55 protein-coding genes (2 of these 55 running past the window's edge) are annotated in these 55,307 nt (G+C 69.9%); 35 read left to right on the top strand and 20 right to left on the bottom strand.

Annotated features, from left to right (window positions below; genetic code table 11):
• A protein-coding gene (locus ACZ7PG_RS19350; RefSeq protein ID WP_470240388.1) for a serine hydrolase domain-containing protein crosses the window boundary here: on the top strand, window positions 1-680 show its 3' portion. 241 nt of this gene lie to the left of the window's left edge; only the last 680 of its 921 coding nucleotides appear in the window; its start codon lies beyond the left edge, outside the window; its stop codon occupies window positions 678-680.
• 70 nt (window positions 681-750) lie between these two features.
• On the top strand, window positions 751-2,301 hold the full coding sequence (locus ACZ7PG_RS19345) for an amino acid permease (protein ID WP_470240387.1): 1,551 nt from the start codon (window positions 751-753) through the stop codon (window positions 2,299-2,301).
• Window positions 2,302-2,377: 76 nt separating this feature from the next.
• On the opposite strand, the gene ACZ7PG_RS19340 is transcribed toward ACZ7PG_RS19345, so the two are convergent.
• On the bottom strand, window positions 2,378-3,619 hold the full coding sequence (locus ACZ7PG_RS19340) for an MFS transporter (protein WP_470240386.1): 1,242 nt from the start codon (window positions 3,617-3,619) through the stop codon (window positions 2,378-2,380).
• A gap of 150 nt (window positions 3,620-3,769) precedes the next feature.
• Between ACZ7PG_RS19340 and ACZ7PG_RS19335 the strand changes: the two genes are divergently transcribed.
• Complete coding sequence (locus ACZ7PG_RS19335) at window positions 3,770-5,404, top strand: cation:proton antiporter (protein ID WP_470240808.1); 1,635 nt, start codon at window positions 3,770-3,772, stop codon at window positions 5,402-5,404.
• A gap of 16 nt (window positions 5,405-5,420) precedes the next feature.
• On the opposite strand, the gene ACZ7PG_RS19330 is transcribed toward ACZ7PG_RS19335, so the two are convergent.
• Window positions 5,421-5,612 carry a hypothetical protein gene (locus tag ACZ7PG_RS19330; protein WP_470240385.1) on the bottom strand — a complete coding sequence of 64 codons (192 nt, stop codon included), beginning with the start codon at window positions 5,610-5,612 and terminating at the stop codon, window positions 5,421-5,423.
• Window positions 5,613-5,841: 229 nt separating this feature from the next.
• Here ACZ7PG_RS19330 and ACZ7PG_RS19325 point away from each other — a divergent pair, with 229 nt between their 5' ends.
• Window positions 5,842-6,339, top strand: coding sequence for an OsmC family protein (locus ACZ7PG_RS19325; protein ID WP_470240384.1), 498 nt, complete (start codon window positions 5,842-5,844; stop codon window positions 6,337-6,339).
• Here the strand turns inward: ACZ7PG_RS19325 and ACZ7PG_RS19320 are convergent.
• Window positions 6,336-7,622: an adenylosuccinate synthase gene (locus ACZ7PG_RS19320; RefSeq protein WP_470240383.1), complete on the bottom strand. Its 1,287-nt coding sequence runs from the start codon at window positions 7,620-7,622 to the stop codon at window positions 6,336-6,338. The two genes, ACZ7PG_RS19325 and ACZ7PG_RS19320, sit on opposite strands and share 4 nt — an antisense overlap.
• A gap of 78 nt (window positions 7,623-7,700) precedes the next feature.
• Between ACZ7PG_RS19320 and ACZ7PG_RS19315 the strand changes: the two genes are divergently transcribed.
• The 6 genes from ACZ7PG_RS19315 (at window position 7,701) to ACZ7PG_RS19290 (ending at window position 14,208) form a co-directional block, all read left to right on the top strand.
• Window positions 7,701-8,381 carry a hypothetical protein gene (locus ACZ7PG_RS19315; RefSeq protein ID WP_470240382.1) on the top strand — a complete coding sequence of 227 codons (681 nt, stop codon included), beginning with the start codon at window positions 7,701-7,703 and terminating at the stop codon, window positions 8,379-8,381.
• 140 nt (window positions 8,382-8,521) lie between these two features.
• Window positions 8,522-9,160 carry an HNH endonuclease family protein gene (locus ACZ7PG_RS19310; RefSeq protein WP_470240381.1) on the top strand — a complete coding sequence of 213 codons (639 nt, stop codon included), beginning with the start codon at window positions 8,522-8,524 and terminating at the stop codon, window positions 9,158-9,160.
• A 135-nt stretch (window positions 9,161-9,295) separates the two neighbouring features.
• On the top strand, window positions 9,296-10,903 hold the full coding sequence (locus ACZ7PG_RS19305; RefSeq protein WP_470240380.1) for an ABC transporter substrate-binding protein: 1,608 nt from the start codon (window positions 9,296-9,298) through the stop codon (window positions 10,901-10,903).
• The gene (locus tag ACZ7PG_RS19300) at window positions 10,900-11,853 is read left to right on the top strand and encodes an ABC transporter permease (RefSeq protein ID WP_470240807.1); all 954 of its coding nucleotides are present in this window, start codon (window positions 10,900-10,902) and stop codon (window positions 11,851-11,853) included. Before ACZ7PG_RS19305 ends, ACZ7PG_RS19300 begins: the two co-directional genes overlap by 4 nt.
• Entirely contained in the window at window positions 11,846-12,661 is an 816-nt protein-coding gene (locus tag ACZ7PG_RS19295; RefSeq protein ID WP_470240379.1) for an ABC transporter permease, read from the top strand. The genes ACZ7PG_RS19300 and ACZ7PG_RS19295 overlap by 8 nt, the downstream gene beginning before the upstream one ends.
• The gene (locus ACZ7PG_RS19290; RefSeq protein ID WP_470240378.1) at window positions 12,658-14,208 is read left to right on the top strand and encodes a dipeptide ABC transporter ATP-binding protein; all 1,551 of its coding nucleotides are present in this window, start codon (window positions 12,658-12,660) and stop codon (window positions 14,206-14,208) included. Before ACZ7PG_RS19295 ends, ACZ7PG_RS19290 begins: the two co-directional genes overlap by 4 nt.
• 1 nt (window position 14,209) lies before the next feature.
• Here the strand turns inward: ACZ7PG_RS19290 and ACZ7PG_RS19285 are convergent, their stop codons facing one another.
• Entirely contained in the window at window positions 14,210-14,452 is a 243-nt protein-coding gene (locus ACZ7PG_RS19285) for a hypothetical protein (protein WP_470240377.1), read from the bottom strand.
• Window positions 14,453-15,057: 605 nt separating this feature from the next.
• On the opposite strand from ACZ7PG_RS19285, the gene ACZ7PG_RS19280 reads away from it, so the two are divergent.
• Window positions 15,058-15,951, top strand: coding sequence for a glycosyl hydrolase family 18 protein (locus tag ACZ7PG_RS19280; protein WP_470240376.1), 894 nt, complete (start codon window positions 15,058-15,060; stop codon window positions 15,949-15,951).
• A 17-nt stretch (window positions 15,952-15,968) separates the two neighbouring features.
• Window positions 15,969-17,075 (top strand): glycosyltransferase, encoded by a 1,107-nt coding sequence (locus tag ACZ7PG_RS19275; RefSeq protein WP_470240375.1) that lies wholly within the window; start codon window positions 15,969-15,971, stop codon window positions 17,073-17,075.
• Here the strand turns inward: ACZ7PG_RS19275 and ACZ7PG_RS19270 are convergent.
• Window positions 17,059-18,936 (bottom strand): FAD/NAD(P)-binding protein, encoded by a 1,878-nt coding sequence (locus ACZ7PG_RS19270; RefSeq protein ID WP_470240374.1) that lies wholly within the window; start codon window positions 18,934-18,936, stop codon window positions 17,059-17,061. The two genes, ACZ7PG_RS19275 and ACZ7PG_RS19270, sit on opposite strands and share 17 nt — an antisense overlap.
• Before the next feature lie 186 nt (window positions 18,937-19,122).
• Here ACZ7PG_RS19270 and ACZ7PG_RS19265 point away from each other — a divergent pair, with 186 nt between their 5' ends.
• From ACZ7PG_RS19265 to ACZ7PG_RS19255, 3 genes are all read left to right on the top strand, one after another.
• Window positions 19,123-19,413, top strand: coding sequence for a hypothetical protein (locus ACZ7PG_RS19265; protein WP_470240373.1), 291 nt, complete (start codon window positions 19,123-19,125; stop codon window positions 19,411-19,413).
• A gap of 290 nt (window positions 19,414-19,703) precedes the next feature.
• Window positions 19,704-20,963, top strand: a complete 1,260-nt coding sequence (locus tag ACZ7PG_RS19260) for an MFS transporter (RefSeq protein ID WP_470240372.1) — start codon at window positions 19,704-19,706, stop codon at window positions 20,961-20,963.
• Between the two features lie 381 nt (window positions 20,964-21,344).
• Window positions 21,345-22,451, top strand: coding sequence for a GGDEF domain-containing protein (locus ACZ7PG_RS19255; protein WP_470240806.1), 1,107 nt, complete (start codon window positions 21,345-21,347; stop codon window positions 22,449-22,451).
• A 7-nt stretch (window positions 22,452-22,458) separates the two neighbouring features.
• Here ACZ7PG_RS19255 and ACZ7PG_RS19250 read toward each other — a convergent pair whose 3' ends face one another.
• A complete protein-coding gene (locus ACZ7PG_RS19250) occupies window positions 22,459-23,103 on the bottom strand; it encodes a TetR/AcrR family transcriptional regulator (RefSeq protein WP_470240371.1) in 645 nt (214 codons plus the stop codon).
• 89 nt (window positions 23,104-23,192) lie between these two features.
• On the opposite strand from ACZ7PG_RS19250, the gene ACZ7PG_RS19245 reads away from it, so the two are divergent.
• Window positions 23,193-24,416, top strand: coding sequence for a lipase family protein (locus ACZ7PG_RS19245; RefSeq protein ID WP_470240370.1), 1,224 nt, complete (start codon window positions 23,193-23,195; stop codon window positions 24,414-24,416).
• 69 nt (window positions 24,417-24,485) lie between these two features.
• On the opposite strand, the gene ACZ7PG_RS19240 is transcribed toward ACZ7PG_RS19245, so the two are convergent.
• Window positions 24,486-24,896, bottom strand: a complete 411-nt coding sequence (locus ACZ7PG_RS19240; protein WP_470240369.1) for a DUF3151 domain-containing protein — start codon at window positions 24,894-24,896, stop codon at window positions 24,486-24,488.
• Between the two features lie 231 nt (window positions 24,897-25,127).
• Between ACZ7PG_RS19240 and ACZ7PG_RS19235 the strand changes: the two genes are divergently transcribed.
• Window positions 25,128-26,300 (top strand): hypothetical protein, encoded by a 1,173-nt coding sequence (locus ACZ7PG_RS19235; RefSeq protein WP_470240368.1) that lies wholly within the window; start codon window positions 25,128-25,130, stop codon window positions 26,298-26,300.
• Window positions 26,301-26,414: 114 nt separating this feature from the next.
• A complete protein-coding gene (locus ACZ7PG_RS19230) occupies window positions 26,415-27,281 on the top strand; it encodes an HIRAN domain-containing protein (protein WP_470240367.1) in 867 nt (288 codons plus the stop codon).
• Between the two features lie 49 nt (window positions 27,282-27,330).
• On the opposite strand, the gene fbaA is transcribed toward ACZ7PG_RS19230, so the two are convergent.
• Together fbaA and ACZ7PG_RS19220 are read right to left on the bottom strand one after the other, a co-directional pair.
• The gene (gene fbaA / locus ACZ7PG_RS19225; RefSeq protein ID WP_470240366.1) at window positions 27,331-28,362 is read right to left on the bottom strand and encodes a class II fructose-bisphosphate aldolase; all 1,032 of its coding nucleotides are present in this window, start codon (window positions 28,360-28,362) and stop codon (window positions 27,331-27,333) included.
• Window positions 28,363-28,515: 153 nt separating this feature from the next.
• Window positions 28,516-29,337, bottom strand: a complete 822-nt coding sequence (locus ACZ7PG_RS19220; RefSeq protein WP_470240365.1) for an LLM class F420-dependent oxidoreductase — start codon at window positions 29,335-29,337, stop codon at window positions 28,516-28,518.
• A 63-nt stretch (window positions 29,338-29,400) separates the two neighbouring features.
• On the opposite strand from ACZ7PG_RS19220, the gene ACZ7PG_RS19215 reads away from it, so the two are divergent.
• From ACZ7PG_RS19215 to ACZ7PG_RS19190, 6 genes are all read left to right on the top strand, one after another.
• Window positions 29,401-30,309, top strand: coding sequence for an aldo/keto reductase (locus ACZ7PG_RS19215; protein ID WP_470240364.1), 909 nt, complete (start codon window positions 29,401-29,403; stop codon window positions 30,307-30,309).
• An 82-nt stretch (window positions 30,310-30,391) separates the two neighbouring features.
• Window positions 30,392-31,303, top strand: coding sequence for an SDR family oxidoreductase (locus ACZ7PG_RS19210; protein ID WP_470240363.1), 912 nt, complete (start codon window positions 30,392-30,394; stop codon window positions 31,301-31,303).
• A 2-nt stretch (window positions 31,304-31,305) separates the two neighbouring features.
• Window positions 31,306-31,779 (top strand): pyridoxamine 5'-phosphate oxidase family protein, encoded by a 474-nt coding sequence (locus tag ACZ7PG_RS19205; RefSeq protein WP_470240362.1) that lies wholly within the window; start codon window positions 31,306-31,308, stop codon window positions 31,777-31,779.
• A gap of 81 nt (window positions 31,780-31,860) precedes the next feature.
• On the top strand, window positions 31,861-33,333 hold the full coding sequence (locus ACZ7PG_RS19200; RefSeq protein ID WP_470240361.1) for a flavin-containing monooxygenase: 1,473 nt from the start codon (window positions 31,861-31,863) through the stop codon (window positions 33,331-33,333).
• The gene (locus tag ACZ7PG_RS19195) at window positions 33,330-34,187 is read left to right on the top strand and encodes a metal-dependent hydrolase (protein WP_470240360.1); all 858 of its coding nucleotides are present in this window, start codon (window positions 33,330-33,332) and stop codon (window positions 34,185-34,187) included. Before ACZ7PG_RS19200 ends, ACZ7PG_RS19195 begins: the two co-directional genes overlap by 4 nt.
• Window positions 34,188-34,237: 50 nt before the next feature.
• Window positions 34,238-35,176 carry a PDR/VanB family oxidoreductase gene (locus tag ACZ7PG_RS19190; RefSeq protein ID WP_470240805.1) on the top strand — a complete coding sequence of 313 codons (939 nt, stop codon included), beginning with the start codon at window positions 34,238-34,240 and terminating at the stop codon, window positions 35,174-35,176.
• Here ACZ7PG_RS19190 and ACZ7PG_RS19185 read toward each other — a convergent pair.
• Entirely contained in the window at window positions 35,171-35,452 is a 282-nt protein-coding gene (locus ACZ7PG_RS19185) for a YciI family protein (RefSeq protein WP_470240359.1), read from the bottom strand. The genes ACZ7PG_RS19190 and ACZ7PG_RS19185 overlap by 6 nt on opposite strands.
• Window positions 35,453-35,641: 189 nt before the next feature.
• Here ACZ7PG_RS19185 and ACZ7PG_RS19180 point away from each other — a divergent pair, with 189 nt between their 5' ends.
• The 4 genes from ACZ7PG_RS19180 to ACZ7PG_RS19165 all read left to right on the top strand — a co-directional run bounded on the left by ACZ7PG_RS19180 (window position 35,642) and on the right by ACZ7PG_RS19165 (window position 38,592).
• The gene (locus tag ACZ7PG_RS19180; protein WP_470240804.1) at window positions 35,642-36,214 is read left to right on the top strand and encodes an RNA polymerase sigma factor; all 573 of its coding nucleotides are present in this window, start codon (window positions 35,642-35,644) and stop codon (window positions 36,212-36,214) included.
• A gap of 91 nt (window positions 36,215-36,305) precedes the next feature.
• A complete protein-coding gene (nagA, locus tag ACZ7PG_RS19175; protein ID WP_470240803.1) occupies window positions 36,306-37,457 on the top strand; it encodes an N-acetylglucosamine-6-phosphate deacetylase in 1,152 nt (383 codons plus the stop codon).
• 25 nt (window positions 37,458-37,482) lie between these two features.
• A complete protein-coding gene (locus ACZ7PG_RS19170) occupies window positions 37,483-37,845 on the top strand; it encodes a hypothetical protein (protein WP_470240358.1) in 363 nt (120 codons plus the stop codon).
• Between the two features lie 45 nt (window positions 37,846-37,890).
• A complete protein-coding gene (locus ACZ7PG_RS19165) occupies window positions 37,891-38,592 on the top strand; it encodes a DedA family protein (RefSeq protein ID WP_470240357.1) in 702 nt (233 codons plus the stop codon).
• A 407-nt stretch (window positions 38,593-38,999) separates the two neighbouring features.
• Here the strand turns inward: ACZ7PG_RS19165 and ACZ7PG_RS19160 are convergent, their stop codons facing one another.
• Both ACZ7PG_RS19160 and ACZ7PG_RS19155 read right to left on the bottom strand, forming a co-directional pair.
• Window positions 39,000-40,391 carry an FAD-binding oxidoreductase gene (locus ACZ7PG_RS19160; protein ID WP_470240356.1) on the bottom strand — a complete coding sequence of 464 codons (1,392 nt, stop codon included), beginning with the start codon at window positions 40,389-40,391 and terminating at the stop codon, window positions 39,000-39,002.
• A 72-nt stretch (window positions 40,392-40,463) separates the two neighbouring features.
• Window positions 40,464-40,889, bottom strand: a complete 426-nt coding sequence (locus ACZ7PG_RS19155) for a PPOX class F420-dependent oxidoreductase (RefSeq protein ID WP_470240355.1) — start codon at window positions 40,887-40,889, stop codon at window positions 40,464-40,466.
• 186 nt (window positions 40,890-41,075) lie between these two features.
• Between ACZ7PG_RS19155 and ACZ7PG_RS19150 the strand changes: the two genes are divergently transcribed.
• From ACZ7PG_RS19150 to ACZ7PG_RS19135, 4 genes are all read left to right on the top strand, one after another.
• Window positions 41,076-41,606, top strand: coding sequence for a MarR family winged helix-turn-helix transcriptional regulator (locus tag ACZ7PG_RS19150; RefSeq protein WP_470240354.1), 531 nt, complete (start codon window positions 41,076-41,078; stop codon window positions 41,604-41,606).
• On the top strand, window positions 41,603-44,209 hold the full coding sequence (locus ACZ7PG_RS19145; RefSeq protein ID WP_470240353.1) for a DHA2 family efflux MFS transporter permease subunit: 2,607 nt from the start codon (window positions 41,603-41,605) through the stop codon (window positions 44,207-44,209). Before ACZ7PG_RS19150 ends, ACZ7PG_RS19145 begins: the two co-directional genes overlap by 4 nt.
• A complete protein-coding gene (locus ACZ7PG_RS19140; RefSeq protein WP_470240352.1) occupies window positions 44,206-45,027 on the top strand; it encodes a YceI family protein in 822 nt (273 codons plus the stop codon). The genes ACZ7PG_RS19145 and ACZ7PG_RS19140 overlap by 4 nt, the downstream gene beginning before the upstream one ends.
• A gap of 133 nt (window positions 45,028-45,160) precedes the next feature.
• On the top strand, window positions 45,161-45,829 hold the full coding sequence (locus ACZ7PG_RS19135) for a DedA family protein (protein WP_470240351.1): 669 nt from the start codon (window positions 45,161-45,163) through the stop codon (window positions 45,827-45,829).
• A gap of 1 nt (window position 45,830) precedes the next feature.
• Here ACZ7PG_RS19135 and ACZ7PG_RS19130 read toward each other — a convergent pair whose 3' ends face one another.
• From ACZ7PG_RS19130 to ACZ7PG_RS19095, 8 genes are all read right to left on the bottom strand, one after another.
• The gene (locus ACZ7PG_RS19130) at window positions 45,831-46,244 is read right to left on the bottom strand and encodes a VOC family protein (protein ID WP_470240350.1); all 414 of its coding nucleotides are present in this window, start codon (window positions 46,242-46,244) and stop codon (window positions 45,831-45,833) included.
• A gap of 184 nt (window positions 46,245-46,428) precedes the next feature.
• Complete coding sequence (locus ACZ7PG_RS19125) at window positions 46,429-47,469, bottom strand: 2OG-Fe(II) oxygenase family protein (RefSeq protein WP_470240349.1); 1,041 nt, start codon at window positions 47,467-47,469, stop codon at window positions 46,429-46,431.
• 72 nt (window positions 47,470-47,541) lie between these two features.
• Window positions 47,542-48,282, bottom strand: a complete 741-nt coding sequence (locus ACZ7PG_RS19120) for an SDR family oxidoreductase (RefSeq protein WP_470240348.1) — start codon at window positions 48,280-48,282, stop codon at window positions 47,542-47,544.
• A 2-nt stretch (window positions 48,283-48,284) separates the two neighbouring features.
• A complete protein-coding gene (locus ACZ7PG_RS19115) occupies window positions 48,285-48,920 on the bottom strand; it encodes a nucleoside/nucleotide kinase family protein (RefSeq protein WP_470240347.1) in 636 nt (211 codons plus the stop codon).
• Window positions 48,917-49,744 carry a PfkB family carbohydrate kinase gene (locus tag ACZ7PG_RS19110; protein WP_470240802.1) on the bottom strand — a complete coding sequence of 276 codons (828 nt, stop codon included), beginning with the start codon at window positions 49,742-49,744 and terminating at the stop codon, window positions 48,917-48,919. Before ACZ7PG_RS19110 ends, ACZ7PG_RS19115 begins: the two co-directional genes overlap by 4 nt.
• A 2-nt stretch (window positions 49,745-49,746) precedes the next feature.
• Window positions 49,747-50,556, bottom strand: a complete 810-nt coding sequence (locus ACZ7PG_RS19105; protein ID WP_470240346.1) for an ATP-binding cassette domain-containing protein — start codon at window positions 50,554-50,556, stop codon at window positions 49,747-49,749.
• Complete coding sequence (locus ACZ7PG_RS19100) at window positions 50,553-51,557, bottom strand: ABC transporter permease (RefSeq protein WP_470240345.1); 1,005 nt, start codon at window positions 51,555-51,557, stop codon at window positions 50,553-50,555. The genes ACZ7PG_RS19105 and ACZ7PG_RS19100 overlap by 4 nt, the downstream gene beginning before the upstream one ends.
• Window positions 51,554-52,570 carry a substrate-binding domain-containing protein gene (locus ACZ7PG_RS19095; protein ID WP_470240344.1) on the bottom strand — a complete coding sequence of 339 codons (1,017 nt, stop codon included), beginning with the start codon at window positions 52,568-52,570 and terminating at the stop codon, window positions 51,554-51,556. Before ACZ7PG_RS19095 ends, ACZ7PG_RS19100 begins: the two co-directional genes overlap by 4 nt.
• A gap of 119 nt (window positions 52,571-52,689) precedes the next feature.
• Here ACZ7PG_RS19095 and ACZ7PG_RS19090 point away from each other — a divergent pair, with 119 nt between their 5' ends.
• From ACZ7PG_RS19090 to ACZ7PG_RS19080, 3 genes are all read left to right on the top strand, one after another.
• Window positions 52,690-53,727: a LacI family DNA-binding transcriptional regulator gene (locus tag ACZ7PG_RS19090; protein WP_470240343.1), complete on the top strand. Its 1,038-nt coding sequence runs from the start codon at window positions 52,690-52,692 to the stop codon at window positions 53,725-53,727.
• Window positions 53,728-53,796: 69 nt separating this feature from the next.
• Window positions 53,797-54,663 (top strand): LacI family DNA-binding transcriptional regulator, encoded by an 867-nt coding sequence (locus tag ACZ7PG_RS19085; RefSeq protein WP_470240342.1) that lies wholly within the window; start codon window positions 53,797-53,799, stop codon window positions 54,661-54,663.
• 124 nt (window positions 54,664-54,787) lie between these two features.
• Window positions 54,788-55,307, top strand: the beginning of a protein-coding gene (locus tag ACZ7PG_RS19080; RefSeq protein WP_470240341.1) for a hypothetical protein. It continues 998 nt past the right edge of the window; the window shows 520 of its 1,518 coding nt (coding positions 1-520); its start codon is at window positions 54,788-54,790; its stop codon lies off the right edge, out of view.

Below are 55,307 nucleotides of genomic sequence, written 5' to 3'. Positions count from 1 at the left end.
ACGACCGCGTCACGATCGAGCACCTGCTGACCCACACGTCCGGCATCGGCGACTTCTGCGACGACGAGAACCCGCCCGAGACCCCGCCCGGTCTCGTCACGTCGGCCGACTACCTCGTCGCGCTCGACGGGTTCCCGCAGCAGTTCCCGCCCGGCGAGCGGTTCCACTACAACAACGGCGCGTTCGCCGTCCTGGGCCTGATCGCCGAACGGGTCGCGGGCATACCTTTCGCGGACCTCGTCCGGACCCGCGTCACCGAGCCCGCGGGGATGACCGACACCGCGTTCCTCCGGTCGGACGCGCTCCCCGGCCGGACGGCCACCGGCTACCTGGAAGACGGCCGCACCAACGTGTTCAGCCTGCCGGTCGTGGGCTTCGGCGACGGCGGGATCTACAGCAGCGCGCCGGACTTCCGGAAGTTCTGGCCCGCCCTGCTCGACGGCCGGATCGTGCCGCGCGAGTGGGCCGACCGGGCGCTGCGCCCGCACGTGGCCGGCTACGGGCTCGGCTTCTGGCTGCCGCGGCCGGGCGTGCTCCGGCTGGAGGGCGGCGACCACGGCGTCACGTTCGTGAGCCTGCACCAGCCGTCCTCCGGCATCACCGCGACGCTGATCTCGAACGACCACCGTGGTGGCGGGCCCCGGCTACGGCGGCTGGACGAGTTCTTGACGAAGGCTTGACACCCTTCGGGACCGGGGCTACTTTCGGCGAATTCAATGGTCTGGCCGCATACCTTTCAAGAGGTGCCCGATGGACGTTTCCGACCAGCAGACCACTCCCGACCACGACCCCGCCCACGATGACGACAGCGCGCGCCTCCACCAGCTCGGCTACGCGCAGGAGCTCAAGCGGACGATGTCGGGGTTCTCGAACTTCGCCGTCTCGTTCACCATCATCTCCATCCTGTCCGGCTGCCTGACGCTCTACGGGTTCGGCATGAAGACGGGCGGCCCGGCCGCGATGATCTGGGGCTGGCCACTGGTCGGGGTGTTCGTCATCCTGGTCGGTCTCGGCATGGCCGAGGTCTGCTCCAGCTACCCGACCGCGGGCGGGCTGTACTACTGGGCCGCCAGGCTGGCCCGGAAGAACGGCGCGGCGTGGTCGTGGTTCACCGGCTGGTTCAACCTCGTCGGCCAGATCGCCGTCACCGCGGGCATCGACTTCGGCGCGGCACTGTTCCTCAACGCGTTCCTCGACCTGCAGTGGGGCTTCGCGGCGACGCCGGGCCACACGATCCTGCTGCTCGCGATCATCCTCGTGGTGCACGGCCTGCTGAACACCTTCGGCGTCCGGATCGTCGCGATCCTCAACAACGTCAGCGTGTGGTGGCACCTCATCGGCGTGCTGGTGATCGTGGGCGTGCTGGTCTTCGTGCCGGCCAAGCACCAGGACGCGTCGTTCGTCTTCGGCAGCTTCGTCAACCAGACGGGCTGGGGTTCGGCGTTCTACGTCTTCGCGCTCGGGTTGCTGGTCGCGCAGTACACGCTGACCGGCTACGACGCGTCGGCGCACATGACCGAGGAGACGAAGAGCGCGGCGACGGCCGGACCGCGCGGCATCGTGATGTCGATCGTCGTCTCGCTCGTCGCGGGCTGGATCCTGCTGATCGGCCTGACGTTCGCGATCCAGGACTACGCCGGCGAGGTCGGCTCGTCCACCGGCGTCCCGCCCGCGCAGATCTTCATCGACGCCACCGGCGCGGTCACCGGCAAGTTCCTGCTGCTGATCTGCATCGGCGCGCAGCTGTTCTGCGGGATGGCTTCGGTGACGGCCAACTCGCGGATGATCTACGCGTTCGCGCGGGACGGCGCGATCCCGGGGTCGAACTTCTGGCACAAGATCAACAAGCGCACGCAGACCCCGACCAACGCCGTCTGGCTGGGCGCGGGTGGCGCGCTGATCCTGGCGCTGCCGTACCTGTGGAGCTACACGGCTTACAGCGCGGTGACGTCCATCGCCGTCGTCGGCCTGTACGTCGCTTACGTGATCCCGGTGTTCCTGCGCGTCCGCCTGGGCGACAGCTTCGAGCGCGGGCCGTGGCACCTCGGGCGCTGGGGCAAGCCGGTCGGCATCATCGCGACGACGTGGGTCGTCCTGATCTTCGTGCTGTTCATGCTCCCGCAGGCGTCGCCGGTGACGGTGGACTCGTTCAACTACACGCCGATCGCGTTCCTCGTGGTCCTCGGCGGCGCGGCGTTGTGGTGGGTGCTCTCGGCCCACAAGTGGTTCAAGGGCCCCAAGGTCCAGGGTTCGGAGGCCGAGCTCGCGGCCGTCGAAAAGGAACTGAAGGACCTCGGCTGACGCTCGGCGCAAGTGGTCGTGAGTGAGAAACAGTGTTCTAACGCTGTTTCTCACTCACGACCCCGCCGCGGCAGACTCAGGTGGTGGCGGGCCGGGATTCGGTGACCGCCGGGGCGGTGTCCTGGGCCGGGCTTTGGCGGCCAGGGCGGACCACCGAGACCGCTACCGCACCCAGGGCGCCGACGGCGGCGAACGCGTAGAAGCCCCACGGGTACGCGATTCCGGCCGTCAGGAGCGCGCCGCCGAGGAGGGGGCCGGAGATCGCGCCGATGCGGCCGATTCCGGCGGACCAGCCGAGGCCCGTCGCGCGGATCGCGTCCGGGTAGATCCGGCCGATGTACGCGTACACCAGCACCTGCGCGCTGAACACGAAGCAGCCGGTCAGGAACACCGCCGCGTACAGCCCGACCGCGGGCAGCTTCACGCTCAGCAGAGCCAGGAAGACGGCTCCCGCGACGAACCAGACCCGCGCCGACGGGCGGATGCCGACGCGGTCGGCGACCCGGCCCGCGACGAGCAGGCCGGCGATGCCGCCGAGGTTCAGCGTCAGCAGCAGGCTCAGCGCCGCGCCGAGCGGGTACCCGGCCTGGCGCATGATCTCCGGCAGCCACGTGTTCAGCCCGTACACCAGCAGCAGCCCCATGAACGACGTCACCCAGAACGCGATCGTCGCGCGCAGCAGGCCGCCGCGGAACAGGCCGGCCACCGCGTGCCCGGCCGACCGCTCGGTCTCGCGGACCTGCTGGAACGTCTCCGACTCCGGCAGGAACTTCAGCATCAGCGGGATCAGCGCGACCGCGGGGAGCGCCCCGGCGACGAACATCGCGCGCCAGCCCAGCGGCGCGATCAGCACGATGCCGAGCAGCGCCGTCAGCACCGCGCCGACGTGGTAGCCGGTCATCACCGTGGTCGTCGCGCTGCCGGACTTGCCGCGGCGCGCGTACTCCGTGACCAGTGTGATGGCCGTCGGCAGGCAGCCGCCGAGCCCGAGCCCGGCGACGAACCGCAGCAGGCCGAAGATGAACGTCGATGGCGCGAAAGCGCATAGCAGTGTGCACAGCGAGAACAGCGTCACGGAGATGATCAGTGACTTCCGGCGGCCGATGACGTCGGTGATGGTGCCGATCGCCAGCCCGCCCAGCATCATCCCGGCCAGGCCGACGGTCGAGACGACCGACGCCGTCGCGGGCGTCAGGCCCCAGACGTGGTCGCGCAGCAGCACGGGCAGCACGGAGCCGAGGACGACCAGGTCGAACCCGTCGAGCAGGACGGCGGTCCAGGCCAGGGGCACGACCCAGGAACGGGTGCCAGGGGACATGGGAGAACCTCCGGATGTGCGTCGGTGCACGGTTTCCGTACAGGTGTGCGGATTGCGCACAAGTATGCATGGGTGCTATGTCGCAATCCAGCTCACTTCCATTGGACGGAAGCCGAGCGCATGGCCTCTACCTGGGGAAAGATCACGCGCGTGGAGATCCTGACGCTGATGGGCGTGCTCGCCGGTTCGCTCGCGCTGACCGCGTTCGCCCGCCGCTACAACCTGTCCGCGCCGTTGCTGGTGGTGGTCGTCGCGCTCGGGGTCGCGCTGATCCCCGGCGTGCCGCGGCTGGAGCTGGAGCCGGAGCTGATCCTCACGGTCGTGCTGCCGCCGCTGCTCTACTCGACGTCGCTCGAGAGCTCGGTGACGCACTTCAAGACCAACCTGCGGCCGATCGTCGCGCTCGGCGTGGTGCTGGTGGCGGTGACCGCGGTGGTCGTCGCCGTCGTCGTGCACCTGCTGCTGCCGGACGTGCCCTTCGCGTCGGCGCTGGTCCTCGGCGCGGTGGTGGCACCGCCGGACGCGGTGACGGCGGTGGCGATCGGGCGCAAGCTCGGGCTGCCGCGCCGGCTGATGGCCGTGCTGACCGGGGAAAGCCTGGTCAACGACGCCGCCGCGCTGACGCTGTACAAGGTCGCGCTCGCCGCGGTCGCGGGCACCGCCGGCTCGGCCGGGCACGGGTTCGCGGTGTTCGGCGTGGCGACGGTGCTGGGCATCGGGGTCGGCCTGGCGATCGGCGCGGCGGTCGTGCTGATCCGGCGGCTGCTCGACGACCCGCTGCTGGAGTCGGCGTTCGGGATCATCGTGCCGTTCGGCGCGTACGTCCTCGCCGAGCACCTGCACCCGTTCGGCCCGGAGTTCAGCGGCTCCGGTGTCCTCGCGGTCGTCGCCGCCGGGCTCTACCTCGGCGCGCGCTCGCTCTACGCGTCACCCGCGACGCGCATGCAGGACAGATCGGTCTGGGCGTCGATCGACGTCCTGCTGGAGGCGCTGGTGTTCGCGCTGATGGGGCTGCAGCTGCCGTTCGTGCTCGACGGCGCCCAGCACGCGGCCCGCGACAACGGGACGCTGGCACTGGTCGCGGTGGTCGTGCTGCTGGTGACGATGGTGGTCCGGATCCCGGCGGTGTTCGTCTTCGCGTACCTGCCGCGGACGTTGCGGCTGTTCGGCTACGGGCGCGCGGCCCCGTCGTGGCGGACGCTCACCGTGCTCTCGTGGACCGGCATGCGCGGCGTCGTCACGCTGGCCGCGGCCGCCGGTGTCCCCGCCGCGACGCCGGGACGGGAGGAGATCCAGCTGTTCGCGTTCGCGGTGGCGATCGGGACGGTGCTGATCCAGGGGCTCACGCTGCCGCCGCTGATCCGCGTACTGAAAGTCCAGGACCCGGCGGAGGCTTCCCGCGACGAGGCCGAAGAGCTGGCCGCGCGCGAAGTCGCGAAGAAGGCGGCGCACCAACGGCTTCGGGAGATCAGCCGCGACCGGCTCGCGGAGCTGGACCTGCCGCCAGAGAAGGTCGAACAGCTGAAGGAGCGGCTGAAACGGCTCGTCGACACGCGCTACCGGTTCGCCGAAGCCACGATCAAGCTGTCCGGCGAGGACCGCTCCGGCACCCCACAGGCCCAGTTCGCGAAGGCCCGGAAGGAACTCCTGATCGCCCAGCGCAAGGCGATGATCGACGAGAACCGCGCCGGCCGCCTCGACGACGACATCCTGCAGAAAGTGCTGCGCGAACTGGACCTCGAGGAGATGTCGGTGACGGCGGCGCTCACGAACCGGTTGAGCTGAGCACCGGCACCGCGAGTCAGCGCCGCCGACCCAGAAGCCTTCTCAGGGACCGAAGACGGCTTCGCGGCTGGGTGGTGCCCGCTCGCAGGACCAGTTCGAGCACCGCGGCCTGCTGATCGACGTGCGCGAAACCCGGTGACGCGGTGACCGCGCGCCGCAGGTCCTCGGGATCGGCGGTGGCGGTGCGGAACCCGGCGACCAGGGTCACGTCGATCGGGCCTCGGCTGTGCGTTTCCGGCAAAGGGGGTCTCCTGCGGTGTGGCTGCGGTGTCCGTCCTCTCGTTATCGCGCTGTTACCGCGTGCGTTACCGCTCCCGCGTCGCCCGGTCGAGTGCTTCCGCATCCCGGACGCCGGTGCTCTCAGGACTTGAGAACCCGAGCGAGCGCTTTCAGAATCGCCCACTCTGTGGCGAAATGCCGATCACCGAGGAGCACCCATGTCGCTGACCGACGTCATCGAAGGCACCCGCAAGGCCGTCGACGCGGACCCGCACAACGCCGCCGTCTCCTTCAGCGTGGCCAACACCCTCAAGCCGGGGACCAGGACCGAAGTGCACGTCAAGGTCCGGGACCACGAGTTCGCCGTCGACGAGCCGCCCGCGCTCGGCGGGGCCGACCAGGCCGCCAACCCCGTCGAGTTCGCGCTCGCCGCCCTCGGGTCCTGCCAGGTCATCACCTACCAGTTCTGGGCGGCGAAGCGCGGCATCCCGCTCGACTCCGTCAAGGTCACCGTCGACGGCGACCTCGACCTGCACGGCTTCTTCGGCTTCTCCTTCAACACCCGCCCCGGTTTCGGGGACGTGCGCGTGTCCGTCGAACTGGAAGGGCCGGCGCCCCGCGAGCGCTACGAAGACCTCAAGCGCGAGGTCGACGAGCACTGCCCGGTGCTCGACCTGTTCCGCAACGAGACGCCGGTCAGCACGAAACTGACCTAGACAAACTGGTGCCGGACGATCGTCTGTTCGCGGCCCGGGCCGACGCCGATCGCCGAAATCCGGGCGCCCGACAGCTCTTCCAGGCGCTCGACGTACGCGCGCGCGTTCGCCGGGAGCTCCTCGAACGTGCGGCACGCCGAGATGTCCTCGAACCAGCCCGGGTGCTCTTCGTAGATCGGGATCGCGTGGTGCACGTCGGTCTGCGTCATCGGCATGTCCTGGGTGCGGAAGCCGTCGACCTCGTAACCCACGCACACCGGCACCTTCTCCAGGCCGGACAGCACGTCCAGCTTGGTGAGGAAGTAGTCGGTGATGCCGTTGACGCGGACCGCGTAGCGCGCGATCACCGCGTCGAACCAGCCGGTGCGCCGCGACCGGCCGGTGGTGACGCCGAACTCGCCGCCCTGCTTGCGCAGGTACTCGCCGGACTCGTCGTGCAGCTCGGTCGGGAACGGGCCCGAGCCGACGCGGGTCGTGTACGCCTTGAGGATGCCGAGGACCGTGGTGATGCGGCCCGGGCCGATGCCCGACCCCGCGCTCGCGCCGCCGGACGTCGGGTTCGACGACGTCACGAACGGGTAGGTGCCGTGGTCGACGTCGAGCAGCGTGCCCTGGGAGCCTTCGAGCAGCACGGTTTCGCCGCGCTCGAGGGCCTGGTTGAGCTGCAGGCGCGTGTCGGCGATGCGGTGCGCGAACTTCTCGCCGGCGGCCAGCACCTCGTCGGCGACCTGGTCCGCCTCGAGTGCCTTGCGGTTGTAGACCTTCACCAGCACCTGGTTCTTGAACTCCAGCGCGGCTTCGACCTTCTGGCGGAAGATCTTCTCGTCGAGCAGGTCCTGCACGCGGACGCCGACGCGGGCGATCTTGTCCTGGTAGCACGGGCCGATGCCGCGGCCGGTGGTGCCGATCTTGCGGCTGCCGAGGTAGCGCTCGGTGACTTTGTCGATGGCCACGTGGTACGGCATGATCAAGTGCGCGTCGGCCGAGATCAGCAGCTTGGACGTGTCGACGTCCCGCGCTTCGAGGCCGGACAGCTCGTCGAGCAGCACACCCGGGTCGACCACCACGCCGTTGCCGATGACGTTCGTCACGCCGGGGGTGAGGATGCCGGACGGGATGAGGTGCAGGGCGAAGTTCTCGCCGTTCGGCAGGACGACCGTGTGACCGGCGTTGTTGCCACCCTGGTAACGGACGACCCACTGGACCCGGTCACCCATCAGGTCGGTGGCCTTGCCCTTGCCTTCGTCCCCCCATTGGGCACCGATGAGCACGATGGCCGGCATGTGACACTCCAAGGTGTTCGACGACGTGAGGTTTAGTGTCCCGGACGGACACCGGTGGCGCTGAGGAAATGCCGGTGCATGACTGTAACGGAGGTCCTGCGGGTGCGCGGACTAGTGGTGGCCTGTGGCGATGCGGCGGCGGGCTTCGAAGAGGTCGATGATGTCGAATCGATCCGCGTGCCCAGCCGGCCCGGCAAGACGGAAATCGACCCCTTGCTGGGCGAACACGATCACCTCGTCGTGTCGGGCACGGACGCGGACCTGGCGGCTGTGGTCTTGAGGCTGCTGCGCAAGGACGCGCTCTCCGGCGTGTCGGTCGGGTTCGTGCCGTCCTCGCCGGACTCGGCCGTCGCCTCGCTCTGGGGGCTGCCGAAGACGCCGCTGCAGGCCCTCGCGCTCGCCCTGCGCGGGGAGGTCGACCCGGTGCCGCTGATCCGCGACGACGTCGGCGGCGTGCTCGTCGGGCGCGGCGTGCTGCGGCTCGTCCGCGGCGTGGCCTACGCCGACGAGGCGGTGGCGCTGCGCGGGCCGGCGTCGTCGATCGAGGTGACGCCGGATCCGGAGGGACCCGGCCTGGCCGTCCGGGTCACAAAGGGGACGATCTTCAAGCGGCCGACGACGCTTTACTCGCGCGCGTTCCAGATCGGCTGCATCCCGACGCGGCCCGTCAGCGACGACGTCGTCCACGAGCGGGCGGTGAACAAGTGGACGTGGTACCGGCACACCCAAGACCTTCGGCTGGTCCGCGGACCGGCCTGACCTGCTAGTTTCACGATTGAGCGAGCCAGCGGCAACGCAGCGTTCACCAACGGGCAGCAACATGTCACCTATACGTGTTGCACACGCCACTCCGGTGTATCAGGGTTAGCTGTCCCCACACCTGAACCGGAGGCAGCAAAATGCCAACCAGGCGTGCTGTTCGTCATTCGTTCACCATTCTCGCGGCCACCGCCGTGCTCTCCGGCACGCTGGTCAGCGTCGCCGATGCCACCCCGCCGGGCATCCCTTCGGCGGCCACGGCGAAGTCCGAGCTCGCGTCGCTGACCGTCAAGGCCGACGGTTCGCAGACCGGCTACAGCCGGGACAAGTTCCCGCACTGGATCGACCAGGGCAACAGCTGCAACACCCGCGAGGTGGTGCTCAAGCGCGACGGCACGAACGTCGTCACCGGGTCCGACTGCGCGGCGACGTCCGGCAGCTGGTTCAGCCCGTACGACGGCGCGACCTGGACGGCGACGTCCGATGTGGACATCGACCACGTCGTGCCGCTGGCCGACGCGTGGCGCACCGGCGCGTCCGCGTGGACGACCGCGCAGCGCCAGGCGTACGCGAACGACCTCACCGACCCGCAACTGATCGCCGTGACGGACAACGTCAACCAGCAGAAGGGCGACAAGTCGCCCGACCAGTGGAAGCCGCCGCTCACGAGCTACTGGTGCACCTACGCGAAGATGTGGACCGCGGTGAAGTACAAGTTCAAGCTGACGATCAACAGCGCCGAGAAGACCGCGCTGACGGACATGCTCGGCCGCTGCTGATCGCGGGCGGTTAGTCAAGGGGCATTCGTTGCGGTGCCAGGGGTTGGGACCGCGGTTCGCTCTGTGGGACGGCCTTCAGCGCGTGGTTAGCGTCGCTCATCGAAGACGCAACCGCTCCCCGCTGGAGGCCGTCCGGTGTCCCCACTCTTCCGCGCCCGCAACGCCGCGGCCCTGCTCGCCCTGCCCGTCCTGCTGACCGCCTGCTCCGCCGCCGGCACCGAACAAGCCGCGTCCGGCCCGCCGAAACCCGGCGGCACGCTGCGCCTGGGCATCTCGTCGGCGCCCGACTGCATCGACCCGCAGCAGACCGCGACGAACGCGTCCATCAACGTCGCGCGCCAGCTGGTCGACTCGCTCACCGACCAGGACCCGAAGACCGGCGAGATCAAGCCGTGGCTGGCCGAGAAGTGGGAGGTCAGCGCCGATTCGACGGCGTTCACCTTCCACCTCCGCGCCGGCGCGACGTTCTCCGACGGCAGCCCGGTCGACGCCGCCGCCGTCAAGACGAGCTTCGACGGCATCAAGGCCCTCGGTACGAAAGCCCAGCTCGGCTACGGCTACCTGGCCGCGTACAAGGCGTCGACCGTGGTCGATCCGCGGACCGTGCGCCTCGAGTTCTCCGCGCCCAGCGCCCAGTTCCTGCAGGCCAGCTCGACGATGTCGCTCGGCGTGCTCGCGCCCGCGGCGTTCCAGAGGACGCCCGAACAGCGCTGCCAAGGCAACGGCCTGATCGGCTCCGGGCCCTTCGTCTTCGAAAGCCTGAAGCAGAACCAGGAGATCGTCCTGGCCAAGCGCAAGGGCTACAACTGGGGCTCGTCGCTGTTCAAGCACCAGGGCGAGGCCTACCTCGACAAGATCGACTACAAGATCGTGCCGGAGCCCGGCGTCCGCACCGGCAGCCTCGCGTCCGGCCAGCTCGACGCGGCCACCGACATCCAGCCGGTCGACGAGCCGCAGTTCACGGGCAACGGCTTCAGCGAGAACATCCGGCCCAACCCCGGCGTCGTGTTCAACCTGCACGCCAACACCACCCGCGGCGTGCTCGCCGACGAGAAGGTGCGCCAGGCCGTGCTCAAGGGCGTCGACCGCACCGAGGTCGTGAACACCGTGCTGACGGCGTCCTACAAGCCCGCCACCAGCATCCTCGGCTCGGCGACGCCGCTGTACGACGACCTCTCGCAGCAGCTCGCGTACGACCAGAAGGGCGCGGCCGCGCTCCTCGACGCCGACGGCTGGGTGCCCGGCCCGGACGGGATCCGCGTCAAGAACGGGCAGCCGCTGAGCGCGTCCGTGGTGTTCTCGCCGGTGTTCAACCAGAACCGCAGCGTGCTGGAGCTGGTCCAGCAGCAGCTGCGCAAGATCGGCTTCGACCTGCGGATCGAGCAGCACACGACGGCCGAGACCACGCAGATCCAGCTGTCCGGCAACTACGACTTCCTCTGGTACAACGTCACACGCGCCGACCCGGACATCCTGCGCGGCCAGTTCTCGACGAAGGCCGGCAACCGCAGCAAGCTCACGCCGGGCAACCCCCTGGATGTGGCACTGGACGCCCAGTCGTCCACTGTGGACAAGACCAAGCGCAAGCCGTCGGCCGACGAGGTGCAGAAGCTGATCGTCGACCACGCCTACGCGATCCCGGTGTTCGAGCTGACCCAGGTCGTCGCGCTGAGCTCGCAGGCGCACGCCGTCGACTTCGAAGCGTCTTCGCGGCTGCAGCTCTTCGACGCGTGGCTCTCGTGAGGCGTTACCTGCTCCGCCGCGTCGGGCAGGCGGTGTTCGTGCTGTGGGCGGCGTTTACGCTGTCGTTCCTGATCCTCTACCTGCTGCCGGGCGACGCTGTTTCGGCGAAGCTCGCCAGCGGGGAGGCGGGTTCGTCGGCGACGCCGGAGCAGCTCGCCGCCGCCCGCGCGGAGTACGGCCTCGACTCGCCGTTGCCGGTCCAGTACGTGAAACGGCTGGTCTCGGCGCTGCACGGCGACTTCGGCCGCAGCGTCGCGACCGGCGACGACGCGTCGCACATGGTCGTCACGGCGTTGCCGCCGACACTCGCCGTGACCAGCCTGGCGCTGGTCTTCGCGGTGCTCTTCGGTGGCGGGTCGGCGTTCCTCGGGACGTTCACGCGGTTCCGCTGGCTGCGGCAGGCGCTGCTGTCCTTGCCGTCGCTGGCGATCTCGCTGCCGCCGTTCTGGGTCGGGCTGCTGCTGATCCAGTTCTTCTCGTTCCGGCTGCGGCTGCTGCCCGCGCTCGGCACGCAGGGCTTCTCCGCGGTGATCCTGCCCGCGATCACGCTGGCCCTGCCGACCGGCGCGATCATCGGGCAGGTGCTGGCGAAGAGCCTCGCCACGCAGCAGGAGGAGCCGTACGCGGAGATCGCGGCAGCCAAGGGCGCGAGCCGCTGGCGAGTCCACTTCGGACACCTCCTGCGCAACGCCGCCGTGCCGACGCTGACCGTCGCCGGCGTGGTGGCGGGCAACCTCGTCGCGGGGTCGGTGATCACCGAGACGGTGTTCTCGCGCGACGGCGTCGGCCGGATCACCGCGGCCGCCGTCACCGCGCAGGACGTCCCGGTGGTTCAGGCGGTGATCGTGCTGGCCGCGCTGGTGTTCGTGGTGCTCAACCTGATCGTCGACCTGCTGTACCCGCTGCTCGACCCGCGCATCGCGCGGACCCCGGAGGTGGCCCGTGGTTGACCTCGCCACCCCGGTCGTCCGCCGCCCCGGGCTCGTGATCGCCGTCGCCGTGCTGGCGTTCGTGCTGCTCGCGGCCTTCGTGCCGGGCCTGCTGACCGGGTACGACCCGATCACCGGCGTCCCCGTCGAGCGACTGCAGGGACCGTCGCTGCACCACTTCTTCGGCACCGACGAGACCGGCCGTGACGTCTACGCCCGGGTGATCCACGGCGCGTCGCTCTCGCTGCGGGCCACCGCGATCGCCGTCCTCGTGGCGCTGGTCGCGGGCTCGGCGCTCGGCCTGCTGGCCGGGTTCCGCGGCGGCTGGGCGGACACGGCGATCATGCGGGTCGTCGACGTCTTCCTGGCCATCCCGCCGATCCTGCTGTCGCTGGCCCTGGTCACGGCGCTGGGCTTCGGCACGACGAACGTCGCGATCGCCGTCGGCATCGCGAACCTCGCGTCCTTCGCGCGAGTCATGCGCGCGGAGGTGCTTCGCGTGCGAAACGGCGTGTTCGTCGAAGCGGCGCGCGCCAGCGGAGTGCGCTGGTCCGGCGTGCTGCTGCGGCACGTGCTGCCGAACGCGGCGGGCCCGGTGCTCGCGCTGGCGACGCTCACGCTCGGCACGGCCGTGCTCGAAGTGTCCGCACTGAGCTTCCTGGGTTTCGGCGCGACGCCGCCGACGCCGGAGTGGGGCTCGCTCGTCGCGGGCGGGCGGAGCTTCTTGGCCACGGCCTGGTGGATGACGACGTTCCCGGGGCTGACGGTCGCGGCGGTCGTCCTCGCCGCGAACCGGCTGTCCCGCGCACTGGACGGAGGAGACCGATGACCCTGCTGCGGATTTCGGACCTGGCCGTGTCGTACCGGAAGGTCCCGGCGGTACGGGACGTCGGACTGCACGTCGACGCGGGCGAGGTGGTCGCCGTCGTCGGGGAGTCGGGCTCGGGCAAGTCGACCACCGCGCACGCGGCGATCGGCTTGCTGCCCCGCGGTGGCCGGATCGACGGCGGTTCGATCACCTTCGACGGCCGTGACCTGCTCGGGCTGTCGCCCCGGCAGTGGCGCTCGGTGCGTGGGCGCGAGATCGCGCTGGTGCCGCAGGACCCGGCGGTGTCGCTGAACCCCGTGCACCGGATCGGCGACCAGGTCGCGGAGGTGCTGAAGATCCACGGCCTCGCGGACCGGCGCGCCGCTGGTGTCCAGGCCATCGAGCTGCTCGAACGCGCGGGCGTCCCCTCGCCGGAGCTGCGGGCGCGGCAGTACCCGCACCAGCTGTCGGGCGGCCTCCGGCAGCGCGTGCTGATCGCGTCGGCGCTGGCCGGACGGCCGAAGCTGATCATCGCGGACGAGCCGACGTCGGCGCTGGACGTCACCGTGCAGCGCCGGATCCTCGACCACCTGACGTCGCTGGCCGCGGAGTCGGGGACGGCGATTCTGCTGATCACGCACGACTTGGGCGTCGCGGCCGACCGCGCGTCACGGATCGTGGTGCTCTCTGATGGTGTGGTCGTCGAGGAGGGTTCTTCGGTGGTCAGCGCGCCGACGCACCCCTACACGCGGCAGCTGCTCGCGGCGGCGCCGAGCATGACGAGCACCGTGCGTCCGGCGGCCCCGGCCGCCGAGCCGCTGGTTTCAGTGCGCGACCTGGCGAAGACGTTCGACGGCGGGATCCGCGCGGTCGACGGCGTTTCGTTCGACATCCCGCGCGGCCAGACGCTGGCCCTGGTGGGCGAGTCGGGCTCGGGCAAGTCGACAACGGCCCGGATGGTGCTGCGGCTGGAGACACCGTCGGCGGGTTCGATTTCCTTCGACGGCCAGGACATCACGTCGTTGGGTGGCCCCGAGCTGCGCCGGCTGCGGCGGCGGATGCAGATCGTGTACCAGAACCCGTACGCGTCGCTGAACCCGAAGTTCTCGATCGAGGACGTCGTCGCGGAGCCGCTGCGGGCGTTCGGGCTGCCGCGCACCCGGGTCCCGTCGCTGCTGGACCAGGTGGCGTTGCCGTCATCGGTGGCGCGCCGAAAGCCATCCGAGCTGTCGGGCGGCCAGCGACAGCGGGTGGCGATCGCGCGCGCGTTGGCGTTGCGACCGGACCTGGTGATCTGCGACGAGCCGGTGTCGGCGCTGGACGTGTCGGTGCAGGCCCAGATCCTGCGGCTGCTGGCGGAGCTGCAGTCGTCGCTGGGGTTGTCGTACCTGTTCATTTCTCACGACCTGGCGGTGGTCCGGCAGCTGGCGGACCAGGTAGGAGTGATGCGCGAGGGCGCGCTGGTGGAGCTGGGCCCGGCTTCGCAGGTCCTGGAGGAGCCGAAGTCGGAGTACACGAAGGAGCTCCTGGACGCGATCCCCGGGCGTTCCGCGCAGGAAGTGGTCTGAATCAGTGACTACCGCAGCCGCCGAGCGCCTGACAATCCTTCCGGTACCGGTCCGCGTTGTGGTAGCCGAAACGCAGCGAGAGGGCGTGCGCTCGACGCGGATCCGCTTCGGACAGCCATTCCGGCTCGATCTCAAGCCTTCGCACCGGCGCCGGAAAGTCGCAGATCACGGGCCAGACGTCGGCCGGCCGGCAGCATTTGGCCGGCCAGCCGTTCTCGCGGCGAAACCCGTCGAGATAGCGCACGGTCACCCAGCTTCCCAGGCCCAAACCGGGTCACCTGGGTCGTAAGACGTCGCCGACTGGTAAGCACCGACGTGGGTGAGACCTGGTGAGCCCGTCATCTGGAACTGCGCGGCTCCTCCCATGACGCGGTATTCATCCGGTGTCATGAAAGGCCGCACGACGAAGGGGTCCCATCGCGAGTCATGCCTCACGAGGCTGATGTTGCCTCGACTCACCGTGAAGTACTCGGGAGTCCCCGCGGGCAACAACCGCATACCTTCGAGGTGCCCGTACCGCGCGCTCGTGGCAACCTTGATCCGGGTGTAGCGTGCCCTGGCCGGGAATCGAGCTTCTCGACCCTGACGACCCGCCCCGGAGCCCAGTTGTCACGACCGAAGTGCCGAACCAGAACCTTCTCGCCGAACCGATAGTCAACTACCCGCATGTGCGAGGCTTGGGCTTCTCTCATTCTCCTTGCGAATGAGAGGCAGAACCCCGGCCACGGTGTCCACAAACCACGAGAATCACCGGAAACCCGGCCATATGTCGACAAGCGAGACAGGAAACCGGACAAGTTCGACGGTGGGTGTTTCCCCAACCACCCGCCGCGACGTATGGTCTGGACCATGCGGAGGATCGGCGTGGCCTTCGTGGCCTTGGTGCTGATGATTTCGGGTGCGGTGCCGGCTTCGGCCGCCGCCGGACGCAGGGTTGTCGTCTACTACCAGACCATCTACAACGGCTCCACCTACGTCTCGCCGCTGCCGCTGCGCGATGCCGGGGCCACGGACGTCGTCGTCGGGGCCATCCACCTCGATGCCAACAGCGTCGTGCACCTCAACGACGATCCGCCGAACGCGAGCAAGTTCACGCGGATGTGGCAGGACCTCGCGACCCTGCGCGGCCAGGGCGTGCACGTCCTCGCCTTCGTCGGCGGGGCCGCCGCGGGCAGCTTCCAGCGGCTCGAAACCCAGTTCGACACCTACTACCCGCTGCTGCGCAACCTCATCCGGACCTACTCGCTGTCCGGCATCGACCTCGACGTCGAAGAGCACATGTCCAACGCGGCGCTCAACAAGGTCATCGACGCCCTGCGCGCCGACTTCGGCAGCTCGTTCCTTGTCACCCTCGCTCCGGTGGCGACCGAGCTCAGCGGCGGTGGCGGGCTCTCGGGCCTGAACTACGACACGCTCTACCGCGACCGCGGCAGCCAGATCTCGTGGTTCAACACGCAGTTCTACTGCGGCTGGGGCTCGCTCAGCAGCACGTCGGGCTACGACAACATCATCCGCCGCGGGGTGGTCCCCGCGAGCAAGGTCGTCGCCGGGACCGTGACCAACCCCGCCAACTGCAGCGGATACGTCGCCATGTCGACACTCCAGGCCACCGTCCGGAGCCTCATCGGCAAGTACGCGGACTTCGGCGGGATCGACGGCTGGGAGTACTTCAACTCCCTGCCCGGCGGGACGTCGGCGCCGCAGCAGTGGGTGCAGCAAATCGCTCCGGTCGTGAAGGGCTGACGAGTACGCTCGGGCCGGTGCGGATCCTCTTCACGTGCCGCCCGGCGTACGGCCACCTGTTTCCCTTGCTGCCGCTGGCGAACGCGGCCGTCGAAGCCGGTCACGAAGTCGTCTTCGGCACCGGCGAGGCCTTCGTGCCCAAGGTGCGCGACCTCGGGTTCGACGTCCACCGCGCCGGGATCGGCATCGGCGAGGCGGAGGCCGAAGCCAAGAAGCGGCACGGCGAGGACGCCGGTTTCCTGGACGTCGGCATCACCATGTTCGCCGAGCTGCTGCCGCGGTCCCTGCTCGACGACCTGACGCCGTTGCTCCCCGAACTGCGCCCCGACCTGGTCATCTACGAGATGAGCGACGTCGGCGCCGGCATCGCGGCCCGCCGGGCGGGCATCCCCGCCGTCGCGGTCGTGATCGGGCGGTCGATGCCGCCGGAGCTCCTGTCCGTCGCCGCCGAACGGCTGCGGCCGCTGTGGGGCACGCTCCCCTCGGACGCGCTGTTCGGCGACGCCTGCGTCGACGTCTGGCCGGACAGCGTCCGCGACCCGGGCACCGCCGCCGTGCCGAAGGTGTTCCGGATGCGCCCGACACCGTTCGACCCCGACGTCCCGCTGCCCCCGCTCCCGGAAGACGGCTTCGTCTACCTGACGCTGGGCACGGTCGTCTTCGGCGCGACGGACGTCCTGCGCGGCGCGATCCGCGCCCTTTCCCAGCTGGACGTGGACGTGCTGGTGGCGCTCGGCCCCGGCGATCCCGCTCTTCTGGGCCCGCTACCGGACCGCGTGCAGGCGGCCGGGTTCGTGCCGCAGGCCGAGGTCTTGAAACACGCGGGCCTGGTCGTGCACCACGGCGGAACGGGCACGGTGCTCGCCTCGCTCGCCGCCGGGCTGCCTCAGCTGATCCTGCCGCAGGGCGCCGACCAGTTCGCGAACGCCGAGACGCTGTCGACGCTCGGCGTCGCGCGGGCCCTGGTCGGCGACGAGGTCCGGATCCCCGCGCTCGAGACGGCGGCGCGCGAGCTGCTCACGGATCCGAAACCCCGCGACATCGCGCGGGGCATCGCGGCCGAGATCGCGGAAATGCCCCCGCCGGCGCACGTCCTGGCCGAGATCGTCAGCTGGGCGGGCTGACCAGCGCCAGGATCTCGCGCGCGACGGCGTCGTTCTGGCGGAAGCTCGACGCGTTCGTCCGAGGCCGGGTGAACGCCGCCGCCGAGCGGGCGCTCGTGTGCGGGCCCACCGCGAACCGGTGGGGGTGCGGGTGGCCCGTTCCGTCGAGCAGGCGGGAGTCCGACACCCGCGTGTGGATCCGGCCCGACGGCAGCAACGCGCCCGTCACCGGGTCCGCCACCGTCTCCTCGGCAAGCTCGCCTACGTCGCGCAGCTGCTGGAGCAGGCCGTCCGCCGCGCGCGTGACGCTCGGGCCCGGCAGCCTCGCTTCGACCAAAGTCCGCGCCGAAACCGTTCCCGGGTAGCTCGCGCTGGACGCGACGAACGCCTCGCCGTCCGTCGTCACCCGCATTTCCGCGCCGGCGAACGAAACCACGCCCGCCTGGTGCAGGGCCAGCAGCTCCTCCAGCCGGCGCGGCGGCGGCCCGCTGGCGTAGTACGAGAAGAACCCGTGGAACCAGCCGTCCATATCGGACACTTGCGAAGATGCGTCCAACCGTCCTTTTTGGACGAGCACCGGCAGCTGGCCGTACACCGACAGCAACGCCATGAACGCGCCCAGGTCGGCGCTGAACTCCTGGTCGGCCCGGCGCGCGAGGTCGGCTTCGATGTACTCCCGCAGCTGCTTGCCGAACTCCTCGCCCGAGCCGAACTCGCTGCCGGCCATCGGCCGGTCGAGCCGGTCGAGGTCGAGCCGGTCGGCCTCGGCGGGCACCGCCCGGTCGACGAGGTCGCGCATCCCCGGCGAGTCCCACGGCAGGTCGGCGAAGGCGTCGGCGAACACGACGAAGTCCATGCGCACGCGGTCCGGGTGCCCGGTGAACAGCTCGCTGTAGTACCCCCAGGCCAGCTCCTTCGCGATCAGCGGCCAGACGTCCGCGCGGAAGTCGAGGGCGTCGCCGGGCAGCCCGTCCATCGCGTAGGCGTCGAAGAACCTGGGCAGCCGCAACGGTTTCCCGCGCAGCCGGTAGCCGATCTTCGCGTGGTAAGGCACCCCGCGGCGCGAGCCGACGTGCAGCACCGGCTCGGCGCCGCTCGGGTGGTAGCGCAGACCGCCGCACGGGAGGTCCTCGAACCGGCCGCCGCGGCCCTCGGTCAGCAGCAGCATCAGGTCGACGAACGCCAGCCCGAACCCGCGCACCAGCACGGTTTCGCCGGGAGCGATGCCGGAGTAGTCGACGTCGGCGGTGTAGCCGGCCGGGTAGTAGGCGAGCCCGTGCCGCGCGGCGAACGTGACGAGCTCGAGCTCCCGTTCGTCCGGTTCCGCGTCAAGGTGCCCGACGGTGAACACGACGGCGTCCGCGCGCACGGTCGTACCGTCAGACAGTCTGACGGTATGACCGTCGACCCCGACGGCCCGCGCGGCGTGCTCGACGACGTCGATGCCCTCGGGCAGGTCGCCGAGGATCTCGCGGTAGACCCAGGTCAGGTAGGCGCTCTGCAGCCGCCGGGTCGGGAAGTCGAAGCTGTCGAGCGCGGTCAGCTCGGCGACGACGTCGGGCGGGACTTCGGCGTCGAGCGCGCCGTCACGCACCTTCCGCGCCCATTCCAGCAGCGTCGGCCCCGGCCGCACCGGGCCCGCCATCTTCACCGAGTCGTCGGTGAACATCGTGACGTCCTCGGGCATGGAGTTCATCCGCAGCAGCGGCGACTGGTCGTAGCGCCACACCCGGCCGGGCCCCGGCGGGAACGGATCGATCAGGTGCACCTCGAGCCGGCGGTCCCGCAGGAGCTCGGAGTTCGCGCCGAGCCGCTCGAGGACGCCGACCCCCCGGGGTCCGGCGCCCACGACGGCGAGGGTGAACGGCGCGCGCTCGGCCATGAGCCCGAAGCTACGCGCGGGCTCCCGACCAGGACGTCCTTCCCATACTCCGGAATTCCGGGAATAAAACCAAACACTCCGGCTCGCGGCGCCGAATCCCCGGGGCCACCACGGCGAGAGGAGCGGATTTGTCCGTTGTCCACGCAGGCGCCCGGGCCTTTTCCCCCTTACCGCGACCGCGAAGACGTGCTGGATGAGATAGGCCCGCCGCACCGCGTTCACACCGCGCAGGACGTGGTCGGCACCCTGCTCAGGGGCAACTGGGCGATCTTCGCGCACGAATGGGCCGACCCCGACGGGATCGACCCGAAGCACTGGCGAGACGTCGTCGAGGCCGCGTCGGAAGCGGCCGGGGTCGACGTCGAGTTCGTCGTCGTCCCGCGCCGGTCCCTGACCGTCGTGTTCAACCGGGCCGCGCCACCCACCTTCGAGCAGGTCCGAGCGTCGATCGAGGTGATCGAGCGGTACCGGACCTGAAGGTGGTCGAGGTGGCTACTTTTGCCTCTGGTCCTCCGGCCATCGGGTACGGAATGATCCATTGGTGACTCCTGGGCGACCGGCCAGACACTGCGGGCTATCGTCTGACCCGTTCAGGAAAGCTCCGTGACACCTTCGATACCGGCGAAAGAACCTAGAGATTCACCAACAGTCACGGGACACTGGCTGGGGTAACTCACGTACCGTGACTACCCCATGACCGATAGGCCTTTTCGTCACCAACGGTCAGGCGAAGGGCACGGTCTGCACAAGAGGTCGGGAGAAAGCGTATGGCGGCTCCGCGGGATCGCGTCACGTTCCGCGAGGTGTTCGGGATCGCCGAGTTCCGCGCGCTGTGGTTCGGGGAACTCCTGTCGATCGCCGGGGACCAGCTGGCCAGAGTCGCGCTTTCGATCCTCGTCTTCACCGTCACCGGCTCCGCCACGCTGACCGGCCTCACCTACGCGCTGACCTTCGCGCCTTCGCTGCTCGGCGGCATCTTCCTGACCGGCCTCGCCGACCGGTTCTCGAGACGGACCGTGATGGTCGCCGTCGACCTGGTGCGGGCCGGGCTGATCCTGCTCGTCGCCATCCCCTCGCTGCCGTTCTGGGTGGTCTGCGTCCTGGTCGCCGGCGTCTCGCTGCTGAACCCGCCGTTCAAGGCCGCCCAGCTCGCGCTGCTGCCGCAGATCCTCGAAGGCGACCGGTTCGTCGTCGGCATGGGCGTGCGGAGCATGACCGTGCAGTCGGCGCAGCTCCTCGGCTTCGCCGGCGGCGGCGCGCTGCTGCTGGCCCTCGACCCGCACGTGGCCCTGGTGGTCGACGCGGCCACGTTCCTGCTCTCCGCCGGCTTCGTCCGGTTCGGCGTGCGGGCCCGGCCGCCGGCCGCGAACGCCGAGAAGCGGAAGTCGTTCTTCGCCATGATCGGCACCGGCGGGCGGGTGGCGTTCGCCAACCCCGCGCTGCGGGCGCTGGTGCTGTTCACCTGGCTGATGGGCCTGCTGCCGGTCTACGAGGGGATCGCCGCACCCTACGTCTCGTCGGCGGGCGGCGGCCCCGAGCTCGTCGGGCTCCTGCTCGCGGCCGACCCGGTGGGCAGCGTCATCGGCACGTTCGTCTTCACGCGGTGGGTGCCCGCCGAAGCGCGGCCGAAGCTGATCGGGCCGCTGTCGGCGCTGTGCGCGGTGCCCATGCTGGCAGGCTTCGCGCAGCCGAACCCGTGGGTCTCGATCGTCCTGTTCATCCTGTCCGGCGCGTTCGGCTCGGTCGCGCTGCTGCAGGCGACGGCGTCACTGACGCTCTCGGTGCCGGACGAGAACCGCGCGCAGACGATGGGCCTGTCCAACACCGGCCTGACGACGATGCTCGGCGTCAGCCCGCTCATCGGCGGTGTGCTGACGGACTTGGTCGGGGCGCAGACGACCGTCGGCATCTTCGGTGTTGCCGGATTGATACTCACGCTTCCGCTCGCGTTGGCGTGGTACCGCGCGCTGAACTCGGACCGGGACGCCCGTGTGGACGACGAAGTCCCGCGCGCCGAACACGCCTGAACCACGTGCTCCACGCGCGGGTGTCATAGACCTCGCGACCTTGCGGTGCGCCCTGCTACTGGTCTCTGGTTCGCATCGCTGGTCACCCTTCATCCGGCGTCAGGAAAAAGGTACACACCGAAAGCCCTTGTGGACAGGAGGCAAACGGGCTGAAACTGTCCGTGAGTGGGTTGTCACCGCGCTACAGCGCAAGAGCTTGGGGGAAAGATGGTCACATTGGGGGAACGATCTGGACAAGGCCGGGTTTTTGGTGTTGCCGACTGGGCGCTGTGGCGGCGACCGCCACGCTGGATCGCGCTCACCCTGACCGCCATCACGGCGGCGGTCGCGTGGGCGGTCATCGCCGCTTTCACCACTCCGGCCTCGATTGACGAATACGGGATGTTCGCGCTGCTCCTGGCCCTCGCTGTCGCACAGAACGAGGTCAGCCGCCGCATCGAACGGGCCCGCCGCAGCCTGAGCGAAAGCTCCCACGTCAACATGACGTCGGTCTGGCTGATCCCGGCCGGGCTGCTGCTGCCCGCCCAGCTGGTCGCCCTGCTGAGCGTGTCGCTCTACCTCAACATGGCACTGCGCAGCTGGTCGGGCACCCGCCCCGGGCAGCCGCACCGCGTCGCGGCCAACGCCACGACCGCCAGCCTGTCCGCGTGCACGGCCGGGCTCGCCGTGCTCATCGCGCCGCAGATCACCGTTCCGGTCGTGTGCCTCGCGGTGGCCACCTACTTCGTCGTGAACGCCCTCCTCACCAGCCTCGGCCTCTACCTCGCCAACCAGGCGAACGCCACTGTGGAGGGTTGCCTGGGGAACATGGACGACAACCTGCTGGAGCTGGCGACCCTGTGCGTCGGCGGGTTGCTCGTCATGGTGCTGACGGACGAGCCGCTGCTGTCGGTGCTGGTCATCCTGCCGCTGTACGTGCTGCAGCGGTCGATGCTGATCAAGCGCCTCGAGGAGCTGGCCACCACCGACCAGAAGACCCAGCTGCTCAACGCCACGACCTGGCAGGACGGCGCACAGCGGGAGATCTCGCGCGCGGAGCGCGACAACGGCAGCTTCGGCGCCATGATGATCGACCTCGACCACTTCAAGCGGATCAACGACACCTACGGGCACCTCGCGGGGGACGACGTGCTCAAGGCGGTCGCCGCCGTGGTCAAGCAGGAGACCCGCGCCCACGACCTGGTCGGCCGGTTCGGCGGCGAGGAGTTCGTCGCACTGCTGCCGTCGACCTCCAAAGAGGACGCGATCGTCACGGCGGAACGGATCCGGCAACGGGTCAGCGAGCTGATCATCAACACGAAGACCAACGAAGGCGCCACCGTCGACATCGAACGGCAGACGGCGTCCATCGGCGTCGCCGCCTACCCGCTCGACGGGTCGTCGATCGAGGAAGTGATGGCGTCCGCCGACGCGGCCGTGTACGCGGCCAAGCACGGCGGGCGGAACCGGGTGGTGGGGTCCGTCGAAGTGGCCCTCGCCGCGGCTTAGCTGCCCTCTACCGCAGCCGGTCGATGACGTCGCTCGCCTTCGTCTGGAGGCGGGCGACTCCGCCGACCGTGAATTCGGTGAGCAGGTCGATCAGGGCTTCCTGGTCCGGCGGCTCGCCGTCCCACGTCGCCTGGACCAGTGACTCCGTCATCGCGAAGAAGAGCGTGACGAGCGCGCGGTCGGCGCGGCCGGAGTCGATGCCGTGCGCGGCCCACCGCTTGCGGCTCGCGTCGGCGTAGACGACGGCCAGCCTCTCCCTCAACCGGGTGAGAGCGGGGTCGCCCGCGCGTTCCGCCGCACGGAGCACGCCGTAGGCCTCCGGGCTGTCGGCGACGAAGGTGACCATGTTGGCGTAGTTGGCGCGCGCCCAGGCCCGCAGGCCGGGCTGCGGGTCGGCCACCGACGGGCCCGCGATGGCGGCGAACGCCTGCTCCTCCGTCACGGCCACGACCTCGGAGAACAGCGTCGCGCGGTCGCCGAACTGCTCGTAGACGGCCTGTCGCGAGACGCCGGCTTCCCGCGCGATCTGTTCGATCGTCGCGCCCTGCATCCCGTGCTGCGCGACGACCCTCGCCGTCGCGCTCAGCACGCGTGCGCGCTGCTCCCCGACCGGGAGCTTGCGCGGCCGCCCGCGCGGAGCCGGGCTTGACATGGTGGTCCACCTCACGTGATTCTTTTTCCGACACCTCTGTCCAAAAAGGTGTTCCCCCGCGCACTAGTCCTGCTCAACGAGGAGCAAGCATGCGTATCTTCCCTCGCCGCGCCCTCTCCGCGGCGGTCGCCACGGTTTCGGTTCTGGCCCTGGTGACGTTCGGCCCGCCGCAGGCCTCCGCAGCGTCGTTCTACGACCCCCCTTCGCCCCTGCCGGCCGGCAGCAACGGCGACGTCGTCCGGCACGAGGCATCGACGTTCTACATCGACCCGGTCAAGCTGATCAAGGCCGACGCCGGCGTGCAGCGGATCATGTACCGCAGCACTGACACGCACGGTTCGCCGATCGCGGTCACCGGCACGGTGCTGACCCCGCGGTCCGCCTGGCACGGGTCGGGCGTGCGCCCGATCGTCTCCTACGCCGTCGGCACGCAGGGCGAGGGCGACGACTGCGCGCCGTCGAAAGCGCTTGCCGCCGGCTTCGAGTACGAAGGGCCGTTCATCGCCGGGATGCTGGCGCGGGGCTACGGCGTCGTTGTGACCGACTACGAAGGACTCGGCACGCCGGGCGACCACACGTACGTCAACCGCGCTTCCGAGGGACACGCGGTGCTCGACGCGATCCGCGCGGCCCAGCGGCTGCCGGAGGCCGGGCTCCCGGACGACGGCCCGGTCGCGATCGCCGGCTACTCCCAGGGCGGCGGCGCGTCGGCCGCGGCGGCCGAGCTGCAGCCGAGCTACGCCCCCGAGCTGAAGCTGAAGGGCGCGTACGCGGGCGCGGTGCCGGCGGACCTGGCTTCGGTCGCGAAGAACCTCGACGGGCACTACGCGGTCGGCTTCCTCGGGTTCGCGCTGGTGAGCATGAACTACGCGTACCCGGAGCTGAACATCCCGGCGCTGCTCAACGCCCGCGGCAAGCAGCTGTTCGAGCAGGTCCGGACCGAGTGCACGGTGGAGGCGATCGCCGCGCACGCGTTCACGCAGTCGTCGACCCTGACGAACGACGGCCGCTCGCTCGTCGCTTACCTCGGCGAGGAGCCGTACGCGTCACGGGTGGCCGAGCAGAAGATCGGGGCGTTGAAGCCGACGGCGCCGGTGCTGATCGTCCACAGCGCACTCGACGACATCGTGCCCTACGCGCAGGACCGCGACCTGGGCCGGACGTGGTGCGGCAAGGGCGTGAAGGTGCAGTTCAGCACGACGCTGGTGCCCACGCACGTGCTCGCCGCGGTGCGCGCGTACCCGGAGGCGTTCGCCTGGCTGGAAGCCCGCTTCGCCGGCCTCCCGGCGTTCAGCAACTGCGGCCTGTTCTGAGGTCTGCCGCAGCTCGGTCGTGAGTGAGAAACAGGGTTCTAACACTGTTTCTCACTCACGACCGGTGGGTCACTTCAGGCCGGTGGCCTCGGAAGCGGCGGGGTCGGAGTCGGCCAGGAACGTCCGGCAGCGGTCGTACTCCTCGGTCTCGCCGATCTTCCCGGCGGCCTTGCCGAGCACGGCGAGGGCGCGCAGGAACCCCTGGTTCGGGCGGTGCGCCCACGGGACCGGTCCGAAGCCCTTCCAGCCGGCGCGGCGCAGCTGGTCGAGGCCCCGGTGGTAGCCGGTGCGGGCGTACGCGTACGCGGCGACGGTCTCACCCGCGTCGAAGGCCTTCTCGGCCAGCGCGGCCCACGCCTCGCTGTAGTCGGGGTGTTCGGCCGCGACGGCGGCCGGGTCGTTCCCGGCGTCGAGCGCGGCCTGGGCGGTGGTGTGCTCGGGCAGCAGCGTCGGCTCGGGGCCGAGCAGGTTGTGCGTCATGCCGCCCATTCTGCCCTCAGAAGAACAGCGCTCCGAGCACCCCGCCACCGGCCAGCACCAGGGCGCCGATCAGGACGGCGGCCACAACTCGTTTCGGCATCATGGCGGCACACCATGCCAACCCGCGCCGGGCGAAAGCAAGTCGTCCACCCGTAGGGGTGAACCCTGGTTTTGGAGGTCTTTGCCACGGTCCTGACCCGCTCGTGACCATGACCGGCCATGATGTCCGGCATGGCCAAGGCAGTCGACGTCCCGGTGGACGTGATCCCGCGCAGCCCGATCGGCAAGACGCGGCTGTTCTTCACGCGGCACTGGCACCGGGGCGCGCCCGGCCGGCCGACCCCGGACTGGGTGCTCCGGTTCTGCTACGGGATGTGGCTGGCGGCGTTCGCGTTCAAGCTGGTGGGCTCGTCGTGGGACATGTCGTGGCACTTCATGTGGCTGCGTGACGACCTGGCGCCGCCGCACCTGATCAACACCGTCGGCACGGTGATCATCGTCGTGCTGGTGACGATCCACAGCTACACGGGCCTGGGCGCCGACAAGACGTCACTGCGGCTGATGCAGATCGGCCTGCTGACGTTCCTGGTGGCGGCGCCGCTGGACGTGATCAACCACCGCGTCAACGGCCTCGACCTGACCGCGTGGAGCCCGTCCCACATGATGTTGTACCTGGGCACGGGCATCATGCAGGCGGGCGTGCTGCTGGGCTGGCTGCGGCTTTCCCCGCCCGGGCGCTTCCGGACGGGCGTGCTGCTCGCGCTGTGGGCGTTCTTCCTGGAGAACACGTTCTTCCCGAACGGCCAGCAGGAGTACGGCATCCTGGGGTTGCGCGCGTGGGAGCGCGGGACGCCGGAGGCCGAGCCGTCGCTGCTGGACTTCGCGGCGAAGCAGATCGGGCACCCGGTCGACCGGACGGCGGTCATGCACTTCACGATGCCGATCCCGGAGTGGGTGTACCCGCTGTGGGGCATCGGCGTGATGGCTTTGATCCTGGTGCTGGCACGGCGAACGCTGGGGTTCCGCTGGGCGGCTTCTTCGGTGGCGGTGGCGTACATCGCTTACCGCGGCGTGATGTGGCCGCTGCTGCTCGGGATGGGCTTCCCGGTGTCGACAATCCCGTTCTACCTGCTGTTCGTGGGGTTGGCGGTGGACCTGGCGTTCGTGATCGGCCGTGGTCACGGGCTGCTGACGGCCGGCGCGGGTGCGCTGCTGGTCACGGCGTTCGGGTACGGGGCGCTGTGGGTGCAGTCGCAGTTCCGGCCGTGGGTCCTGGGCGACGCGCACACGGAGTCAGCCCCGCCGGTGGCGTACTGGACGGCGCTGGTGGTGTTGGTGGGTGTGTTCGCGTTGTGGGCGGCAGCTGGTCCGGCCACCCGGAAGTGGTCCACACGGCTCCCGTAACAACGAGCCGGACGACGGCGACTCCGATGCACGCGTGAGCCAACTGCGCCGAGGTCGGAGGACGAGGACATGTGGCCCTTCTCGCGGAGGAATAAGGCGCCGCACCCGCAAGGGGTGCCGGATCCCGCCCGGCCCCCTCGGCAACCGGTCTCCGCCGGAGGCCGGCAGGTCGCCGTCCAGCCGCCGAGCCCGAGTGCGGCGCGCCTCGAGCTCGTCCCCCTTTCGGAGGACGGCCGGCTCGCTGTCGTCGGCGAAAGTCACTACCAGGACGCACTCCGGCAGGTCGCCGGCGGAAGAGCCTTCGGCACGGACTTCGAAGCACACCTGCCCGCGACGGCGGTACTGGTACCGGAGCCGGAGAATCCTTGGGACCGGAACGCCGTGCGGGTGGACGCCCTGCTGGGCAACCGCCCGCTCAAGGTCGGTTACCTGTCCAGCACCTGGGCCGAGGACTACCAGCCTGAACTGCTGAAACTTCGAGCCGCCGGCGCGCTGGGCACCTGCCCGGCGCGGATCACCGGTGGCGGAGCGAAGTCGTACGGCATCTACCTCCACGTGGCCGGCCCCGACGAGCTGCACGCCCGCAAAGAACCCGAAGACCCGGTGGTCGCGAAGCTGACGGCCTCGGACGTGCTTCTCCGGAACGCCTGGTCGTGCACGGTGACCAAGGAGGAGAACCACCAGGATGTTCTCCGCGACTTCGCCCCCACGGGCAAGCAGGAGTACCGGGAGGTCGTGGCTTCTTTGACGTTCTGCACGATCGAGAGCGGCAAGTACCAGGGCCGGCGGGCCATCGAAGTCCGCCTCGGCGATCACCGCGTCGGCCAGCTCACCCACGCGATGACCGAGAGGTACCGAACGATGGTCGAGCGGTTCTCGGAGCAGAACCTGGTAGTCCGGTGCGAGGCCTACACGACCAGAACAGCCAAGGGTGTCGAGGTGGAGCTTCTGATGCCACGGGACCCGCGACGCGACAGATAACACGACGAAGGGGCCGCCACAGACGTCGTGGCGGCCCCTTCGCGTGTGACTACTTGACCTTCGTGCCCGCCGAGCCCAGGGCCTGGCAAGCCTCCACCACACGCTGAGCCATCCCGGCCTCAGCGGCCTTCAGGTACGAACGCGGGTCATAAACCTTCTTGTTGCCGACCTCGCCGTCGATCTTCAGCACTCCGTCGTAGTTCTTGAAGAAGTGGTCCACGATCGGGCGGGTGAACGCGTACTGCGTGTCCGTGTCGACGTTCATCTTCACCACGCCGTAGGACACCGCCTCGCGGATCTCCTCCGGGAGCGAGCCCGAGCCGCCGTGGAAGACCAGCTCGAACGGCTTCGAGCCGGCCGGCAGGCCGAGCTTCTTCGACGCCGCCTCCTGGCCGCCCTTCAGCACGTCCGGGCGCAGCTTCACGTTGCCCGGCTTGTACACGCCGTGCACGTTGCCGAAGGTCGCCGCCAGCAGGTAGCGGCCGCGGTCGCCGGAGCCGAGCGCGTCGATCGTCTTCAGGAAGTCGCCTTCGGCGGTGTACAGCTTCTCGTTGATCTCGGCTTCGACGCCGTCCTCTTCGCCGCCGACGACGCCGATCTCCACCTCGAGGATGATCTTCGCGGCGGCCGTCTTCGCGAGCAGCTCCTGCGCGATGTCGAGGTTCTCGTCGAGGTCGATCGCCGAGCCGTCCCACATGTGCGACTGGAACAGCGGGTTCTGGCCGTTCTTGACGCGCTCGGCCGAGATCTCGATCAGCGGCCGGACGAAGCCGTCCAGCTTGTCCTTCGGGCAGTGGTCGGTGTGCAGCGCGACGTTGACGTCGTACTTCGCCGCCACGACCTGCGCGAACTCGGCCAGCGCGACCGAGCCGGTCACCATGTCCTTGACCTTCTGGCCCGACGCGAACTCCGCGCCGCCGGTGGAGAACTGGATGATCCCGTCGCTCTCCGCCTCGGCGAACCCGCGGATGGCGGCGTTCACGGTCTCGGACGAGGTCACGTTGATGGCCGGGTAGGCGAACTCGTTCGCCTTGGCCCGGTCGAGCATCTCCGCGTAGACCTCGGGGGTCGCGATGGGCATCGGTGTTCCTCCTTGGCAGGGATGGGTCCCGACCGCATCGTACGAGGTGGACCGCCGCCGCACACCGGTCCCCGGGGAGAAACTGCTCCGCACGTGGAATCGGTTCAGAAGGGGGTTCGTCCGGCCGCCGGCGAACCGGCGGCCGGACGAGGATCACAGCAGCTCGGCGGCCAGCGCGCGGTAGGCCGGCCACGGGTCGTCGTTGAGCACCTGGACGTTCACGTGGTCCGCTCCCGCCTCGAAGTGGGCCGACAGGCCGCGCGCCACCGTTTCGGCGTCACCGTGCAGGGTCAGCGCGTCGACCAGGCGGTCACTGCCCTCGCCTGCGAGATCCTCGTCGGTGAAACCGAGTTTCCGCAGGTTGGCGGTGTAGTTCGACAGCCCGAGGTAGAACTTCACGGTCTTGCGGCCGATCGCGCGGGCCTTCTCGGCGTCGGTCTCGAGGACGACCTTGTGCTCCGGGGCCAGCAGCTTGCCCGCGCCGAGGATCTCCCGGGCGTCGCGGGTGTGCTCCGGCGTCACCAGGTAGGGGTGCGCGCCGGCGGTGCGGTCGGCGGACAGCTTGACGACCTTCGGGCCGAGCGCGGCCAGCGCCCGGCCGGAAACCGGCACGCCCGCCGCGTCGAGACCGTCGAGGTAGTCGACCAGCGCCGCGTACGGCTTCTTGTACTCCTTCGTCGCCTCGCGGTGCCCCGCGCCGACGCCGAGCAGGAACCGGTCCGGGTACTTCCCGGTGATCCGCTCGTACGCCTTCGCGACGTCCGCGGGCTCGTCCTGCCAGATGTTCACGATGCCGGTCGCGACGACCAGCGAGTCCGTCGCCGCCAGCAGGTCGTCCACGTAGGCGAGGTCACCACCGGGTGAGCCGCCCAGCCAGATCGCGCCGTAGCCGAGCTTCTCCGCCTCGGCCGCGAAGCTCGCGTCGACCTGCGCGTAGTGCCGCCAGATACCGATCTTGCCCAGTTCGATTGCCATGGAACACTCCAACGCGTGGGACGGCGATTTTCCTCCCGGGATCGGCGAACTAACGTCGAAGGCATGACCAAGCTGGGCAACACCGACCTCGACGTGTACGGACTCAACCTCGGCGGCAACGTCTTCGGCTGGACGGCGGACGAGGCGCAGTCCTTCGCCGTGCTGGACGCCTACGCCGCGGCCGGCGGCAACTTCGTGGACTCCGCCGACCTCTACGGCGGGGGCGGCGGCTCCGAGGAGATCCTCGGCAACTGGCTCGCCGCGCGCGGCAACCGGGACGACGTCGTCGTCGCGACCAAGGTCGGCATGTGGGACGGCCGGCCCGGCCTGTCCGCGAAGAACATCCAGGCCGCGGCCGAAGACTCGCTGCGCCGCCTCAAAACCGACCACATCGACCTCTACTACGCGCACCGGGACGACCCGGACACCCCGCTCGAGGAGACCCTCACGGCGTTCGACGCGCTGGTCCGCGCGGGCAAGGTGCGCCACCTCGGCGCGTCCAACTACAGCGCCGAGCGGCTCGCCGACGCACTGTCCATTTCGGACAAGAACGGCCTGGCCCGCTACGCCGTGCTGCAGCCGCACTACAACCTCGTCGAGCGGGACTACGAGCGCGAGCTCGCCCCGCTCGTCGCGAGCGAAGGCCTGGCCACGCTGCCCTTCTTCTCGCTCGCGAAGGGGTTCCTGACCGGCAAGTACCGCACGAAGGACCACAACGTCGACAGCCCGCGCGCCGCTCGCGCGGAGTCCTATTTGGACGAACACGGCGAACGCGTGCTCGCGAAGCTCGACGAGGTGGCGGCGGCGCACGGCACCTCGGTCGCCGCGGTGGCGCTCGCCTGGCTGCGGCAGCAGCCGACGGTCGCCGCGCCGATCGCCAGCGCCCGGACGACCGAGCAGCTGACCGACCTGATCGCGTCGGTGAGCCTCGAACTGACCGACGCCGAAGTCACCGCGTTGAGTGAAGCCTAGAACCTACTTCTGGGTAGCTTACTGCCAGTAAGGTGAGGTACGGTGCCCTCCGGAAGCGACGTTCGACGTCCAGGAGGGCACCGTGGCCAACCCGTTTTCGCTGCTGAGCGGCACCAAGAAGGTCGACGGCAAGGTCGTGCTGATCACCGGCGCCGCCCGCGGCATCGGCGCCGGGCTGGCCGAACGCCTCGCCGCCCGCGGCGCGAAGGTCGCCCTCGTCGGCCTCGAAGCCGAGGAGCAGCAGAAGGTCGCCGACCGCATCGGCGCGAACGCGCGCTCCTGGGAAGCCGACGTCACCAGCTGGGACGCGCTCGAAGCGGCGACAGCCGGCGTCGTCGAGCACTTCGGCGGGATCGACATCGTCATCGCCAACGCCGGCATCGCGACCGCGGGCTTCGTCCGCTCGGTCGACCGGGCCGCGTTCGAGAAGGTCATCGAGGTCGACCTGCTCGGCGTCTGGCGCACGTTCCGCGTCACGCTCCCGCACGTCATCGAGCGCAAGGGCTACCTGCTGGCCATCTCGAGCCTCGCCGCGATCACGCACGCGCCGGGCATGGCGAACTACTCCGCCGCGAAAGCCGGCGTCGAGGCGTTCTCCAACAGCCTGCGCGCCGAGGTCGCCCACCTGGGCGTGAAGGTCGGCGTCGCGCACCCGACGTGGATCCGCACCGACCTCGTCGAGAGCGCCGACGCGCACCCCGTGTTCGGCAAGCTCCGCGCGTCGATGCCCGGCCTGATCGGCAAGACCTACCCGCTCGACACCGCGCTGGACGACCTCGAAGCCGGCATCCTCAAGCGCGCCCGGACCATCCACGTGCCGCGCTGGGTCGGCGGCCTCAAGCTGTTCCGCGCGTTCCTGCCGCCGATCATCGAAATCGGGTCCCGCAGCCGGGTACCTTCGGCGGACAAGGCCGCGCTGGCCGACATCGAGGCGCGCGGCGCGTTCGAGTCGGCGGTCACCGGCCACGGCGGCCGGGCCGCCACCAAGGGGTGAAGATGTCCCGTCGCGACCAGATCCGGATGACCGAGGACGAAGTGCGCGCGTACTTCGCCGAGCAGAAGGTCATCAACGTCGCCAGCGTCGGCCCGAACGGCCGCCCGCACCTCGCGCCGCTCTGGTACTACCCGCACGAGGACGGCGTCGCGACCTGGACGTACGGCACCTCGCAGAAAGCGAAGAACCTCCGGCGGCTGCCGGAGGCGACGGTGCTGATCGAGGACGGCGACAGCTACGAGAAGCTCCGCGGCATCTCGCTCGAGGCCGACGTCGAGCTCATCGAGGACACCGCGGAAGTCACGCAGATGGGGATCACGCTCATGCAGCGGTACGCGGGCGCCAAGCCGGGCGACCCCGTACCGTCCGAGCTGAGCGCCTTCATCGCAGGTCAGGCCCCCAAGCGGATCGGGCTGGTCTTCCGCCCGACGAAGATCGTCAGCTGGGACCACACGAAGCTCGGCGGGACCTACTAGTCAGTAGACAGTACTTCCAAGTAACTGTTACTTGAGGTAACGTCATCTGGGCAGCATCCTCGAAGCAGCGGAGGCCGACAGATGACCGAGCGGTTCAAGGTCGTGATCGTGGGCACCGGATTTTCCGGGCTCGGCCAGGCGATCCAGCTCGAAAAGGCCGGCATCCGGGACTACGTGATCCTGGAGAAGGCCACCGAGGTGGGTGGCACCTGGCGCGACAACTCCTACCCCGGGTGCGCGTGCGACGTGCAGTCGCACATGTACTCGTTCTCGTACGAGCAGAACCCGGACTGGTCGCGGTCGTTCTCGCCGCAGCCGGAGATCTTCGACTACCTCAAGGGCGTCGCGGACAAGTACCGGCTGCGCGAGAAGATCCGCTTCGGCGTCGAGCTCACCGGCGCCCACTGGGACGAGGGCGAGCGCCGCTGGACGGCGACCACGAAGGACGGCCGCGAGTTCGTCGCGCAGTTCCTCGTCTCCGGCGTCGGCGGCCTGCACATCCCGCAGGTCCCCGAGCTGCCCGGGATCAAGAACTTCAAGGGCCAGACCTGGCACTCCGCGCAGTGGAACCACGAGTACGACCTGCGCGGCAAGAAGGTCGCCGTCGTCGGCACCGGTGCCAGCGCGGTCCAGTTCGTCCCGAAGATCGCCCCGGACGTCGCCGAGCTGACGCTGTTCCAGCGGACGCCGCCGTGGATCATGCCGAAGCCCGACCACGCGATGCCGTCGTGGGCGCAGACGCTGTTCAAGCGCGTCCCCGGCACCCAGCGCCTCTACCGCAACGCGCTGTACTGGCTGCTCGAAGCGCGGGCCATCGGCTTCAACGGCCACCCGGCGATCATGAAGGCCGGCGAGCTGATCGCCAAGCGCAACATCGCGAAGGGCATCAAGGACTCCGCGCTGCGCAAGAAGGTCACGCCCGACTACACGATGGGCTGCAAGCGCGTCCTGATCTCCAACGACTACTACCCGGCGCTGGGCCGGCCGAACGTCGACGTGAACACCTCCGGGATCAAGGAGGTCAAGGCGCACTCGATCGTCGACTCCGCCGGGGTCGAGCACGAGGTCGACGCGATCATCTACGGCACCGGGTTCAAGGTGACCGACGCGCTCGAGTACCTCGACATCACCGGCGTCGACGGCCGCGACCTCGCCAAGGAGTGGGCCGCCGAGGGCATGCAGACCCACAAGGGCATCGCCGTCTCCGGCTTCCCGAACCTGTTCTTCCTGCTCGGCCCGAACACCGCGCTGGGCCACAACTCCGTCGTGTTCATGATCGAGTCGCAGTCGCGGTACGTCGTCGACGCCATCAAGCTCGCCGGCTCGCGTGACGCCGCCGCGCTCGACGTCCGGCCGGGCGTGCAGGACAAGTTCCAGCGGGACATCCAGGACAAGCTGGTCAAGGGCGTCTGGACGCAGGGTGGCTGCAAGAGCTGGTACCTCGACGCCAAGGGCGTCAACCGGACGATCTGGCCCGGCTTCACCTGGCGCTACTGGCTGGAGACGCGGAAGGTGGACCCGGCCGACTACGAGCTGTCCGGCCGGGCGTCATGACCGCCGAGGACGAGCAGCTCGTCCTCCACGCGCGGAACGTCGAGTTCGACTGGGCGTCGCTGCCGATGCACTGGATCCCGGGCGAACCGCAGGTCACGCATACCATGAACGTGCTGCACCTGGCGCTGCCCGAGGGCGAACGCTGGTTCGTCGAGGTCTTCAAGCAGGCGGTGCCGCTGATCCGCGACGAGCGGCTCAAGGCGGACGTCCTCGGCTTCATCGGCCAGGAGGCGGTGCACGCCGAGGCGCACGACGGCGCGGCGGCGCACCTCGAAGCCGCGGGCCTGCCGGTGCGGCCGTTCGTCGCGCAGATGGAGTGGCTGTTCCGCAAGCTGCTCGGCGACCGCGACCTGACCGGCCGGGCGGCCGAGGAGTGGCTGGTCGAACGGCTCGGGATCGTCGCCGCGATCGAGCACTACACGGCGTTCCTCGGCCAGTGGGTGCTCGACGCGCCCCTGGAGGAGGCGGGCGCCGACCCGGTGATGCTCGACCTGCTGCGCTGGCACGGCGCCGAAGAGGTCGAGCACCGGTCCGTCGCGTTCGACCTGTTCATGCACCTGGACGGGCGGTACACCCGGCGCGTGCGCAGCATGGCCGCGGTGACCCCGGTGCTGGCCTGGGTGTTCTCCCGCGGCACGCGGTACCTGATGCGCAACGACCCGACGCGGCCCGGCCGCGCGACGCTGCGGGGCTACCGGCGAGCGGCGAAGCGGCGACTGCTGCCGACCGGGCGCCAGCTGGTGCGCGAGATCCGGCCGTACTTCCGGAAGACCTACCACCCGACGGAGACCGGGAACACCGAGCAGGCGGTGGCGTACCTGGCGAGCTCACCGGCCGCACGGGCGGCGGAGTGACCCTCGGCCGGCCGACCCGGCTGGACGGCAGCGACCGCACCGACCGCTTGATGTCCACTTTGGTCGGTGTCGTCGGCGTTTACCGCCGGTTGTCGGAATTCAGCGGCAAGCGGCGGCCGGCGGTGCGGGCCGTCGACCGGAACCTGCCGCTGCTCGTCGAAGCCGTCGAAACCGAAGCTCAAGACGTGGTCAGCCTGCGGCTCGCGAACGGCGGGCCGCTCCCCGCGTGGCGGCCGGGCGCGCACCTCGACCTCGTCCTGCCGTCCGGACTGGTCCGGCAGTACTCCCTGTGCGGCGATCCGTCCGAAAAGGACAATTACCGGATCGCCGTGCGGAAGATCGGCGTCGCGTCGGCCGAGGTGCACGCCCTCCGGCCAGGTCAGGAAGTCGTCGTGCGCGGCCCGCGGACGGCGTTCCCGTTCGTCGGCGAGGGGCCGTTCCTGTTCGTCGCCGGCGGCATCGGGATCACGCCGATCCTGCCGATGGTCCACCGCGCGAGGGCGTCGGGCGCGGACTGGCGGCTCGTCTACACCGGCCGCAGCCGGGAGTCGATGCCGTTCCTCGACGAACTGGCGGGCGACGACCGCGTCTGGCTCCGCCCGGACACGGAGTACGGCATCCCGGCCTCGGGCGCGGAACTGCTGGCAGATCTGCCCGAAGGGGCATCGGTGTACTGCTGCGGCCCGGTGCCGATGATCACCGGCGTCCGCGTCGACCTGGAGCTGACCGGCGCGAAAGCCGTCCACTTCGAACGGTTCGCCCCACCGCCGATCGTCGACGGCGAGCCGTTCCGGCTGACTCTCCGCCGGTCAGGGCAGGTCTTGGACGTTCCCGCCGGCCGGACCGCCCTCGACGTCCTCCTCGAGATGCGCCCCGGCACGCCCTATTCGTGCCGCCAGGGCTTCTGCGGGACCTGCGCGGTGCCGACGGCCGGCGGCGGGTCGATGCGGATCTGCGTCGACCGCGGCACCACCGTGCTCGACCTATGACTCGGGGACCCAGGCGCCGATGACCGGCTTGAACTCGCGAACCGTCCGCTCGGCGATGACGCCTTCCAGGTAGTACGGGTCCTGGCCGATCGTCTCCTGCAGGTGCGCCTCGTCGTCGGCCTGGTAGAGCGTCACGCCGCCGGTGCCGTCGCCGAGCGGGCCGGCCACCGCGACCCGGCCTTCTGCGGCGAGCTTGGCCAGGAAGTCGCGGTGGCGCGGGCGCACCTCCTGCAGCTTTTCCTGGACGTAGGTGATTTCGACGAGGTACCAAGCCATGTGGATCTCCGTGCTCGGACGGGCGGGATGCGACCGACGCTACCCTGTGTCCCAGTATCCGAACGCTGGCGAGGCGGGGCCAACCCGATAGGCTGGGCGTGCGTCAGTACCTGTGTGAGCGCTGTGAATACCGTGAGCCTGCTGACGCGACGGACCGTGCAAACCGGGGTCGAGGACAGGCAGGGGTTCATGCTCGAGGGCAATGCGGAACGCAGTGTCGAGGCGACCCTCGGCCACCTGCGGGTCATGGACGGTCCGGCCCCGGCACAGGTGCCGGTGCCCCTGACCCTCGAAGACCTCTACCGCCAGCACCGCATGCGGCTGGTCCGGCTGGCGATTCTGCTGGTGGACGAGCCCGCGACGGCGGAAGACGTCGTCCAGGAGGCCTTCACCGGCCTGCATCGCAACTGGGGACGGCTCCGGGACGCCGCGGCCGCCGTCGGCTACCTGCGCACCGCCGTGGTCAACGGTTCTCGCAGCGTGCTGCGCCGGCGCAAGACGGCCCGCGAATACGTGCCGCCGCACGCGGTCAACGCGCGGTCCGCGGAGAGCCTCGCGATGCTCTCCAGCGAGCACCAAGCCGTGGTCAGCGCCCTGTCCAAGCTGCCGCCCCGCCAGCGCGAGGTGCTGGTGCTGCGTTACTACGGTGGGCTGAGCGAAGCGGAAATCTCTGAGGCCGCAGGCATTTCCAAGGGTACCGTTAAGTCGACCGCCAGCCGGGCGCTCGAGGCACTCCAGAAGGCCATGCAGGCCCCGCAGTGACCCGGGTGGACCATTCCAGTCACTGAGTCGTATCACCATGCTTGGTCCAGACCAATATATGCTGGGGTGCGTGAGAGGCGCCGGAGATTTCGTGATCATGGGCGGCCGGGTCGCTGCCCCGGACCGTGTACTCGATGACGGCTGGGTAGCCGTCTCCGACGGGCGGATCGCCGGCGTGGGTTCCGGGACCCCGCCGTCGGGCGAATACGTCGACGTCGGCGGGGCATTGGTGGTGCCCGGATTCGTCGACACCCACTGCCACGGCGGGGGAGGTGCTTCGTTCACCTCCCCCGATCCGGAGGAGCTCCTGACGGCGGTGCGAGCGCACCGCCGTCACGGCACCACGACCATGCTCGCCAGCCTGGTCTCCGATCCGGTGGACATCCTGCGTGAGCAGGTCGCCGCGCTGCGTGAGATCGTCCAGGACGGCGAGGTCGCGGGCATCCACCTGGAGGGCCCGTTCATCTCGAAGGCCCGCTGCGGGGCGCACGACCCGGAGACGCTGCTCGAGCCGGACACCGGCACGGTCGACAAGCTCCTGCGCGCCGGCCAGGGCGCGATCCGGATGGTCACCATCGCCCCGGAGCTGTACGGCGGCATCAAGGCCGTCCGGCAGCTGGCCGAGTCGGGCGTCATCGCCGCCATCGGGCACACCGACGGCGTCGAGGAGCAGCTGCTGCCCGCCATCGACGCGGGCGCGTCGGTCGCGACGCACCTGTTCAACGGCATGCGGCCGCTGCACCACCGCGAACCCGGTCCGGTCGGGGCGCTGCTCGATGACGAGCGCATCACGATCGAGCTCATCTGCGACCTGGTGCACCTGCACCCGACCGTGGTGCGGCTGGCCGCGAAGCACGCGGGCCGCGACCGGACGGTGCTGATCACCGACGCGATGTCGGCCACCGACGCCGCCGACGGCCGCTACACGCTGGGCCGGCTCGAGGTCGACGTCCACGACGGCGTCGCGACGCTGGCCGACAACGGTTCGCTGGCCGGCAGCACCCTGACGATGGACACCGCCTTCCGCAATCTGGTCCGGGGTGCGAAACTCGGCATCCTCGACGCGGTGCACGCGACGTCGCAACGACCCGCCGAGCTGCTCGGCATCGCCGGTCACACCGGGATGCTGTGCCCGGGGTACGTGGCCGACATCGTCGTCCTCGACCAGGACCTGCGGCCCGCGAAGGTGCTGCGCCGGGGTGAATGGGTCGCCGAGGTGGGTACGGCTACCTTGAGTACCTGAGAGCCGACGAGCGAAACGGGCGGAGATGAGCGAGCCGAAGGACCCCGAGCAGCTGCTGGCGGACGCCCTTCGCGCGCAAGCCGTCTTCGCCCCTTCGGCGTCACCGGCGCCGGCTCGCGACTCCGAGCCGGCCACGGACGCCGTCCCGACCAGCGCGATCAACGAGCTGCCGTCTGCGTACGGGTTGTTGTCGGGGGCGAGCGCGGACTCCCTGGAGCGCGAGCGCGCGGCCCTGGACCCGGCCCCCGAGGCGCCCACTGCTTACGTCCCGCGTCCCCCCGAGCCGCCCCGGCTGGGCGCGCAGCTGCCCGCGTACTGGATTTTGTTGCTCGCGGTGCTGCTGGGGCTCGCGGCGGGGTCCGTGGTGGGCCTGCTCACGCTGGTCTGACCGGGTCTCAGTAACGACTCAGGGTGACCCTGTACCGTTTTTGGGGTGATTCTCGCCCAGAGCACGGTCAACACGATGTCCCTGCTGCCGTCATGGCTCGACCCGCAGCACCTGCTGAGCGGCCTGACCACGCCGGTCATCGCGGTGCTCTGCCTGATCATCTTCATCGAGAGCAGCGTTTTCCCGGTGCTGCCCGGTGACTCCCTGCTGTTCACGGCCGGCCTGTTCATCGCGAACGGCACCCTCGACGCACCGTTGTGGCTGGTCTGCGTCCTGGTGACGGCCGCGGCACTGCTCGGCAACGTGGTCGGGTACTACCTCGGTTACTTCGTCGGGCCCAAGCTGTTCAACCGGCCGGACTCGAAGATCTTCAAGCAGGAGTACGTCCACAAGACGCACGAGTTCCTGGAGAAGCACGGGCCCAAGGCGGTCGTGCTGGCCCGGTTCGTGCCGTTCGTCCGGACGTTCATCACGTGGATCGCGGGCATCGGCCGCATGGACCCGAAGCGTTACTTCACGTACACGGTGATCGGCGGCATCCTCTGGGCCGCGGGCATCACGGTGCTGGGCTCGCTCCTCGGCGGCGTGTCGTTCATCGCGAACAACGTCGACGCGATCTTCGTGCTGATCGTCCTGGTGTCGGTGGTCCCGATCGTGATCGAGTACCTGAAGGCGCGGCGCGAGAAGAAGGCTTCGGCAGAGACCGATGCCGAGGTGACGCAGAAGATTCCGCGGGTGCGGGACTGAGGTTTGCCCGACGAGAAGGGCCCCACCGGTCGGCGGTGGGGCCCTTCTTCGTCAGGTCATCGAGGCCGCCGGGTTCAGGAGCGGCAGCTCAGTCGGCTGGCAGGTCAAGCGGGCGAGGGCGCCCGCCGGTCCGCTGGTGCGCCGGCGGGTAGCTCAGGCGCACGCCGGCCGACCGGCTTGGCCGGACCAGCGGCCCGCGCCGATCGAGCGAGCCCGGACAGACCGGAGCTCCGTTCCCCGCGCCGGCGGGCGGCTCAGGCGAGGCGCCATCAGGCCGGGCATGCGCACGCCAGCCGGGCAGACCGGCGACCCACGCCACGGCAGCTCGGTCGGGCCGACAGATCAAGCGGGCACCCGCCGGCCGGGCGAAGCCGGCCATCCGACGAGGGCCGCAAGCCTCGCGCGGCTCAGGTCATCGAGAACATCGAGCCCGGGTTGAACAGGTTCTCCGGGTCCAGCGCCGCCTTGATCTGGCGGTGCACCCGGAGACCCACCGGTCCGATCTCCCGCGCCAGCCACTCGCGCTTGATCTTGCCGACCCCGTGCTCGCCCGTCACCGTCCCGCCGAGGGACAACCCCACCTCGAGGATCGCGTCGAACGCCTTCTGGGCCCGCGCGAACTCGTCCGCGTCGTCCGGCTGGTAGACGATCGTCGGGTGCATGTTGCCGTCGCCCGCGTGGCCGACCACCGCGATCCGCAACCCCACCTCCGAACTGATCTTCTCGCAGCCGCGGATCAGCTCCGCGATGCGCGTGCGCGGGACGCAGACGTCGTCGGTCAGCCACTGGCCGTACGTCTCCAGCGCCGTCAGCACCACCCGGCGGGCCTGCAGCAGCATCCGGCCCTCTTCGAGGTCCTCCGTCGTGTACGCCAGGTCCGCGCCGCAGTCGGTGCAGATCTGCTCGATCGCCGCCAGCTCGCGGCGGGCCACCTCGCCGCCCGCGTCCGACTGGCCCAGCAGCAGCGCCTGGCAGTCCGACCCCGCCCCCAGATCGGTCTTCAGGTACGTCTCGGACGCCTTGATCGACGATGCGTCCATGATCTCCAGCAGCGACGGCACCAGCCCCTCGCGCACGATCCGGGCCACGGCCTCGCCGGCTGCTTCGGTCGTCGTGAAGCCCGCGACGAGCGTCGATGGGGCCTGGGGCAGCGGCTTGAGCTGGACCGTCGCCTGCGTGATGACGCCGAGCGTGCCCTCACTGCCCACGAACAGCCGGGCCAGGTCGTACCCGGCGACGCCCTTGACCGTCCGCCGTCCGGTCTTGAGCAGGGACCCGTCGGCCAGGACGACCTCCAGGCCCAGCACCGAGTCGGTCGTGACGCCGTACTTCACGCAGCAGAGGCCGCCCGCGTTGGTCGAGAGGTTGCCGCCGATCGTGCACCAGTCGTAGCTCGACGGGTCCGGCGGATAGAAGAGCCCGTGCTTCTCGACGGCGTTGCGGAAGTCCAGGTTGACCACGCCCGGCTGCACCACGGCGAGCCGGTTGCCCGGGTCGATCTCGACGATCTCGTTCAGCTTGGTCAGCGACAGCGTCACGCAGCCGTCGATGGCGTTCGCGGCCCCGGACAGGCCGCTGCCCGCCCCCCGCGGCACGATCGGCACCCCGGCCTCGGCACACGCCTTGACGACGGCCTGCACCTCCTCGACGTTCGCGGGCAGCACCACGGCGAGCGGCCGGCCGGACGGCGCCAGCGGCATCATGTCGCGCGCGTACGACGCGGTGACGTCGGAGTCGGTGAGCACGGCGTTCTTGCCGAGCAGGTCGCGGAGCCGGGTGACCAGGGCTTCGTTGCTCATGGCCTCATCGTAAGCCCGGACAGTCCGCACTGCGGAACTAAAGTTTCAAAACCAGCCGCGCGGACCAGCCCGTCAGCGAACCAGGCCGAGCAGCTTGTCGATGTGGATCGTCAGCAGCACCCGCTGGTCGCTGACCATCGCGTCGCGGTACTCGTCCCAGTCGGGGTGCTCGCCCGCCGCGCGGCGGTAGTAGTCGACGAGCGCCTCGACGGTCTCGTCGTCCCGTGCCGCCGCCGGCGCGGTGAGCGAAGCGGTCCCCTCCGCGACGACGTAGCTCCAGCCGTCCTCGCTGCCCACGTGGTAGGTCACCCGCGGGTCGCGGCGCATGTTCTTCGTCTTCGCCCGCGTCTCCGTGATCGACGCGGTGATCGTGCCCGTCTCCGCGTCGTACAGGTGCGTGATCGTGGACAGCTGGGGCCGCCCGTCGCGCCGGATGGTGGCCAGGACGCCGTGGCGGTGGGCGGCGAGGAAGTCCTTCAGCGCTGTGTCGTCGGTCATACCCCTACCCAACCCGTGAGCGGCGCCCTTGTTCCAGCAGCCCGGAGGAAATCTGCTTGCATACGGCAACTAAAGTGTGTTCCGACACATCGTCCGGCCCTCCGCTTGCATAACCGCTAGTGAAGGCACATCCTTGCTTGAGGCAACTAGTTGCAGCCGCCAACCAACGCCGTTGAAGGATCCCTCATGGCACCGAACAGCTCCGCCACCCGGCCCAAAGCCGAGCTGGACCTCGCCGACCAGCTCGGGCACGAGCTCGTCCGCCTGGTCCGCCTGATCAACAAGGCGAAGTCCCAGGTGTCCAAGCAGGGACCGGACGGGATCGAGCGGGCGGCCTACGCGATCCTCTTCACCCTCATCCACGAGGGACCGCAGCGCACCAGCCGGCTCGCCGAGTCGCTCCACTCCGAGATCTCCACGATCAGCAGGCAGTCGAGCTCGCTCGTCCAGCACGGCCTGGTCGAGCGTCAGGCCGACCCCGAGGACGGCCGGGCGTGCCTGCTCGCGCCGACCTCCGAGGGCATGCGGGTGTTCGAAGAGAACCGCAAGCAGCGCAACCAATGGCTGGCCGACGTACTCGGGGACTGGACCGACGGGGAAGTCCAGACCCTGAACAAGCTGTTCGGCCGACTCAACACAGGTATCGAGAACCACTCTCCACAACTGGCCGACGCCCACGCGTCCGCCGGTGCTCCGGCCAAGGGGGCCAACGCATGAGTTCCACCACCGAAACGCCGGCCCTGACCGAGGTGGGTCAACCACCCCGGCTGAGCCACCGCCAGATCGTCACGATCCTGAGCGGCCTGATGTGCGGCATGTTCCTCGCCGCCCTCGACCAGACGATCGTCGGCACGTCGATCGTCAAGATCGCCAACGACCTGCACGGCTTCGACCTGCAGGCGTGGGCGACCACGGCGTACCTGATCACCTCGACGATCGTCACGCCGATCTACGGCAAGCTCTCCGACATCTACGGCCGCAAGCCGTTCTACCTGGCCGCGATCACGATCTTCGTCGCCGGTTCGCTGGCCTCGGCCTTCGCGCAGTCGATGTACCAGCTGGCCGCGTTCCGCGCGGTGCAGGGCCTCGGCGCCGGCGGCCTGATGTCGCTGGCCATGACGATCCTCGGCGACATCGTGCCGCCACGCGAACGCGCGAAGTACCAGGGTTACATCCTCGCCGTGTTCGGCCTGTCCACCGTGCTGGGCCCGGTGCTCGGCGGCTTCTTCGCCGGCATCGACCACGCCGGCAGCATCTTCGGCTACGACATCCACGGCTGGCGCTGGGTCTTCCTGATCAACGTCCCGATCGGCATCCTCGCGCTGTTCGTCGTCGCCCGGGTGCTGAACGTGCCGCACGAGCGGCACGACCACAAGATCGACTGGTGGGGCGCGCTCGCTCTCGTCGTCGCGGTGGTGCCGTTCCTGATCGTCGCCGAGCAGGGTCAGAAGTGGGGCTGGGGCGACGGCAAGGCGATCCTCTGCTACGTCGTCGGCGCCGTCGGCGTGCTCGCGTTCATCGCGATCGAACGGTGGATGAAGGAAGCCGCGCTGATCCCGCTGCGGCTGTTCAAGAACTCGACGTTCACCGTGGCGATCATCGGCGGCATCATCGTCGGTGTCGCGATGTTCGGCGCGATCACGATGATCCCGCAGTTCATGCAGGTCGTGCAGGGCTACACGCCGACCGAGTCCGGGTTGCTGATGCTGCCGCTGATGGCGGGCATCATGACCAGCTCGATCGTTTCGGGCCGGCTCACCGGGAAGACCGGGCGCTACAAGATCTTCCCGATCGTCGGCACGATCCTGATCGCCGGTGGCGCGTTCTTCTTCGCGCAGGTCAAGTACGACTCGCCGCTGTGGCACCCGCTGGTCGCGGCCGCCATCATCGGTCTCGGCCTGGGCCAGTGCATGCAGACGCTGATCATCGCGGTGCAGAACGCGGGCCCGCGCAGCGACATGGGCGTCTCGACCGCGTCGGCGACGTTCTTCCGCCAGATCGGTGGTACCGCCGGTGTCGCGATCTTCCTGACGGTCCTGTTCAACACCCTGATGCCCAACATCACGAAGGCGTTCGGCGGTCAGCTGCCCGCCGGGGCCGGCGCGAACATCGGCAACCTGTCCGAGAACACCAGCGTGATCCAGTCGCTCCCGGACGCGATCAAGACCCCGATCCTGGTCGGCTTCACCGAGTCGATCACCACGGTGTTCTACATCGCGGGCGCGGTGGCCCTGCTGGCCACGGTGGTGCTGCTGTTCATGAAGGAGATCCCGCTGACCAACGCGGCTCCGGCCGCGGCGACCATGGAGGGCGGCGAGGCGCTGCTCGACTCGGACCAGCACGACTTCGCCGACGAGCCCACCGAGATCGTCGAGCCGGTCAAGCCGGTCGACCGCGAGCCGGCACTGGTCGGCGGCGGGAAGCACGCCTTGAGCACCAACGGGCACGGCGACTACCAGGCCGTGTCGGGCGCGCTGCCGATGCCGATCACGAACTCCGTCTCCGAGTCCGAGCTCGACGCCCCCGTCGGCGCGGGCGGGGTGCCGGTCGTCGGCCACGTCCGCCGGCAGGACGGCACCCACGTGTCCGGTGCGGCACTGACCCTGATCGACCAGCGCGGCCGCCAGGTCGCGCGGGCCACCGGTGCCTCGGACGGCAGCTACTCGGTCCCGAGCCAGGGCCCGGGCGCGTACGTCCTCATCGTGTCGGCCCACGGCCACCAGCCGCAGGCCTCCAGCGTCGTGATCAGCAACGGGCCGGCGACGGTCGACGTCACGCTCACCGGGTCCGGCGAGCTGACCGGCACCGTGAAGGCCGCGGCGACCGGTTCGCCGCTGCCGAACGTCACGGTGACGCTGACCGACAGCCGCGGCGAGGTCAACGGCGCGTTCATCACGACGACGGACGGCACCTACGCCTTCGTCGGGGTCGGCGCCGGGGCCTACACCCTGGTCGCCAGCGGCGCGGGCCACCGGCCCGTCGCGGTGACGCTCACCGTGCCGGACAGCGGCGTGCTGCGCCACGACGTCGAGCTGTCCAGCTCGGTGCAGCTCAGCGGGGTCGCGCGGACCGAGGGCGACCGGGTCGTCCCGGACGCGCGGATCACCGTCCTCGACGCCGAAGGCAACGTCGCGGCCGTGGCCCGCACCGACGGCGAAGGCCGGTACCTGGTGAGCGACCTGCCCGCGGGCGCGTACACCGTGGTCGCGAGCGGCTACCCGCCCGCGACCAGCCAGGTGGACCTGACCGGCGGCGAGGCCGGCCACGACGTCCGGCTGAGCTACGACCAGGCACTCGACGAGCTGGTCGACCGGTCATGACCGGTCTGCGCGCGACCTTCCGCACGGCCGAGGGCTGGGCGGTGGAGCACGCGGTGCTCACCGTGACCGACCCGGCCGGGCGGCAGGTCGCCCGGCAGGCGGCCGACGTCCGCGGGGAGGTCGTCACCGACGCCCTCCCGGCGGGCACCTACACCGCCGTCGTCACGGCGGCCGGGTACACCCCGGTCGCCCGGATGACGCAGGTCGCCTCGGACGGCTCGGGCTCGCTCGGCGACGTCGTGCTGGCCCCGGTCGCCGAGGCGATCGACCTGCCGCCCGCCGGGCCGTGGACGATCGACCCGATGCACTCGTCGGTGGTCGCGACCGCCCGGCACCTGGGCATCGCGAGCATCAAGGCGCGGTTCCCGGACGTGTCCGGCCGGATCGAGATCGGCCGCCCGGCCGAGCGGTCGTCGGTGCACGCCGAGATCAAGGCGGCGAGCATCGACACGAACATCCGGATGCGCGACGACCACCTGCGCTCGCCGGACTTCCTCGACGTCGACGTCCACCCGGTCATCACGTTCGCGAGCACGGGGATGCGCCAGCGCGGCGTGGACTCGTGGACGCTGCTGGGCGACCTGACGCTGCACGGCGAGCGCCGCGAGATCGAGCTCGAGCTGACCTACGGCGGCTGGGGCCCGGACCCGTGGGGCGGCGTGCGCGTGGCGTTCCACGCCGAGACGACGCTGCACCGGAACGACTTCGCGATCAACTACAGCGCGATGGTCCGGGCGGGCGTCGCGGCGGTCGGCACGGTCGTGAAGATCGAGCTGGACGTCGAAGCGGTCCAGGGCGAGTCACTGCCGCAGTTCTGAAGTCTCCTCGTTCGGGAAGGCCCTCTCACCGCTGGTGAGGGGGCCTTCACCGTTCGTAGATCCTGAATATCCCAGTGCGCTCGATTCGACCGTTCGCCGTGGCCCGTTCACCTGGGCCACGTAGGCTTCAGGTGTGAACGTCGTGAGCTTCGAGGCCGCGGGCGTCGGCGTGAGCTGGCTGGACACCGCCGGTCCGCTGCTCGTCTGGGTGATCGTGCTGAGCTTCGTGCTGGTCGAATGCGCGCTGATCATCGGGCTGTTCCTGCCCGGCGACTCGCTGCTGTTCGGGGCCGGCGTGGTGCTGGCCCAGCACGGCTCGGACGCGAACGCGTGGTTCCTCTCGGGGGCCGCGCTGATCGTCGCCGTGCTCGGCAACCAGATCGGCTACTACATCGGGCGCACCGGCGGCACCAAGCTCATCGCCCGCCGCGACGGCAAGGTGCTGAACCGGCAGGCTCTCGAACGCGCACAGCGGTTCCTGGACCGCAGGGGCTTCTTCGCGATCGTGGCGGCCCGCTGGATCCCGTGGATCCGCACGCTGGCGCCGCTGATCGCCGGCGCGGCTCGCATGGACCCGCGCCGCTTCATGGCGGCGACGGCACTGGGCGGGCTGCTGTGGGTACCGACGCTGGTGCTGCTCGGCTACTACGGCGCGGGCCTGCTGGACGTCCTGCCGTGGCTGAAGACGGCGGCGCTGTGGGGCAGCATCGCGTTCTTCGTGATCGGCACCGGGTACGGCGTGCTGCGCTACCGCCAGGAGATGCGCCGCCCGGTCGAAGAACGCGACGACGCGCGGGCCTGACTCAAAGCTCCGGGTCGGCCCAGATTTCGAGCTGGATGCCGTCCGGGTCGCGGAACACGACCACCCGCGAGCCCTCGAACGTCCGAGACGGCGCGGCCGGCAGGTAGGAAACCCCGAACTCCGCGAGGCGGCTCTCCCATTCGGCCAGTTCGGCCTCGGAACCGACCTTGAAGGCGACGTGGTCGAGCCCGGTTCTGCGTTCGTCGAACCCGCGTCTTCCGGTGTCCGCGTGCTGGACCAGCACCACGGAGAACTCGTCCCCGGCGGACCGGAGCACGACCTTGCGCAGTCCCGTGTCCGGCTCTTCTCGCCGGATGACCTCCTCGAGGTCGAGAACGCGGACGTACCAGGGCACGCTGCGGTCCACGTCGGTCACGGTGAGCGCGAGATGGTGCACGGACATGAGTTTTGCCATGGCTTTCGAAGCCGTCCTTTCGCGTGGCGGCTCCCCAGAGTTGCACAGCGTTCGCCTGGCGAAACGAGGGTGACCAAGTTCCCCGTCCGATCGTGATCTCGCCGTCTCCGGACGTCTCATACTGCGGAAACAACCTACCGCCGGTCACCCCCGTCTTACGGATGGTGACCGACGGTGACGTCGATCACTCGCTCGCGGCCAGGCTCCCCGCCCGGATCCGGTCGAGCGTGGCCAGCCGCCTTTCACGGTTGATGCGGTGCGTGGTCACCCGGTCGGGGTAGCAGCGGGTGAACATGTTCGTGAAGTGCGTGCCGTAGTGGATGTACTCGTCACCCCCGGCCAGGGGGCGGACAGCGGCGCCGAACGACGGCTCGTGGAAGTACGCCATCGTGTACCGCTCGCGCGTCGCGAGCCGGACCTTGTGCGGGGTCGACAGCAGCCGGCCGCCGGTGAGGAACTGGAGGATGTCGCCCGGGAAGACGGTGAACACCCGCGGCTCGGGTTCGACGAAGTGCCACGGCTCCTCGTCCTGGTACATCCCGGCCGTGCTCTCCTCCGGCAGCCAGTTGCGGTTGCGGGCTTCGCCGGGCACCGGCGGCCGGATCGAGAGGCCACCGACGTCGTCCTGCGCGGCGATCACGAGCAGGCCGTAGTCGGTGTGCGCGCCGATCCCGCGTTCGGTCGTCGCGGACCGGGCGGGAAACCGCAGCACGCGCATGTGGTGCCAGCCATCGCGGGTGAGCCGCGTCAGCCGATCCATCTCCACCTCGAGACCGAGTGCGACGAGCTTCAACAATTTCTCACCGATTTCCCCGACCTCGTGGAGATAGTTTTTCATCGCCGCCCGATAGTCCTCGTCCGGCCAAGGAACCGGACCGTGACACGGCCAGGCTTCGGTGACCCGGGTGTCGGTGAGCGGGACATCCGGGCACACGGTGAAGATCTCGGAGTAGTCGGCTTCGCCCGCGGTCACCTCTTCCCCGGAGGCGATGTAGCCGCTGTAGGTCAGATCGCTGACGAACTTCGCCTTTTCCGGCAAGGGTCTGGCGAAGAACCGATGACTCGCAGCAAGCGCTTCCCCGGTGATCCGGTCCTGCTCCGCCGTGGCGGCGACCTGGAAGATCCCGTCGGTTTCCCAGGTGCGGATCAGCTGACGGCCGAGTATTCGATCAACCGTCGTCCCACTCACCGAACCAGGGAGTTCGAACGTACGCAAAGCAGTCATTTCCTGTTCACCTTTCGCGCGGTTTCGGGAACGTTCACCACACGAATAGCAGGAATTGCCGGTTCAGGGGGATCAGCGGCCGCCACCGACGTCGAGCACCGCCCCCGTGGTGAACGACGACGCGGACGACAGCAGGAACAGCACGGCCTCGGCGATCTCGGCCGGCTGGCCGGCGCGTCCCAGCGGGATCTGCGGTGCGTACTTCGCCATCCGGTCCGGCAGTCCCGCGGCCTCGTGCAGGCCGGTGTGGATCATCCCGGGCGCGACCGCGTTGACCCGGATGCCCTCGCCCGCGACCTCCTGGGCGAGCCCGAACGTCAGGGTGTCGACAGCGGCCTTCGACGCCGCGTAGTGCACCCACTCCCCGGCCGACCCGGTGCGCGCGGCCGTCGAGGAGATGTTGACGATCGCGCCGCCGTCGCCGCCGTACCGCGCCGACATCCGGCGGACCGCCTCGCGGCAGCACAGGAACACCCCGGTGACGTTGACGTCGAGGGTCCGCCGGACGACCTCGACGTCGTAGGAGTCGAGCCGCCCGGGCGTGTTGCCGACGATCGCGGCGTTGTTGACCAGCGCTTTCACCGGCCCGAGCGCCTCGGCGGCGTCGAACAGCGCGCGGACGTCGTCCTCGCTGGAGACGTCCGCGCGGACCGCCAGCGCCTGACGGCCGCGCGCCCGCACCTCGTCGGCCACCGCTTCGGCGGGCACCGGATCGCCGGAGTAGTTGACCACGACGTCGTGGCCGCGCTCGGCCGCCAGCGAGCAGATGGCCGCGCCGATCCCCCGGCTGCCGCCGGTGACGATGAGCGTCATCGTCAGATCGCGAAGTTGGCCAGCGGCAGGTTCTCGAGCACGAGGTCCGCGCGGTCTCGCGTCTGCGAGATGAGGTCGGCGTTGCGCTGGTCCGAACCGAGCGCGCGCTGCTTCGCTTCGACCAGCGAACGGCCGTAGCGGCGGTGGCGCGACACGAGCCGTTCGATGCGCTCGGGCTCGTCCGGCGCGAGGAACCAGGCCTCGGTGAGCAGCGGCCGGATGGCGCTCCACGGGTCGTCCGGCAGCAGCAGGTAGTTACCCTCGGTGATCACCAGCTGGACCTCCGGCGGCACCGCCACGGCCCCGGCGATCGGCTCCTCGATCTCGCGGCGGAACTCCGGCGCGTACACCGTCTCGCGGCCTTCGGCGAGGCGGCGGATCAGGTGGTAGTAGCCGGCCGCGTCGAACGTGTCCGGCGCGCCCTTGCGCTCGGAGCGCTCCAGCCGGCGCAGCTCGACCTGCGCGAGGTGGAAGCCGTCCATGCCGACCACCGCGGCCCGCGAGCCGAGCGCGTTGGCCAGCGCCCAGGCCAGCGTGGTCTTGCCCGACGCGGGCGCGCCGATGATGCCCAGCACGTTGCGCTGCCCGCGCACGGTCAGGCCCTCGGCCCGGGCCAGCAGGTCGTCGAACGCCGTCATGTCCTGTTCCTTCCTGCGATCGCGGTCGTCCACGACCGCGGTCCCACATGCCGCACCCGTTCGGCGGCCACCTCGTTGGCGAAGCGAATCCGGTCCGTCACCGTCGGTTCGCGTGTCACGGCCACGGCGAGCGCGCCGTGCCAGACGTCGCCCGCACCTAGTGTGTCCCGCGCTTCCACGCCCGCGACAGGCACCTCACCCGAGCTGCCGTCCGCAGTGGACCACCGCACCGGGCCGGGACCCGCGGTGGTGATGACGGTGGCGACGCCGCGCTGGTGCAGCCCCGGCTCCGGCGCGGTGAAGTGCGCGGAGCAGGCGGCGACGTCGACCAGCGGGAGCAGCTCGTCGAGCACGGGCTTCCAGCTCCCGGCGTCGAGCACGACCGGCGCCTTCGCTCCCCGCGCGACCGCCAGCGCGAGCTCCGGGTAGTGCCCGTCGAGCAGCACGACGTCCGTCTCGGGAAGCGCCACTTTCACCGGAAAGTGGCGGTTGGCGGCGTTGCGGGAGACGACCGTGCGCTCGCCGTCGCGGTCACGGACGGCGACGGCGCTGACCGGCGGCGGATCGGGCAGTTCGGGAGCCAGGTCGACGACCCGGACCCCGTGCGCTTCGAGGTCGGCCCGGGCGAGCGCGGCCAGCGGGTGTGCACCGAGGACGGTCAGCAGGGTCGCCTCGGCACCGAGCGCGGCGGCCGTCACCGCGGCGTTCGTCGCGGGCCCCCCGGCCGCGACGTCCACCCGCAGTGACTGCACCTTCTCACCCGGTGCCGGAAGCTCGTCGACCCGCTGGACGACGTCCACGGTGCACAAGCCCGCCAGCAGCACTCTCACTTCAAGCCGGCCACATGGGTCGCGGCCGCGGCTTCTTCCACTTCGCCGTTTTCGTTGAGCCGCAACGCACCCGTGAGCAGGCCGACGACCTGGTTCATCGAATGCGTCTTCGGCGAGACGACCGCGACGCGCTTGCCGAGGCGGTGCACGTGGATGCGGTCGGCGATGTCGAAGACGTGGGGCATGTTGTGGCTGATCAGCACCACCGGCAGGCCGCGGTCGCGGATCCGGCCGATGAGGTCGAGCACCTTGCCGGACTCGGCGACGCCGAGCGCGGCCGTCGGCTCGTCCATGATCACGGCCTTGGTGCCGAACGCCGCGGCGCGGGCCACGGCGACACCCTGGCGCTGACCACCGGAAAGCGTCTCGACGGGCTGGGAGATCGACTTGATGTTGATGCCCAGCTCGTCGAGGATCCGCTGCGCCTCGGACCGCATGGTCGCGGTGTCGAGCTTGCGGAACAGCCCCAACGGGCCTTTGAGACGCTTTTCGCGGCCCAGGAACATGTTCGACGCGATGTCGAGCGCGGGCGCGACGGCGAGGTCCTGGTACACCGTCTCGATGCCGTAGTGGCGAGCGTCCAAAGGGGACTTGAAGTGGACGGTCTGACCGTCCACTTTGATCTCACCCTCGTCCGGGATCACCGCCCCGGAAAGGGTTTTGATGAGCGACGACTTCCCGGCGCCGTTGTCCCCGACCACGGCGAGCACCTCGCCGGGGAGCAGGTCGAAGTCGGCGCCGTCGATGGCGGTCACCCGGCCGTAGCGTTTCACCAGGCCACGGGCCTGCAGGATCGGTTCGGTCATGACTGCTGCTGCCTCCTCGCGATCCGGTCCACCACGACGGCGGCGATGAGCAGGGCGCCGGTGGCGAGGTCCTGGTAGTTGCCGTCCACGTTCATCTGCGTCAGCCCGGACCGCAGCACCGCCACGACCAGCGCGCCCATCAGCGTCCCGAGCACCGAGCCGCGGCCGCCGAAGAGGCTCGTCCCGCCGAGGACGACGGCGGTGATCGAGTCGAGGTTGCCGAGCTGGAACTGGTTCGGGTCGGCGTTCGGCGTCCGGCCGAGCGCCTGCCAGGCGGCGATGCCGAAGGTCAGCCCGGCCACGATGTAGACCGAGAGGACCGTCCGGTTGACCTTGATGCCGGACAGCCGCGCGGACTCCGGCGCGTTGCCGACCGCGTAGACGTGCTTGCCCCACGCGGTTTTCGTCAGCGCGTACCAGACGCCGAGGTACATCAGCAGCGCCAGCGTCATGCCGTAGGTGATCGGGATGCCGCCGAAGAGGTAGCGCTTGGTGCCGAGCCACTGCAGCACCCCGTCGGTCACCGGCACGGCCTGGCCGCCGGCGATCAGCTTCGACACCGCGGTCAGCATCGTGAACGTGCCGAGCGTGATGATGAACGCCGGGAGCTTGACCCGCGTGGCGAGCCCGCCGATGAACATGCCGACGATGATCGTCAGCACGACGCCGGCGAGCAGCGCGACGAAGCCGTTCGTGCCGGCCGCGGCGAGCTTCGCCATGATCAGCGTCGCGACGACCATCGAGGCCGCGTTGGACAGGTCGATGCCCGCGATGAGGATGACGAGCGTCTGGCCCAGCGCGAGCGTCCCGACGACCAGCGACTGCTGGACCACCGTGGACAGGTTGTCGAGGTCGAAGAACGTGTCCGTGGCCAGCGAGAACACCACGATCGCGACGACCAGCGCGAGCGCCGGGCCGACCGCGGGGGCGCGGAGGAGGAAGTCGCCGAGTGATTCACGGTCCTTTGTGTCCCTTGTGGACACTGCGGTCGCTGTCGTCACTTCGCGCCTCCCCAGCAGTTCTGCAGACCCCAGGCCGAGTCGTGGCTTTCGATCCCGGGCAGGGGCTTGTCGGTGATCACGGCGGACCCGGTGTTGACGAAGCCGGTCGGCTTCTTGCCGGTCTTCGCGTACTCGACGGCGGCGAGCACACCCTGTTCGGCCATCTTCTTGGGGAACTGCATGACGGTCGCGGCGTACTGGCCGTCCTTGACGTTCTGGACGCCTTCGCAGCCACCGTCGATCGAGCCCATGACGATCTGGCCGGTGAGCCCGCGGGCCTTCAGCGCCGCGTACGCGCCGCGGCCCATCGGCTCGTTCATCGAGTAGACGGCGTTGATGTCCGTGCTGCGCTGGAGCAGGTTTTCCATGCCCTGCTGGGCGAGGCTCTGGTCGCCGTTGGCCGCGGTGTGGCCCTTGATCTCCGGCGAGCCGTCGGTCAGCCCGATGCCCTTGAGGAAACCGCCGTGGCGCTGGGTGTCGACCGAGCTGCCGGCCGTGCCGTCGACCATGAGCAGCTTCGGCGGGACGCCCTTGAGCGCCGCCTTGACGTAAGCGCCCTGCTGCTCGCCGGCCGCGAAATTGTCGGTGGCGAAGGTGGCGTCGACGGCGTCGGGCGGTTCGGTGGCGGTGTCGAGCGCGATGACCAGGACCCCGGCGTCGCGGGCGTCCTTGATCGCCTTGAGCACCCCCGTGGACGAGCTGGGCGTGATGAGGATCGTGTTCACGCCCTGCTGCATGAGGTTCTCGATGGCGCGGACCTGGCCGTCGTTGTCCCCGTCGAACTGGCCGGCGAGTGCGTTGAAGTCGGCGCCGTTGGCCTGCGCGGCCGCTCTGGCGGAGTTGCGCAGTTCGACGAAGTAGGGGTTGGTGTCGGTCTTGGTGACGAGGCCGACCTTCGCTTTGCCGCTCCCGCCGGTGTTCGTGCTGCCACCCCAGTGGCGCTCGACGGTGCAGCCGGTCGTCGCGGCGAGTACGGCGGCCAGTGTGAGTGCGGTGAGACTTCGCTGTCTCATGGGTTCCCACTCCTCATGGAAGACACGGTGTGATCGAGTGCTTGCCGATGGTCGGGAAGGTAGACAGACTGCACGGTGGACGCAAGCGTTTGCGCAAACGCTTGCCGGAAAGGATTGGCATGCCCCAGCCGAGATCATCGCGGCCGACCCAGCGGGACATCGCCGAGCTCGCCGGCGTCTCGATCACGACCGTCTCGCACGTCGTCAACGGGACGCGGGCGGTCGCCGAGGACACCAAGGCGGCCGTCCTGCGGGCGATCGAGACGACCGGCTACACCGGCGACGCGATCGCCCGGTCGCTGGTCACCGGCGGGACGCGGTCGATCGGGATGGCCATCTCGCTGGTGGCCAACCCGTACTTCGCGACGCTGATGCAGGCGATCGAGCGGGAGGCGTCGGCGCACGGGTACACCGTGCTGCTGGCCGACACGCACGACACTGCGGGCACGGAGCGTGACACCGTGCGGGCCCTGCGTTCCAGGCGCGTCGACGGCCTGCTCATCACCCCGGCCCCCGGTGACGGCCCGGTGATCGGCGAGCTGGTGTCGCTGGACGTGCCGACGGTGCTGATCGACCGGCTGACCACCCGCGCCGACGTCGACCAGGTGGGCACGGAGAACATCCAGGCGACGTCGGCGCTGACCGCGCACCTGGCGACGCTCGGGCACCGGCGGATCGGGATGATCAGCGGCACGCCCGGGCTGTCGACGAGCGAGGAGCGCGTGCTGGGCTACCGGCTGGGGCTCGGCCGGTCCGGGCTCACGTGGTCGTCCGACCTCGTGGCCTGCGGGAACTCGTCGCACGAGGGTGGTTCGCTGGCGTTGAGCCAGCTGCTCGCGCTGCCCGAGCCGCCGACGGCACTGGTCGTCGGCAACGACAGCATGATGGTCGGGGTGCTGCACGAAGCACGGCGGCGCGGGCTGAAGATCGGGCGTGACCTGCCGGTGGTGGTCTACGACGACGTCGAGTGGGCGGACCTGGTCGACCCGCCGCTGACGACGATGGCGCAGCCGATCGAGGAGATCGGCCGGCAGGCGGTGCGGCTGCTGCTGGCCCGGATCAACGACCCCGCGCGCAAGGCCGAGACGGTCCGGCTGGCACCCACTCTGCGTCACCGCGAGTCGTGCGGCTGCCCGCCGGTTCACTCACATCAGTGATTCTGCGGTCCTGACGCCTCGGCGTGGCCGCTCAGCGGATACCTTTCGGCTGAGCGTCTGCGAGGGCCAATGACCGCACTTTCGCCAGAGCTCCGGTTGTGGGACCCCCCGGTCACCTACCGGATCGGCGTCGCGATGGGTACGCGCGCGAACCCCCACTCGGGTGAGCTGCTGCGCTCGATCAGGGCGGCCGCGGCGCAGGCCGGATGCGACGTCACGCTGGCCGACACGGGCGACACGGTGAGTGAGGAAGCGTCGCTGGTGCGCGCGCTGCGGGCGGACCTCGTGGACGGCGTCCTGCTGGTGCCATCGCCCGGCGACGAAGCGGTGATCAACGGCCTGGTCCGGATGGGCGTGCCGACGGTGCTGGTCGACCGCGTCGCGGCGCGCAACGACGTCGACCAGGTGGGCACGGAGAACGTGCACGCGGTGGCGTCGCTGGTCCGCCACCTGACCGAGCGCCGGCACCGCAAGATCGGCCTGATCTCGGGCGACGAGGGCCTGGACATCAGCCGCGAGCGCGTCCGCGGCTACCGGCTGGGGCTGGAGCAGGCGGGGCTGCGCTTCAACCGCGAACTGGTGGAGTCCGGGTTGTCGACGTCCGGCGGAGCGGCCCGCGCGACGGCCAAGCTCCTGGACGGCTGGCCCTCCCCGACGGCGCTGGTGGTGGCGGACGAGTCGATGCTGGTGGGGGTCCAGTACGAGGCCCACCGTCGCGGCATCCACATCGGTTCGGAGCTGGCGGTGGTCGGCTACGGCGACATGGAGTGGGCCCGCCGGGTCAGCCCGGCGGTGACGACGCTGGCCCAGCCGGTGGCGGACATCGGGCACCGGGCGGTGCAGCTGCTGCTGTCCCGCATGGCCGACCCGGACCGGCCGCCGGAATCGGTGTCGCTGACGCCGCGTTTCCTGCACGGCGCTTCTTGCGGGTGCTGACCGGACACTGGCCGGTTCCGGACGCCACGAAGTGACAATTAGTCTCAATGCGTCACTTTATTGCTACCCTCGGCGCGCTTGACGGCCGACGAATCAGGAGAAGTGGCGAATGAGCGGGCAGTACATGAGTGGAAGCGTTTACTCGGCTTCCCTCTCGGCGGCACTCAACGATTTCTGGCAGACGCTGGAACGTCGCTGGACCCACGACGCCGGCCAGACCCTGCGCGGCGGCACGAGCCAGATCGACGGCGCCCCCTCGCCCGCCCGCTGGCAGGTCCCGCCGGAGTCACGCGGCCACCTGACGACGTGCCCGATCGTCGCGTGGGCCATCAACGACGGCTCGCCGGACACCCGGCCGTCCACCTGCGACGGGTGGAGCGTGCCGGACACGAAGTACGTCGAATGCCGGGCGGCCGACGTCTTCGCCCAGGTCGGGGACTGGGCGTGGACGAAACGCGACCAGCTGGCGGCCGCGATCCCGGATCTCGCGGGCGGCCCGGAACTCTCGTCTCTGGAGGACGCGCAGAAGAGCCTCCTGACCGCTGACGGGAAGATGCGACCGGAGGGATCGGTCGACGCCTACACCCTGCCCGGCATGGTCGACAAGCTCTCCATCCGGGACGACGGCAACAACAACCGGGCCT

The sequence above is a fragment of the Amycolatopsis sp. NPDC114504 genome, assembly GCF_055633595.1.
This window is presented reverse-complemented; position numbering and strand designations above follow the sequence as displayed.

What these genes read in the sequence shown, in the direction of transcription:
- ACZ7PG_RS19345 (WP_470240387.1), top strand. Translation starts at nt 751, where the DNA reads ATGGACGTTTCCGACCAGCAGACCACTCCCGACCACGACCCCGCCCAC.
- ACZ7PG_RS19340 (WP_470240386.1), bottom strand. Translation starts at nt 3,619, where the DNA reads ATGTCCCCTGGCACCCGTTCCTGGGTCGTGCCCCTGGCCTGGACCGCC.
- ACZ7PG_RS19325 (WP_470240384.1), top strand. Translation starts at nt 5,842, where the DNA reads ATGTCGCTGACCGACGTCATCGAAGGCACCCGCAAGGCCGTCGACGCG.
- ACZ7PG_RS19320 (WP_470240383.1), bottom strand. Translation starts at nt 7,622, where the DNA reads ATGCCGGCCATCGTGCTCATCGGTGCCCAATGGGGGGACGAAGGCAAG.
- ACZ7PG_RS19315 (WP_470240382.1), top strand. Translation starts at nt 7,701, where the DNA reads ATGACTGTAACGGAGGTCCTGCGGGTGCGCGGACTAGTGGTGGCCTGT.
- ACZ7PG_RS19310 (WP_470240381.1), top strand. Translation starts at nt 8,522, where the DNA reads ATGCCAACCAGGCGTGCTGTTCGTCATTCGTTCACCATTCTCGCGGCC.
- ACZ7PG_RS19290 (WP_470240378.1), top strand. Translation starts at nt 12,658, where the DNA reads ATGACCCTGCTGCGGATTTCGGACCTGGCCGTGTCGTACCGGAAGGTC.
- ACZ7PG_RS19280 (WP_470240376.1), top strand. Translation starts at nt 15,058, where the DNA reads ATGCGGAGGATCGGCGTGGCCTTCGTGGCCTTGGTGCTGATGATTTCG.
- ACZ7PG_RS19270 (WP_470240374.1), bottom strand. Translation starts at nt 18,936, where the DNA reads ATGGCCGAGCGCGCGCCGTTCACCCTCGCCGTCGTGGGCGCCGGACCC.
- ACZ7PG_RS19260 (WP_470240372.1), top strand. Translation starts at nt 19,704, where the DNA reads ATGGCGGCTCCGCGGGATCGCGTCACGTTCCGCGAGGTGTTCGGGATC.
- ACZ7PG_RS19255 (WP_470240806.1), top strand. Translation starts at nt 21,345, where the DNA reads ATGTTCGCGCTGCTCCTGGCCCTCGCTGTCGCACAGAACGAGGTCAGC.
- ACZ7PG_RS19250 (WP_470240371.1), bottom strand. Translation starts at nt 23,103, where the DNA reads ATGTCAAGCCCGGCTCCGCGCGGGCGGCCGCGCAAGCTCCCGGTCGGG.
- ACZ7PG_RS19245 (WP_470240370.1), top strand. Translation starts at nt 23,193, where the DNA reads ATGCGTATCTTCCCTCGCCGCGCCCTCTCCGCGGCGGTCGCCACGGTT.
- ACZ7PG_RS19240 (WP_470240369.1), bottom strand. Translation starts at nt 24,896, where the DNA reads ATGACGCACAACCTGCTCGGCCCCGAGCCGACGCTGCTGCCCGAGCAC.
- ACZ7PG_RS19235 (WP_470240368.1), top strand. Translation starts at nt 25,128, where the DNA reads ATGGCCAAGGCAGTCGACGTCCCGGTGGACGTGATCCCGCGCAGCCCG.
- fbaA (WP_470240366.1), bottom strand. Translation starts at nt 28,362, where the DNA reads ATGCCCATCGCGACCCCCGAGGTCTACGCGGAGATGCTCGACCGGGCC.
- ACZ7PG_RS19220 (WP_470240365.1), bottom strand. Translation starts at nt 29,337, where the DNA reads ATGGCAATCGAACTGGGCAAGATCGGTATCTGGCGGCACTACGCGCAG.
- ACZ7PG_RS19215 (WP_470240364.1), top strand. Translation starts at nt 29,401, where the DNA reads ATGACCAAGCTGGGCAACACCGACCTCGACGTGTACGGACTCAACCTC.
- ACZ7PG_RS19205 (WP_470240362.1), top strand. Translation starts at nt 31,306, where the DNA reads ATGTCCCGTCGCGACCAGATCCGGATGACCGAGGACGAAGTGCGCGCG.
- ACZ7PG_RS19200 (WP_470240361.1), top strand. Translation starts at nt 31,861, where the DNA reads ATGACCGAGCGGTTCAAGGTCGTGATCGTGGGCACCGGATTTTCCGGG.
- ACZ7PG_RS19195 (WP_470240360.1), top strand. Translation starts at nt 33,330, where the DNA reads ATGACCGCCGAGGACGAGCAGCTCGTCCTCCACGCGCGGAACGTCGAG.
- ACZ7PG_RS19190 (WP_470240805.1), top strand. Translation starts at nt 34,238, where the DNA reads ATGTCCACTTTGGTCGGTGTCGTCGGCGTTTACCGCCGGTTGTCGGAA.
- ACZ7PG_RS19185 (WP_470240359.1), bottom strand. Translation starts at nt 35,452, where the DNA reads ATGGCTTGGTACCTCGTCGAAATCACCTACGTCCAGGAAAAGCTGCAG.
- ACZ7PG_RS19180 (WP_470240804.1), top strand. Translation starts at nt 35,642, where the DNA reads ATGCTCGAGGGCAATGCGGAACGCAGTGTCGAGGCGACCCTCGGCCAC.
- ACZ7PG_RS19170 (WP_470240358.1), top strand. Translation starts at nt 37,483, where the DNA reads ATGAGCGAGCCGAAGGACCCCGAGCAGCTGCTGGCGGACGCCCTTCGC.
- ACZ7PG_RS19160 (WP_470240356.1), bottom strand. Translation starts at nt 40,391, where the DNA reads ATGAGCAACGAAGCCCTGGTCACCCGGCTCCGCGACCTGCTCGGCAAG.
- ACZ7PG_RS19155 (WP_470240355.1), bottom strand. Translation starts at nt 40,889, where the DNA reads ATGACCGACGACACAGCGCTGAAGGACTTCCTCGCCGCCCACCGCCAC.
- ACZ7PG_RS19150 (WP_470240354.1), top strand. Translation starts at nt 41,076, where the DNA reads ATGGCACCGAACAGCTCCGCCACCCGGCCCAAAGCCGAGCTGGACCTC.
- ACZ7PG_RS19145 (WP_470240353.1), top strand. Translation starts at nt 41,603, where the DNA reads ATGAGTTCCACCACCGAAACGCCGGCCCTGACCGAGGTGGGTCAACCA.
- ACZ7PG_RS19140 (WP_470240352.1), top strand. Translation starts at nt 44,206, where the DNA reads ATGACCGGTCTGCGCGCGACCTTCCGCACGGCCGAGGGCTGGGCGGTG.
- ACZ7PG_RS19130 (WP_470240350.1), bottom strand. Translation starts at nt 46,244, where the DNA reads ATGGCAAAACTCATGTCCGTGCACCATCTCGCGCTCACCGTGACCGAC.
- ACZ7PG_RS19125 (WP_470240349.1), bottom strand. Translation starts at nt 47,469, where the DNA reads ATGACTGCTTTGCGTACGTTCGAACTCCCTGGTTCGGTGAGTGGGACG.
- ACZ7PG_RS19120 (WP_470240348.1), bottom strand. Translation starts at nt 48,282, where the DNA reads ATGACGCTCATCGTCACCGGCGGCAGCCGGGGGATCGGCGCGGCCATC.
- ACZ7PG_RS19115 (WP_470240347.1), bottom strand. Translation starts at nt 48,920, where the DNA reads ATGACGGCGTTCGACGACCTGCTGGCCCGGGCCGAGGGCCTGACCGTG.
- ACZ7PG_RS19105 (WP_470240346.1), bottom strand. Translation starts at nt 50,556, where the DNA reads ATGACCGAACCGATCCTGCAGGCCCGTGGCCTGGTGAAACGCTACGGC.
- ACZ7PG_RS19095 (WP_470240344.1), bottom strand. Translation starts at nt 52,570, where the DNA reads ATGAGACAGCGAAGTCTCACCGCACTCACACTGGCCGCCGTACTCGCC.
- ACZ7PG_RS19090 (WP_470240343.1), top strand. Translation starts at nt 52,690, where the DNA reads ATGCCCCAGCCGAGATCATCGCGGCCGACCCAGCGGGACATCGCCGAG.
- ACZ7PG_RS19085 (WP_470240342.1), top strand. Translation starts at nt 53,797, where the DNA reads ATGACCGCACTTTCGCCAGAGCTCCGGTTGTGGGACCCCCCGGTCACC.